59 protein-coding genes and 2 tRNA genes (1 of these 61 only partly in view) are annotated in these 57,671 nt (G+C 31.5%); 23 read left to right on the forward strand and 38 right to left on the reverse strand.

Annotated features, from left to right (window positions below; genetic code table 11):
• Positions 1–41: 41 nt before the first annotated feature.
• Positions 42–389: a YciI family protein gene (locus WH52_RS03025; protein WP_086029464.1), complete on the forward strand. Its 348-nt coding sequence runs from the start codon at positions 42–44 to the stop codon at positions 387–389.
• Positions 389–1,627: an RNA polymerase sigma factor gene (locus WH52_RS03030; RefSeq protein ID WP_086029465.1), complete on the forward strand. Its 1,239-nt coding sequence runs from the start codon at positions 389–391 to the stop codon at positions 1,625–1,627. The genes WH52_RS03025 and WH52_RS03030 overlap by 1 nt, the downstream gene beginning before the upstream one ends.
• Positions 1,628–2,178: 551 nt before the next feature.
• Here the strand turns inward: WH52_RS03030 and WH52_RS03035 are convergent.
• From WH52_RS03035 to thiL, 17 genes are all read right to left on the reverse strand, one after another.
• The gene (locus WH52_RS03035) at positions 2,179–2,922 is read right to left on the reverse strand and encodes a LytR/AlgR family response regulator transcription factor (protein ID WP_086029466.1); all 744 of its coding nucleotides are present in this window, start codon (positions 2,920–2,922) and stop codon (positions 2,179–2,181) included.
• A 121-nt stretch (positions 2,923–3,043) separates the two neighbouring features.
• Positions 3,044–4,540, reverse strand: coding sequence for an ATP-binding protein (locus WH52_RS03040; protein ID WP_086029467.1), 1,497 nt, complete (start codon positions 4,538–4,540; stop codon positions 3,044–3,046).
• A 215-nt stretch (positions 4,541–4,755) separates the two neighbouring features.
• The gene (locus WH52_RS03045) at positions 4,756–5,244 is read right to left on the reverse strand and encodes a hypothetical protein (protein ID WP_086029468.1); all 489 of its coding nucleotides are present in this window, start codon (positions 5,242–5,244) and stop codon (positions 4,756–4,758) included.
• Between the two features lie 152 nt (positions 5,245–5,396).
• Positions 5,397–6,890: a GH3 auxin-responsive promoter family protein gene (locus tag WH52_RS03050; RefSeq protein ID WP_086029469.1), complete on the reverse strand. Its 1,494-nt coding sequence runs from the start codon at positions 6,888–6,890 to the stop codon at positions 5,397–5,399.
• Positions 6,891–6,943: 53 nt separating this feature from the next.
• Positions 6,944–7,810 (reverse strand): M23 family metallopeptidase, encoded by an 867-nt coding sequence (locus WH52_RS03055; RefSeq protein ID WP_086029470.1) that lies wholly within the window; start codon positions 7,808–7,810, stop codon positions 6,944–6,946.
• 95 nt (positions 7,811–7,905) lie between these two features.
• Positions 7,906–8,727: a hypothetical protein gene (locus WH52_RS03060; protein WP_086029471.1), complete on the reverse strand. Its 822-nt coding sequence runs from the start codon at positions 8,725–8,727 to the stop codon at positions 7,906–7,908.
• Positions 8,728–8,844: 117 nt separating this feature from the next.
• Positions 8,845–9,279, reverse strand: coding sequence for a hypothetical protein (locus WH52_RS03065; protein ID WP_086029472.1), 435 nt, complete (start codon positions 9,277–9,279; stop codon positions 8,845–8,847).
• Positions 9,280–9,337: 58 nt separating this feature from the next.
• Positions 9,338–9,709 (reverse strand): hypothetical protein, encoded by a 372-nt coding sequence (locus tag WH52_RS03070; RefSeq protein WP_086029473.1) that lies wholly within the window; start codon positions 9,707–9,709, stop codon positions 9,338–9,340.
• A gap of 2 nt (positions 9,710–9,711) precedes the next feature.
• Positions 9,712–10,290 carry an RNA polymerase sigma factor gene (locus tag WH52_RS03075; RefSeq protein ID WP_233131511.1) on the reverse strand — a complete coding sequence of 193 codons (579 nt, stop codon included), beginning with the start codon at positions 10,288–10,290 and terminating at the stop codon, positions 9,712–9,714.
• Positions 10,291–10,451: 161 nt separating this feature from the next.
• Complete coding sequence (locus WH52_RS03080; protein ID WP_086029474.1) at positions 10,452–11,297, reverse strand: hypothetical protein; 846 nt, start codon at positions 11,295–11,297, stop codon at positions 10,452–10,454.
• A gap of 88 nt (positions 11,298–11,385) precedes the next feature.
• Positions 11,386–11,970, reverse strand: a complete 585-nt coding sequence (gene nadD, locus WH52_RS03085) for a nicotinate (nicotinamide) nucleotide adenylyltransferase (protein ID WP_086029475.1) — start codon at positions 11,968–11,970, stop codon at positions 11,386–11,388.
• Positions 11,971–11,974: 4 nt separating this feature from the next.
• Positions 11,975–12,565: a guanylate kinase gene (gene gmk / locus WH52_RS03090; RefSeq protein ID WP_086029476.1), complete on the reverse strand. Its 591-nt coding sequence runs from the start codon at positions 12,563–12,565 to the stop codon at positions 11,975–11,977.
• A gap of 46 nt (positions 12,566–12,611) precedes the next feature.
• Positions 12,612–13,466, reverse strand: coding sequence for a YicC family protein (locus tag WH52_RS03095; protein WP_086029477.1), 855 nt, complete (start codon positions 13,464–13,466; stop codon positions 12,612–12,614).
• Between the two features lie 42 nt (positions 13,467–13,508).
• On the reverse strand, positions 13,509–14,408 hold the full coding sequence (locus WH52_RS03100) for a DMT family transporter (RefSeq protein WP_086029478.1): 900 nt from the start codon (positions 14,406–14,408) through the stop codon (positions 13,509–13,511).
• 162 nt (positions 14,409–14,570) lie between these two features.
• Entirely contained in the window at positions 14,571–15,041 is a 471-nt protein-coding gene (lysM, locus tag WH52_RS03105) for a peptidoglycan-binding protein LysM (RefSeq protein WP_086029479.1), read from the reverse strand.
• A 132-nt stretch (positions 15,042–15,173) separates the two neighbouring features.
• Complete coding sequence (locus WH52_RS03110; protein WP_086029480.1) at positions 15,174–15,986, reverse strand: hypothetical protein; 813 nt, start codon at positions 15,984–15,986, stop codon at positions 15,174–15,176.
• 102 nt (positions 15,987–16,088) lie between these two features.
• Positions 16,089–17,135 carry a thiamine-phosphate kinase gene (thiL, locus tag WH52_RS03115; RefSeq protein WP_086029481.1) on the reverse strand — a complete coding sequence of 349 codons (1,047 nt, stop codon included), beginning with the start codon at positions 17,133–17,135 and terminating at the stop codon, positions 16,089–16,091.
• Between the two features lie 95 nt (positions 17,136–17,230).
• Between thiL and WH52_RS03120 the strand changes: the two genes are divergently transcribed.
• The 8 genes from WH52_RS03120 to sufD all read left to right on the forward strand — a co-directional run bounded on the left by WH52_RS03120 (position 17,231) and on the right by sufD (position 25,980).
• Entirely contained in the window at positions 17,231–18,721 is a 1,491-nt protein-coding gene (locus WH52_RS03120; protein ID WP_086029482.1) for a choice-of-anchor B family protein, read from the forward strand.
• Positions 18,722–18,724: 3 nt separating this feature from the next.
• Positions 18,725–20,044: a hypothetical protein gene (locus WH52_RS03125; protein ID WP_086029483.1), complete on the forward strand. Its 1,320-nt coding sequence runs from the start codon at positions 18,725–18,727 to the stop codon at positions 20,042–20,044.
• Positions 20,045–20,833 (forward strand): MbnP family protein, encoded by a 789-nt coding sequence (locus tag WH52_RS03130; protein WP_086029484.1) that lies wholly within the window; start codon positions 20,045–20,047, stop codon positions 20,831–20,833.
• A gap of 1 nt (position 20,834) precedes the next feature.
• The gene (locus WH52_RS03135) at positions 20,835–21,899 is read left to right on the forward strand and encodes a cytochrome-c peroxidase (RefSeq protein WP_086029485.1); all 1,065 of its coding nucleotides are present in this window, start codon (positions 20,835–20,837) and stop codon (positions 21,897–21,899) included.
• Between the two features lie 146 nt (positions 21,900–22,045).
• Positions 22,046–22,375 (forward strand): HesB/IscA family protein, encoded by a 330-nt coding sequence (locus tag WH52_RS03140; protein ID WP_086029486.1) that lies wholly within the window; start codon positions 22,046–22,048, stop codon positions 22,373–22,375.
• 35 nt (positions 22,376–22,410) lie between these two features.
• The gene (gene sufB / locus WH52_RS03145) at positions 22,411–23,859 is read left to right on the forward strand and encodes a Fe-S cluster assembly protein SufB (protein ID WP_086029487.1); all 1,449 of its coding nucleotides are present in this window, start codon (positions 22,411–22,413) and stop codon (positions 23,857–23,859) included.
• A 25-nt stretch (positions 23,860–23,884) separates the two neighbouring features.
• Positions 23,885–24,637 carry a Fe-S cluster assembly ATPase SufC gene (gene sufC, locus WH52_RS03150; protein WP_086029488.1) on the forward strand — a complete coding sequence of 251 codons (753 nt, stop codon included), beginning with the start codon at positions 23,885–23,887 and terminating at the stop codon, positions 24,635–24,637.
• Positions 24,638–24,666: 29 nt separating this feature from the next.
• Complete coding sequence (gene sufD, locus WH52_RS03155; protein WP_086029489.1) at positions 24,667–25,980, forward strand: Fe-S cluster assembly protein SufD; 1,314 nt, start codon at positions 24,667–24,669, stop codon at positions 25,978–25,980.
• A 49-nt stretch (positions 25,981–26,029) separates the two neighbouring features.
• Here the strand turns inward: sufD and WH52_RS03160 are convergent, their stop codons facing one another.
• Entirely contained in the window at positions 26,030–28,447 is a 2,418-nt protein-coding gene (locus tag WH52_RS03160; RefSeq protein WP_086029490.1) for a helix-turn-helix domain-containing protein, read from the reverse strand.
• A gap of 183 nt (positions 28,448–28,630) precedes the next feature.
• Between WH52_RS03160 and WH52_RS03165 the strand changes: the two genes are divergently transcribed.
• Complete coding sequence (locus tag WH52_RS03165; RefSeq protein ID WP_086029877.1) at positions 28,631–29,344, forward strand: DUF547 domain-containing protein; 714 nt, start codon at positions 28,631–28,633, stop codon at positions 29,342–29,344.
• Between the two features lie 60 nt (positions 29,345–29,404).
• Here the strand turns inward: WH52_RS03165 and WH52_RS03170 are convergent, their stop codons facing one another.
• The 5 genes from WH52_RS03170 to WH52_RS03190 form a co-directional block, all read right to left on the reverse strand.
• Positions 29,405–29,776: a VOC family protein gene (locus WH52_RS03170; RefSeq protein ID WP_086029491.1), complete on the reverse strand. Its 372-nt coding sequence runs from the start codon at positions 29,774–29,776 to the stop codon at positions 29,405–29,407.
• Between the two features lie 11 nt (positions 29,777–29,787).
• Positions 29,788–30,159 carry a DUF2200 domain-containing protein gene (locus tag WH52_RS03175; protein WP_086029492.1) on the reverse strand — a complete coding sequence of 124 codons (372 nt, stop codon included), beginning with the start codon at positions 30,157–30,159 and terminating at the stop codon, positions 29,788–29,790.
• 90 nt (positions 30,160–30,249) lie between these two features.
• Positions 30,250–30,906, reverse strand: a complete 657-nt coding sequence (locus WH52_RS03180) for a hypothetical protein (RefSeq protein WP_086029493.1) — start codon at positions 30,904–30,906, stop codon at positions 30,250–30,252.
• Between the two features lie 120 nt (positions 30,907–31,026).
• Positions 31,027–32,235, reverse strand: coding sequence for a 2-oxoglutarate dehydrogenase complex dihydrolipoyllysine-residue succinyltransferase (gene odhB / locus WH52_RS03185; protein WP_086029494.1), 1,209 nt, complete (start codon positions 32,233–32,235; stop codon positions 31,027–31,029).
• Positions 32,236–32,274: 39 nt separating this feature from the next.
• Complete coding sequence (locus tag WH52_RS03190; RefSeq protein WP_086029495.1) at positions 32,275–34,998, reverse strand: 2-oxoglutarate dehydrogenase E1 component; 2,724 nt, start codon at positions 34,996–34,998, stop codon at positions 32,275–32,277.
• A 284-nt stretch (positions 34,999–35,282) separates the two neighbouring features.
• On the opposite strand from WH52_RS03190, the gene WH52_RS03195 reads away from it, so the two are divergent.
• The 5 genes from WH52_RS03195 (at position 35,283) to bioA (ending at position 38,671) form a co-directional block, all read left to right on the forward strand.
• Positions 35,283–35,356 (forward strand) — tRNA-Asn (locus tag WH52_RS03195).
• A 67-nt stretch (positions 35,357–35,423) separates the two neighbouring features.
• A tRNA-Asn gene (locus WH52_RS03200) sits at positions 35,424–35,497 on the forward strand.
• Between the two features lie 44 nt (positions 35,498–35,541).
• The gene (locus WH52_RS03205) at positions 35,542–36,678 is read left to right on the forward strand and encodes an aminotransferase class I/II-fold pyridoxal phosphate-dependent enzyme (protein WP_086029496.1); all 1,137 of its coding nucleotides are present in this window, start codon (positions 35,542–35,544) and stop codon (positions 36,676–36,678) included.
• Between the two features lie 73 nt (positions 36,679–36,751).
• Positions 36,752–37,363: a dethiobiotin synthase gene (bioD, locus tag WH52_RS03210; protein ID WP_086029497.1), complete on the forward strand. Its 612-nt coding sequence runs from the start codon at positions 36,752–36,754 to the stop codon at positions 37,361–37,363.
• Positions 37,364–37,405: 42 nt separating this feature from the next.
• Positions 37,406–38,671, forward strand: a complete 1,266-nt coding sequence (gene bioA, locus WH52_RS03215) for an adenosylmethionine--8-amino-7-oxononanoate transaminase (protein WP_086029498.1) — start codon at positions 37,406–37,408, stop codon at positions 38,669–38,671.
• Here the strand turns inward: bioA and WH52_RS03220 are convergent.
• Positions 38,657–39,106: a cytochrome c oxidase assembly factor Coa1 family protein gene (locus WH52_RS03220; RefSeq protein WP_086029499.1), complete on the reverse strand. Its 450-nt coding sequence runs from the start codon at positions 39,104–39,106 to the stop codon at positions 38,657–38,659. The genes bioA and WH52_RS03220 overlap by 15 nt on opposite strands.
• 85 nt (positions 39,107–39,191) lie before the next feature.
• On the opposite strand from WH52_RS03220, the gene WH52_RS03225 reads away from it, so the two are divergent.
• From WH52_RS03225 to WH52_RS03235, 3 genes are all read left to right on the forward strand, one after another.
• Positions 39,192–40,349 (forward strand): beta-ketoacyl synthase N-terminal-like domain-containing protein, encoded by a 1,158-nt coding sequence (locus tag WH52_RS03225; protein WP_086029500.1) that lies wholly within the window; start codon positions 39,192–39,194, stop codon positions 40,347–40,349.
• Positions 40,350–40,409: 60 nt separating this feature from the next.
• Positions 40,410–41,510, forward strand: a complete 1,101-nt coding sequence (bioB, locus tag WH52_RS03230; protein ID WP_086029501.1) for a biotin synthase BioB — start codon at positions 40,410–40,412, stop codon at positions 41,508–41,510.
• 119 nt (positions 41,511–41,629) lie between these two features.
• Positions 41,630–42,499, forward strand: coding sequence for a cupin-like domain-containing protein (locus WH52_RS03235; protein ID WP_086029502.1), 870 nt, complete (start codon positions 41,630–41,632; stop codon positions 42,497–42,499).
• A gap of 25 nt (positions 42,500–42,524) precedes the next feature.
• Here the strand turns inward: WH52_RS03235 and WH52_RS03240 are convergent, their stop codons facing one another.
• From WH52_RS03240 to panB, 8 genes are all read right to left on the reverse strand, one after another.
• Positions 42,525–42,902: a hypothetical protein gene (locus WH52_RS03240; RefSeq protein WP_086029503.1), complete on the reverse strand. Its 378-nt coding sequence runs from the start codon at positions 42,900–42,902 to the stop codon at positions 42,525–42,527.
• Between the two features lie 13 nt (positions 42,903–42,915).
• Positions 42,916–43,221: a TM2 domain-containing protein gene (locus tag WH52_RS03245; RefSeq protein ID WP_086029504.1), complete on the reverse strand. Its 306-nt coding sequence runs from the start codon at positions 43,219–43,221 to the stop codon at positions 42,916–42,918.
• 27 nt (positions 43,222–43,248) lie between these two features.
• Positions 43,249–43,641 (reverse strand): VOC family protein, encoded by a 393-nt coding sequence (locus tag WH52_RS03250; protein WP_086029505.1) that lies wholly within the window; start codon positions 43,639–43,641, stop codon positions 43,249–43,251.
• 1 nt (position 43,642) lies between these two features.
• On the reverse strand, positions 43,643–44,101 hold the full coding sequence (locus tag WH52_RS03255) for a DUF1801 domain-containing protein (protein ID WP_086029506.1): 459 nt from the start codon (positions 44,099–44,101) through the stop codon (positions 43,643–43,645).
• A gap of 6 nt (positions 44,102–44,107) precedes the next feature.
• Positions 44,108–44,569, reverse strand: coding sequence for a DUF4199 domain-containing protein (locus WH52_RS03260; protein ID WP_086029507.1), 462 nt, complete (start codon positions 44,567–44,569; stop codon positions 44,108–44,110).
• A 94-nt stretch (positions 44,570–44,663) separates the two neighbouring features.
• Positions 44,664–45,071: a response regulator transcription factor gene (locus WH52_RS15080; RefSeq protein ID WP_086029508.1), complete on the reverse strand. Its 408-nt coding sequence runs from the start codon at positions 45,069–45,071 to the stop codon at positions 44,664–44,666.
• 98 nt (positions 45,072–45,169) lie between these two features.
• Positions 45,170–46,108 carry a 2-hydroxyacid dehydrogenase gene (locus tag WH52_RS03270; RefSeq protein ID WP_086029509.1) on the reverse strand — a complete coding sequence of 313 codons (939 nt, stop codon included), beginning with the start codon at positions 46,106–46,108 and terminating at the stop codon, positions 45,170–45,172.
• Between the two features lie 297 nt (positions 46,109–46,405).
• Entirely contained in the window at positions 46,406–47,224 is an 819-nt protein-coding gene (panB, locus tag WH52_RS03280; protein WP_086029511.1) for a 3-methyl-2-oxobutanoate hydroxymethyltransferase, read from the reverse strand.
• A 153-nt stretch (positions 47,225–47,377) separates the two neighbouring features.
• Between panB and WH52_RS03285 the strand changes: the two genes are divergently transcribed.
• The 4 genes from WH52_RS03285 (at position 47,378) to WH52_RS03305 (ending at position 50,392) form a co-directional block, all read left to right on the forward strand.
• Complete coding sequence (locus WH52_RS03285) at positions 47,378–47,851, forward strand: nuclear transport factor 2 family protein (protein WP_086029512.1); 474 nt, start codon at positions 47,378–47,380, stop codon at positions 47,849–47,851.
• 4 nt (positions 47,852–47,855) lie between these two features.
• On the forward strand, positions 47,856–48,776 hold the full coding sequence (locus WH52_RS03290) for a TolB family protein (protein ID WP_086029513.1): 921 nt from the start codon (positions 47,856–47,858) through the stop codon (positions 48,774–48,776).
• 16 nt (positions 48,777–48,792) lie between these two features.
• Positions 48,793–49,365, forward strand: a complete 573-nt coding sequence (locus WH52_RS03295; RefSeq protein ID WP_086029514.1) for a sigma-70 family RNA polymerase sigma factor — start codon at positions 48,793–48,795, stop codon at positions 49,363–49,365.
• A 385-nt stretch (positions 49,366–49,750) separates the two neighbouring features.
• Positions 49,751–50,392 (forward strand): O-methyltransferase, encoded by a 642-nt coding sequence (locus WH52_RS03305; protein WP_086029516.1) that lies wholly within the window; start codon positions 49,751–49,753, stop codon positions 50,390–50,392.
• Positions 50,393–50,418: 26 nt separating this feature from the next.
• Here WH52_RS03305 and WH52_RS03310 read toward each other — a convergent pair whose 3' ends face one another.
• From WH52_RS03310 to WH52_RS03335, 6 genes are all read right to left on the reverse strand, one after another.
• Positions 50,419–50,700, reverse strand: coding sequence for a Sec-independent protein translocase subunit TatA/TatB (locus WH52_RS03310; protein ID WP_086029517.1), 282 nt, complete (start codon positions 50,698–50,700; stop codon positions 50,419–50,421).
• Positions 50,701–50,792: 92 nt separating this feature from the next.
• Positions 50,793–51,086 (reverse strand): FoF1 ATP synthase subunit delta/epsilon, encoded by a 294-nt coding sequence (locus tag WH52_RS03315; RefSeq protein ID WP_086029518.1) that lies wholly within the window; start codon positions 51,084–51,086, stop codon positions 50,793–50,795.
• Positions 51,087–51,102: 16 nt separating this feature from the next.
• Positions 51,103–52,614 carry a F0F1 ATP synthase subunit beta gene (gene atpD, locus WH52_RS03320; RefSeq protein WP_086029519.1) on the reverse strand — a complete coding sequence of 504 codons (1,512 nt, stop codon included), beginning with the start codon at positions 52,612–52,614 and terminating at the stop codon, positions 51,103–51,105.
• Positions 52,615–52,781: 167 nt separating this feature from the next.
• On the reverse strand, positions 52,782–54,137 hold the full coding sequence (locus WH52_RS03325; protein ID WP_086029520.1) for an OmpA family protein: 1,356 nt from the start codon (positions 54,135–54,137) through the stop codon (positions 52,782–52,784).
• A 117-nt stretch (positions 54,138–54,254) separates the two neighbouring features.
• Positions 54,255–55,451 carry a glycine C-acetyltransferase gene (kbl, locus tag WH52_RS03330; protein ID WP_086029521.1) on the reverse strand — a complete coding sequence of 399 codons (1,197 nt, stop codon included), beginning with the start codon at positions 55,449–55,451 and terminating at the stop codon, positions 54,255–54,257.
• Positions 55,452–55,527: 76 nt separating this feature from the next.
• A protein-coding gene (locus WH52_RS03335; RefSeq protein ID WP_233131512.1) for a UvrD-helicase domain-containing protein crosses the window boundary here: on the reverse strand, positions 55,528–57,671 show its 3' portion. Its footprint extends 1,027 nt past the window's final position; only the last 2,144 of its 3,171 coding nucleotides appear in the window; the start codon falls outside the window, past its right edge — the gene reads right to left on this strand; it ends in the stop codon at positions 55,528–55,530.

Here is a 57,671-nt window from a genome sequence, read left to right on the forward strand (position 1 = left end):
TTTTCGTCTTACTAGTACATAACTTAAAAATAGTAGAAATTATGAAAGATTTTATGATGATTTTTATCGGTAAAGAATATACCGATTTAGGACTTTCTCAAGAAGAAATGCAAGCAAGAATGGAAAAGTGGTTTGCCTGGGGCAACAAAATGGAACAAGCAGGTATTTTACGTGGCGGAGAAGCTTTAACACCACAAATAAGACGTGTTACGGGTCAAAACAGAACCGTTACCGATTTAACATCGGCAGATGTAAAAGAAATTGTAGGTGGTTTTTATTTAATTAAAGCTAAAGATTTTAATGCTGTTCAAGAAATTGCACAAGATTTTCCTGATTACGACTTAGGAAATACAGTAGAGATTCGTGAAATTATGGTATTTGATCATTAATGGAAACTAAACTTATAGATCATCTTTTTCGCCATCATAGCGGGAAGATGGTTTCTATTTTAACCAGAATTTTTGGTTTAGCTAACCTAGAAATTATAGAAGACGCTGTACAAGATACTTTTTTAAAAGCGAGTATAAAATGGCGTAAACAACTTCCAGACAATCCAGAAGCTTGGTTAACCAAAGCTGCCAAAAATAGAGTTTTAGATATTTTTAGGAAAATACAAACTGAAAGAAAAAATTTACCCGAACTCAAAAACGGAATTGAAACCATTGCTATTAACGAACTCTTTTTAGATACTGAAATAGCAGATGCACAATTACGAATGATTTTTACTGCTTGTCATCCAAAATTAAATGCAAAAGACAGAATTGCATTTGCCTTAAAAACCATTTCAGGATTTAGCTATAAAGAAATTTCATCTGCATTATTAACCAAAGAAACCACTATAAGAAAACGAATATTTAGGGCTCGAAAAAATATTCAACAACATAATATTCAATTTAAAATCCCTCAAGGAAAGGAATTACCAAATCGATTAGATAGTGTTTTAGAAGTACTGTATCTTATCTTTAACGAAGGCTTTCATTCAAACAACAAAACAACTTTAGTTAGAAAAGAATTGTGTGGAGAAGCAATGCGTTTATGCAAAATACTTCTAAAAAATAAACACGCTCAAACTTCAGGAACTTATGCTTTATTTGCCTTAATGTGCTTTCATGCTGCAAGACTAGATACCAAAGTAAATACCAACAATGAAATTCTCGATTTAAAAAATCAAGACCGAAACAAATGGTCTTTTCCTCTTATTCAACTCGGTAATGCTATCATGGATAAAGCTGTAGAAAATGATGAATTTTCATCTTATCATTACGAAGCTGCAATTATTGCAGAGCATATTAAAGCCCCAAATTTTGAACAAACCAATTGGAATAAAATACTACAATGGTATCAGCACTTATACAAAATACAACCTACAGCTTCACATCTACTTTCTATGGCAGTAGTATCTTTACAAAGTAAAAATTACATTAAAGCAAATTATTATTTCGATCAAATTAATCCAGAAGATTTAGAACAACGTGCTTATTTATTCTATGCTGCTAAAAGTGATTATTTCTCATTATTAAATAAAAAAGAGAAAGCTTTAAAATTTATTGATATTGCTTTAAGAAAAGTAACTAATAATTTAGAAAAAGAATATTTTCAAAAGAAACAAGAAAAGCTTCTTAAATAAAAACACTTATACCTTTTTTAACATCACTCATGCTTTTTAATAAAACTCTTAAAACCTTTTTATAAATTCAATCTTAAATAGCTTATATATTTGAAGTAGTTAAAATCTTTTTAAGGGGTAAGGTTTTAACCAAAATTTTAAAATAAAGGTGGTAAGTAGAGTTTATACAAATTTAATAAGGGGTGAGTTTGTGTACTTCTTTTACCACTTTTTATTTTATTCAATTTGATTAACTACCAATAATATAGAAAGAGGTGATTCTATACACAATTCATTAAAGAGGGGGATTGTATATATGGGTTGCTTTTTTTGTTTCTAACAACTCTATATCACTTCACAAAACACTCATACTTAGTTTAATTACACTTATACTCTTTAATCAAACAGTGAGTATATTTTTTTAAAATCAACTATAAATCGGTTATATATTTGGAGTAGTTAAAGTCTTTTTAAGGGGTAAGATTTTAACAGCTATTTTAGAAATAAAGGTGGTAAGTAGAATGTATACAAATACAATAAGGGGTGGATTTGTATATCTCTTTTACCACTTTTTATCTGTAAACAGGATTGTTTTTTATAAACTGATTTTTAAAGCGTTCACTAAACTGTACTTGATGATCATTTTCAAGAATTAGTAAGTTGTCTTCAAAATAAATTTCTTTTATCTTTTTGACATTTACCAAGTAATTTCGGTGAGTTTGAGCAAACTCATCACTACCAATTAAATCTTTAATTTTTACTAAAGATAATTTTATTAAATAGTCTCCAGCATCACAAACTAGCTTACAATACTTCTCTTTTACCTCTACATAAATTATAGAAGCAATATCTACTTTCATTACACTTCTTTTTTTCTTAATAAACAAATAAGAAGGTGTAATTACTGCATTTTTACTACTTAAACTTATACTGTTATCTTGTTTATGAAACTTTTCTACAGCCAATTCTAAAGCATATAACAACTCTAATTTATTATACGGCTTTAATAAATAAGTAAACGGATTGGTAAGTTTTGCTTCATCAAATATAGCTTTGCTTTGCATACTTGTTAAAAACAAGAACGGAATATTTATTTGCTGCCTTTGCAATCGATGTGCCAAAGCAATTCCTTCTGGTTTTCCGTCTATCATAATATCTAAAATTATAATGTCGAAAAACTTATTTTTTAATTCTTGCTCTGCTGCAACAGCGTTTATAACCCTTATTACTTCGTAGCTATTTTTTTCTAAAAGATTGATTAAAGCAGTTGCTTCTTCATCTAAATCTTCTAACAATAGTAGTCTTAAATTATTCATATACCCCAATTGTAGGCTCTAAGATACGTATTTGAGTTGATTTATAATGTTCCTAAAGAATAAAGCACAAAGTAATCTTTTAAGACCACTTTGCGCATATTTAATAATTATTGAATATACGTTAGACCAAAGACACTAAAATAACAGCTTTAGTACCTTTACCCTCTTCACTTTCAAAAAACAATGCTCCTTGGTTTTTCTTTACTAATGTTTGACACAACAACAATCCTAAACCAACACCTTTCGATCGATCTATTTTATCTATAGACAAATCTTTAAGTGAATTTACCTTTGCTAATTGCTCTGCAGTCATTCCTATACCAGAATCTTGAATTTCTATGCGTGCTTGTATTTCGGATTCTTTACTAGATGTAACATCTATACTTCCTGCTCCGTTCATATACTTAATAGCATTGTCTATTAAATTACGAAGTACAATTTTTAGAGATTCCTTATCTACATTTACGAGTAGTCCTTCTTTAAAATCTTGCGAAATACTAATATTTCTACTTTCTGCAATATCTTCATAATCAAACAATACTTGATCTAGTAAAGGAGCCAAAGCATAACTACTTCTTTCAAAAATTAATTGATTACTTTGCTCTAACGACCAATGCAACACATTATTTAATAAATGGCTTGTACTCTCAGTAACTGCAATTGCGGAATTCGTTACTTCTTTTACTGCATTCATATCCTTATTAGCTACATGTTTTGCTAATTGTTCGTGTTGACGTTTAATACTATTGATAGGAGAGCGTAAATCGTGTGAAACCACAGAAAACAAATAGTTTTTAGTAGCGTTAGCAACACTCAATGCTTCTTTCTGCTGATTGATAAGTTTGTTTTTATCTTTAAGTTTTTTATAAAAAAAACCTAAACCCGCTATAAAAACTAATAAACCAGATGTACCCGCTAACAAACCATTACGTACTACTTTTTCTCTTTTTAGCTCTTCTTCTTTAAGTAATACTTCTTGTTGCTTTTGGGCTACTGCTATTTTTTTATCTTTCTCGGTTAGTTCCCAAATTTTATCTCGATTCCATATAGAGTCTTTCCATTTTACATATTCATCAAAATAAGCAACACTTTCCTTATAACGCTTTCTATTACGTTCTACAATTGCCATATTTTTTGATGTATTATGTTTTAATTCTATACTAGAATATCTTTTTGCTAGATCATAAGCTTCCTTAAATAACGGGATTGCATCATCATCTAAATATTGGTTATAATATACATTTGCTAAATCAGTTTTATAACTAATTAATTCTAATGTGTCTTTTTTTTTTATAAAGATAAATTCTTTTTCAAAAAAAGACTCCGACTTTTTATAATCTTTTAAATGTAAATAGCATAAACCTATATTATGAAAAACATTCCGTTTTAATATACTATCTTCGGTATTGTTATAATTCCATTTAGAATAATATTTAATAGCTGTTTTATAGTTTCTAAGTAAGAGATGAATTTGCCCTAATTTCAACTCTTTAAACTCTTTTAAATAAAAATCATCCGTTATAGCTTTTAAAACTTTTTCTCCTTTTAAATACATCCCTTTATTAATTGCTGATGCACCAATTATATAATAAAGAATATTTTTCTCCTCTAATGACACCTTATTATTTAAGGCTTTGGAGGCTAGAACATATGACGAATCATGTTTTTTACTTAAAAAGAAAGAAATTGATTTGCAAAAATCATCATTATCTTGATTACAAAAAGCCGAATAACAATTTTGTAAATAATCTATTTCACTTTTTTGACAAAAAACTATATTAAAAGTAAATAAACAATATATAGTTAAAAAAGAATAATATCTATAACTCAATTTTATGTGTTTCTTACAGTTGTTACTGTTCCTCTATCTGTATCAGGGTCATCATTTCTTTCTTGCACTAAAATAGCTTCTGCATTTCCTGCTTCGCTACCTACAGAGTATACAAACTGAGTTTGATATAAATCGAATTGCGTTGCTCCATCGTTTGCATCAAACTCAAACCAAAAAGTTCTACAGTTTACTTTTCCTTGGTTAATTGGTGTATTTACATCTTGTAGTCCTTTGTATGCTAAATATAAGTAGCCTGCATTATTATCTAAAGAAATTACTTCGTCTGGGTTTGGTGGGTTATCAATATTTAAAGTAGTAGGTACATAACTCACTATATTTACTGTATATGTATCGGCAGTAGGAGATGTTTTATAAATATTAGCTAAAGGAGCTCCTTTAGAAATTTCACTTTCAGGAATAGCAGTTGCGTTAATTTTATTGCAGAAGTTTACAGTAATGGTTACACCATTAATAGTTTTAGTGATACTCATATTTTTATTATAGTTTGGTTAATAGAGTTTAAATTTACAATAAAAGTTGAGTTTTCCTAAGAAGAATATTCCATGAGATTATATTCCTATACAAAAAGTATAAAAAGGGTGTTTTTCCTGTATAGTTAGTACAACAGGTTAGATGTATAAAACTATACTAAGAAGTTTTGTAACACATCAGCAATTTTACGATTGTCTGATAATTGCGGAATCTTATTCTGTCCACCAAACTTGCCTATAGACTTCATATATTCATGAAACCCACCTTTTTTAACCTTTCTAATTATTAACGGACGTAGTACTTTTCCTTCTATTAAATCTTTGTAATAAATGTTTTGAGATTGCATTGAAGCATCAATCTTTATTGCCATTTCTTCAAGGTTTTCTGGCTCGTTTTCAAACTCAATAAACCATTCGTGATATGGCAATCCGTTTTCAGGGTTTACTTGTGGAGCTACTGTAAACTCGCTTACATTAATTGATGTGCCTACAATAATATCATTCAACGCTTTTTCTACTTCTTTACCAATTACGTGTTCCCCAAAAGCAGAAATAAAATGTTTTATACGTCCTGTAACTTTAATCCTATACGGTTTTAGCGAAGTAAACTCAATTGTGTCACCGATATTATATCCCCAAAGACCTGCTGTGGTATTTAAAATAATTACATAATTAACTCCTAATTGTACATCTTTTAACGAAATACGTGTCGGATTTTCATCAAAAAACTCAGTAGCAGGAATAAACTCGTAGAAAATTCCATTATCTAGTTGTAATAACATTCCCTTTTCAGTTTGGGTGTCCTGATATGCTATAAATCCTTCTGAAGCTGGATACAATTCGATATAATCTATCTTCTTACCAATTAAGGCTTCGAACTTATTTTTATAAGGTTCAAAATTTACACCACCGTAAATAAAGAAGTTAAAATTAGGAAACAATTCTGAAACCGATTTTCCTGTTTTCTCAATCAGTTTTTCAAAATACATTTGTACCCAAGACGGAATTCCACTAATTACCGTCATGTTTTCTGGCAAGGTCTCTTCTACTATTTTATCAACCTTGGTATCCCAATCTTCTATACAATTGGTTTCCCAACTTGGCAAACGATTTTTTAATAAATACTGCGGAACATAATGTGCAACTATACCACTTAATCGACCTAATTTTATGCCATTTTTATCGTCTAGAACAGGACTTCCTTGTAAAAAAATCATTTTACCGTTTACAAAACTAGCATCACCTGTTTCAGCAATATAGCTTAACAAAGCATTTCGTGCCGATTTAATATGTGTTGGCATCGATTCTTTAGTAATAGGAATATATTTTGCACCAGAAGTAGTACCTGATGTCTTTGCAAAATAGATAGGCTTTCCTTTCCACAATACATTTTCTTCCCCTTCAACCATTTTATCCACATACGGTCGTAAGCCTTCATAATCGTTTACTGGCACACATTTTTTAAAGTCTTCGTACGAGTTTATCGATACAAAATCGTGATCTTTTCCAAAAGTCGTTTTACAACCCTCTGAAACTAAATATTCAAAAACTTTTTGCTGTGTTTTATGCGGATTGTTCGCCCATTTTTTTTCTTGCCAAACTGCAAATTTCGCGAACGGTTTTGCTAAAAAAGATTTAATACTCATAGTTTTTTAGACTTTAAGAAAAACATAGAACATAAAGCCCTACTACTTTTCCTCTATTGAAAATCTATATAATTTGTTGGATTTACTGGATATCCGTTATTCCATAATTCGAAATGTAAATGTGGTCCTGTAGAAAGCTCTCCAGTAGAACCTACACTTGCAATAGCTTCCCCCGACTTTACAAAATCTCCTTGTTGTTTTAATAAAGTTCCGTTGTGTTTATATACAGAGATAAATCCGTTAGGGTGTTGTACCGTAATTACATAACCTGTTTCTGCTGTCCATTCTGCTAAAATTACCGTTCCATCAGCAATTGCTTTAACTGGCGTTCCTGTAGGGGCAACTATATCTATGGCGTAGTGTTTATCATCTATATTATATTGCTGACTCACATTTCCTGTTAAAGGAGAAAAGAACACTACTTTAGCTCTTCCTTCTGCTCCTTCACTTAACGGAAAACGATCTTTCCCTTCTACTTTTTCTCTAAATAACGAGTCTTGTTTTGTAGCTTGTAAATTTGAATCGTCTACAATACGAGTTTGAGCTACATTTACAATAGAATCTACTTTTTCTGGCTCTATTTGTCCCGTTAAAACAGGTCTTATTGCTTTGGTATAAGCTTCTAAAATTGCTAATTTATTTTTAAGAGAATCGGCTTCGTAAGTAAGTTTTGTAGCTTTCTTTTTTAATGAGGTAGAAGAGTATCCAGGAATGTATTCTCTCAATCCTGTGAAAGCTATTAAAAGTGAAGTTAACCCAATTAACAATACAGAAAAAACACCTCCTAAAACAAATACATTTAAACGCGATAACTTTAAAGAAAAACGCTCTTGAAAAGTGTTTTCATTTAAAATTACCAACCTGTATTTATCGGTTAGTTTTTGTTTTATTTTCTCTCTTTTGGAAACTTTTTTAGCCACAGGTTTTCGTATTCAAAGTTTGGGTAAAAATAATAATATAACTACGAATAACGAATTTTAAGGTGTAATTATAACGAAAGATTATGATTCTTCTTTTAATCGAAAGTAAACATATAAGCCATAGAGAAATTAAAAAAACCGTTTATAGAAAGATTATTTTCTCCTGGTAATTTAGAAGGAATATTAAGTGTGTAACCCAATTCTAAATCTAGTGATTTCACCGAATATTGAATAGGAATATTAAGTTGCGTATTTAACAATCCGAACTCATTATTTTGAATATATCTTGTAACTTGACTCGATCCAATATTAACTACTCGCGCTTGTTCTATAGTTTGTTTCCCTACCAAAAAAGATAACTGTGGACGTAATTTTAATTCTTCTTCTTTGTTCTTAAACAATTGAATTGCTCCATAGGTTGTAGATGCTAATTGATATGAATTATCATCTCCAAATAAATAGGTTGTAGAAAGTAATGTACCGAAGTTTCTTTTTTTATTATTAAAAGCCACTAAAGCCGTTAATCCGTTTTTAAAAGGGTTATCTACTTCTGCAGCATAAAAATACCTTGTATAAGAAGCAGACCACCTAAACTTTTTATCTTTTCCAAAACTTTTACCGTAACCCACCGCTAGAGAAGTATAATCCCATTTTGGTGTAAACTCACTGTAATACAAACCTGAAATACTTGCAAAAAAACCTTTGGAGTGCATGTAAGTTAATTGTGGAATAATATTAAACTGATCTGTACCTATATCTCTACCTGAAAAATACGTATCTGAATTATAATTTACCGACGCATACAACATACTAAAGTTAGTGGTTGATTCGAGTAAATCGTCAATAATTTCATCTTCTCCCAAAAGATCGTCAATAATTTCATCAGTTTCACTTTCAGTTGGTTCTTGAGCGAACATCTGAAAGGAAAAAAGGAACATGCAGAAAACAATGATTCTTTGGTATTGCATAAAAACAAAAATAAGTGATTGAAAATAAATCAATCACTTATTATATAGAAAACTTAATCAACCAAATTAGTTTCTATTTTTCTTAAGCCTTTTTAAACGAATAGAATTTCTTAAATTGTTTCTACTTTGCCCTTTATTTCGTTTAAGTCTTGCTTTGATTCTTTGTCTTTGAGGTTTTGTTAAAGTAGCTCTAAAGTTAACTTTTGCTTGCTTTAAACTCGCTTTATTCTGTGCTAAAATTTGTTTTTGAGAAGCCGTTAACGATGCCTTTAGTGCTTGTTGTCTTTCTTGTTTGGTTAATTTAATATCAGCTAAAATAGCTTTTTGATTATCGGTAAGTGTAGCTTTAAAAGCTTCTCTATTCTTTTTAATTAACTGCTTTTGTTCTTTTAAAAGTTCTTTTTGTTGCTGACTTAAATTTAAATCTTTTAAGTTTTCTTGTGCAAAAACTCCTAAGCTACAAAAGAGTAGTAAAAGTATATATGTAATTTTTTTGTTCATTTGCCTTACAATTTTATTCCTTATTTATTAGACCTAAGTTTTTTTGAAAAGTTTGAATCTATTCTGAAAAAACATCTTCGGTTAATAAACTATCATCTACAAAATCTTCAATAAAAGTATCTACTTCAGCATCTTCGGTTAATAGTGAAGCTATCAATACATCATTATCTACTGTAATTGCTTGAGAACTTTCAAACTGATTTACAACCGCTAAAGTAAATAATAAAGCAATAGCTGCTGCTGCAGACCAAACATACTTTTTTTGCAAAGAAATTACTTTCGTTTTTTTCTTGCCTACAGTTTGTTTTAAAATTGCTTCTGACGACTTAGAGAAATAACCTTCTGGTATACCTATTCCTAAATCGATTTTATGCTTCTTTTCTGAATTAATATCTAATGTGCTTCTATTGTATTCTTTATCAAAATTCATAACTACACCATTTTAATTTTTTCTATGTACCCTACCGAAGTAATCGTATTTTCTATATGCTTTACAGCCCCGTAATAATGTGTTTTTACAGTAGCTTCTTTCATTTCGATTATAGATGCTATTTCTCGAAATTTTAAATTATCATAGTATTTCATTTGAAATACTTGTCGTTGCTTTTCTGATAATTGCAATAATGTTTTTTGCAATTTAAGTTGTGCTTCATCTCCATCAAAGAAAACATCGTCTTTTAAGCTTCCTAAATACTTATCGCTTACCTCATCTATAGACGAAAATGTTTTTTTCTTTTGACTTTCTAAAAAACGTATCGATTCGTTATAGGCAATTTTATACATCCACGTATGTAAAGAGCTTTGTTGTTTAAAATTAGCCAAACTCTTATATACTCTTATGAATGTATTTTGCAAGACATCATCAGCATTTTCGTGTGTAATTACTATTTTACGGATATGCCAATACAAGCGTTCTTGATACAAATGTAACAATTTAGCAAATGCTTTTTCTTGATGCTTCTTACTAGTTAATTGCTGTATAAATTCTGCTTCGTTGATCAAAATTTTCAATAATTTGGTTGATGCTTCTAATTCTTAGACCCTCAAATTGTAAAAAAGTTTTAAACGTTTTAATTTTTTTATAAAATTACAAAAACTCCTAAAAGAATAAAAGCCAGCAACTTGCTGACTTTTACTACACTTAATCACTAATTTGATTAAAACCTAAACTACTATCTTTTTCTTAATGAAATCTCTTTAGTATTTCCTTCTGAGTCTGTTAACGTTGCTTTGTTATCACAAGATCCGTCTCCAAAATCTAAGGTATATGTAGCATCTCCTTTACTTAGCTCTACTACTCCGCTTACAATATATTTACACGCAAACTTTCTAATTAAGTTTGTAGTAATTGTTGCTTTTCTTACCACACCTTCTTTGTTAGTAGACTCCCAATTACCAGAGATTGAATACACATCGTCTCCTCTTTCTCTTGTATCTGCTCCTTCTATTTTTTCTTTTACTCTTGTTCCTTTTCTAGTTAATTCTTCCCCAGTTGTTAATGTGATTGTTAAATCGATAGTTGCAGTAGATTCTGGATTTCCGTTAGCATTTTCTTTAACTCTTTCTGCCGACATACTTCCTTCAATCTTATTTTCATCAATTGAAAAATCTTCAAAAGAAACCGACTTAGAATATCCTTCAGCAGTTCTTGTGTATTCAATAATTACTTTACCTGTCATGGTTCTTCCTCGACGAGTTGTACAACCATCACCAAAATCTAAAGTAACAATTACTCCATTTGCTGTCGTTTCTTTAGACCTGTCTACACAAGGAGCTACACTACTACTTACCGTAGTTCCTTTTCCTGCTAAATCATAATCTAAAGCATCGTCTTCTAATACTTCTCCCACTTCTTCAGACATATCATCAGCTAAAACAATACGTTCTGCTTCTTCGTTAGAGATTTCTGAAAGTGTATCTAAGTTTATTCCATCTTCATTATTACTACAAGATGCTAATACTAATACAGTTGCTAATGCTAAAAGTTGAAATGCTTTTTTAATGTTTTGTAAAATCATAACTGCTAATTTTTAAAAAGTTAATCAGTCTTTAGACCTTACTGGTTTAAAAAAGTTTGAAAAAAGTCAGAAAAAAAATTAAAAAAAGTTATTTTTTGTAGAAATTCATTTCATCTACATACTGCCAAACCTCTTTATTTACAAGAGGTTGAATATTTTTATTTTCTTTTACTCCATTTCTTATCATAGTTGAAGAAATTTGTACAATTGGAGCATCTACTTTAGTTATTTTGGGATGATTGTTGAATTGAGTTTCTACAATTCCTTCTGAAATTCGTGGATACACATATACTTGATAATCTTCTAGAATTACCTCATAATTTTTCCATTTATGAAAACTCTTTAAATTATCTTCTCCCATGATAATACTGAAATTATGTTTAGGATATTTTTCAGAAATATAAGCTAAAGTATTTACAGTATAATTCGGCTGAGGAAGTTTAAACTCAATATCAGAAGGGCTTATTTTATCGTAGTCTTTCGTTGCTAAATACACCATTTCTAATCGATGGTGATTATCTAACAACGTACTTTTTTTCTTAAACGGATTATGCGGCGTTACGACCATCCAGATTTCATCTAAATCTGAATGTTCAACCATATGATTTGCTATAATTAAATGCCCTACATGTATAGGATTGAAGGTTCCGAAGTACAATCCGATGTTTTTCATCTTTTTACTTCTTTTCTAATCCTAAAAAATCGTCTACTAAATCTTCAGCTTCTTGTAATGCAATCTCTAAATCGTAGTTTTTAATAACTTTATCAAACATTGGAGCCGTTGCTAATTCTATTGGAGCTTTTGCTATTCTCGCAGCAATTTTCTCTTCACTTTCTTCTCCTCTATTTTTCAATCTTCTTAATAACTCATTAATATCTGGTGGCTTTACAAAAACAGCTAATGTTTCTTCTGGAAACTTCTCTTTTATTCGTAATCCTCCTCTAACATCAATATCAAAAATTACATGTTTCCCTTGTGCCCAAATACGTTCAACTTCAGTTTTTAGTGTACCATAAAAATTATTCATGTACACTTCTTCCCACTCTAAAAATTCATCTGCTTTTATTTTTTGCTTAAATTCTTTCGCAGAAATAAAGTAATAATCTACACCGTCTTTTTCATTGCTTCTAGGCTCCCTTGAAGTGGCAGAAATTGAAAACTCTAATCCGAAACGTTCTTGTGCTAATAAATGACGTACAATAGTTGTTTTACCGCTACCTGATGGTGCCGAAAACACAAATAACCTACCTTGAAAATCTTTACTCATACTATTCTTAATTTGTATACAACTAGTGTTTACTAGTTAATGTCATTTATAAAACGTTTAAAATTTGCTCTTTAATTTTTTCTAATTCGTCTTTCATTTGAATTACTAATTTTTGCATTGGTGCGAAATTAGCTTTAGAACCAGTAGTGTTAATCTCTCTACCAATTTCTTGAACTATAAATCCTAATTTTTTCCCATTAGAAGCATTAGTTCGTAATTCTTGCAAAAAGTAATCTAAGTGATTTGCTAATCGAACTTTTTCTTCGTTTATATCTAATTTTTCTAAGTAATAAATTAATTCTTGTTCAAAACGATTTTCGTCTATTTCTACTTTTAACTCATCTAAAGCTTTCTGTAAACGTGCTTTTACATGTTCAATTCGATCACCGTCTAAAGCTTTAATTTCCTCTAAAAGCTTTTTAATATTAGAAATTCTTTCTTTAAAATCTTCTTCTAAAGAAGCAGCTTCATCTGTTCTATACTGAACGATTTCTTGTAATGCTTTATCTATATGACTATCTATCTGACTCCACTCGTTTTCATCTAATTCCTCACGTTCTGTCTTTAGTGCATCTGGCATTCTAACTGCCATTTTTAATAACTCAACATCGTCAGAAGAACCAATTGTCATCGTTTCTTTTAGCTGCTGTACATACTGCTTAACAACTCCTTTATTAATTGTTGTTGATGTTTCATCGGCAGTCATTTCAACAAAAATTGAAAAATCTACTTTACCACGAACTAAACTAGATGCTAGTTTTTTACGAACCGACAATTCCTTTTCTTTATAATAAGACGGAATTCTTGCATTTAAGTCTAAATTCTTGCTGTTTAACGATTTTATTTCTATCGTTACTTTCTTGGTTGGTAATTGCAATACGGATTTCCCGTATCCTGTCATAGACTGTATCATTACTTCAATTTTATAAGCTGCAAAGATACATTATTTATTAGTAGCTACAGCAGTTTGCTTTGTTACTAAAAAGACTCCTAAAAAGATTAATAATGTAGCTCCTACTTTTACTAAATTTAAGGAATCACTACCTCTAAATAATGCAAAAAGAGTTGCTAAAACAGGTTGTAAATATATAAAGACACTTACCGTTGTTGGCTTTAGTTTTGTTAGTGCAAATAAGTTACATAAATAAGTAACACAGGTTGAGAAGAAAACTACATATCCTATTTTTAAAAATACTGAAGTTGACATTTCTTGCCAATGCGCTGTTGTTAGTTCTGTAAACCCAAAAGGTAGTACAAAAAGGAATCCGAATAAATACAACCAACGAACAAATATTAATGGATTGTATTTCGTTATTATTTTCTTTACTAACACGAGATATAACCCATAAGAAGCCGCATTTACAAATACTAAAAAGTTACCTAAAATTACGTTAGCTCCTTGTTTGTCTGATGCATTTCCATATACAATTAGTAAAACCGCTCCTACTAAACCTATAAAAACTCCCAATATTCGTCGGAGTGGTATTTTTTCTCCTATTAATATTGATGAAAATATAAGCACCATAATTGGCGCCGTTACCATAATTGCTGATGCACTTATAGGCGTTGTATAACTCAAACCTTTAAAAAAGGTTAGCATGTTTAAACAAACTCCAAAAAATGCTGCTAAAGCGATTCGTTTGTAGTCTTGTCTTTCTATTTTTTCTTGTTTTACAAAAAGACTGATGATCCAAAAAATTAAAGCTGCTCCACCAACTCTTAAAACGATAAAACCATAAGGCAATATATATTGTGGCATTACTTCTTTAGCAATAGTAAAAGTTGCTCCGTAAATAAGTGCTGCAACCGATAAGGCAATTAATGCTAGTGTTCTTGCATTCATGTTTTCTGTAATAAGTTTGCAAATTTCAGCATAAATATTGGTTCTATTTATATTCTTTTTAAGAAAGTTACACCTTAAAAACAGATTATTTTTACCTGTATAAATCCCAACAAAAAAGAGCTACTAAATTAGCAGCTCTTTTCTTGGTTGATTAACTTTTGATTAGTCCACTAAAGGTGGAATTCTTAATACCTGTCCTGGATAAATTTTATCTGGATGCGTTAACATAGGCTTGTTTGCTTCGAAAATAACTGGGTACTTCATAGCATCACCATAATATTCTTTTGCAATTTTACTTAAAGAATCTCCTCTTTCTACAGTATGAAATTGAGCCATTGCAGCTTCTTCAACAACTTCTACCTCAGCAACAGTCATATTATCTTCTACAGAAGCAATTCCTTCTGTGTTACCTACAACTAAAACTACTTTTTCTTTAGTAGCTAAGTCTGCTGCCTCTCCCGACAATGTTACTTTATCATCTGCTACTTCAATTCCTAAATCAGCAACTTCTAATTCTAAAGAAGTAATAGCATCTCTAAGTTTTGCTGATTTTTCTGCAGCTTCTTCTTCAGTTGTTTTTCCGATACCAAAAACTTTTGCTCCGGCATTTTTAATAAATGAAAAAATTCCCATTCTTTTTTAATTTTTTGTTGATTAATACTTGTTTTTCGTTTGACTAATATACAATATTTATACCATTCTTTCTTACTTCACTATACATTCTACAACCTTTTAAAGTCATTTTCTGATAATGAATATTTTACATTAAAAAGAATATTCTAAACCTAGCATCACACCTGCATTTTTCTCACCTCCTAAGTTAAAGTGATCGTATCCTAAAACTAATGCAACTTTTTTATAATGATATTTAATATTGCTTTTAAAAACATCTACACTACTATTATTTATCAGGCTTTGTTTCCACGAAAGATGTAAGCTAATTGGTTTTACAGGATAAATTTCTGTTCCTAAATTATAAGCAAAACCAAGTGTTTTTACTTCATTAGCTATATAAGACGCTCCTATTCCCCACCAAAGTGTAATATGTTTTTCTCTAACTCTATAATAATTTACCATTAGCGAAGTAACATCGAAGAAATCTGTTGGTTTTGCTAATCTATTTTCATAGAAATGGACATGAGATGCTTCTATTCCTAAAATAGGCTTAAACTTGTAAGTTCCACTAAACTCAAAACCTCTTACTGTATTTAAAAAATGACTAACACCCAATTTAAAACTCGACTTTTTGTTTGACTCAAAAATATTTCTCGAATATTCTCCTGAAGTATCATCAAAGTAAGGATAAGGAGTTAGGCTTCTTTCATTTGCTCTACCGAATGTTGCGCCTAAGCTACTCCAAAAAATAAGTTCTCCAAATGCTTCTATTAAAGAGGCGCTTTCAAAACTGCTGTTTGAAGTATTGGAATTTGAGGACGAAGTTCTTACTTGTTTCGTTCCGCTTTCGTTATTTCCCGAACTACTTTGACTTGATAAATTTTCTTTTGCTTTTTCTAGTTTTCCCTGTGCATTTACTGTTGCAAGAGAAAACAACAATAATAACATTGTAATATATTTCATAACTATTTTTGGTTTACGCAAAAAACACAATAGTTATACCAAAAAAGCATTTCTGAAATTCAGAAATGCTTTTTAATATTTGTTTATGATTTATTTAAGAGCTTACTCATTAAACGAATTCCACCCTTGAGCTTTTAAAGCTAATTCTTGATTCGCCCTTGTTACTAGGTTTATTCCTTCGTTTTCTTCTGTAATATGACCAATTACAGTTAAATTCGGATTCCCTTTAATTTTATCAAAATCGTTTATTGAAACCGTAAATAACAATTCATAATCTTCTCCTCCACTTAAAGCAACCATTGTTGAATCTATCTCAAATTCTTCGCAAGTAGAAATTACTTGAGGATCTAACGGAATTTTTTCTTCATAAATCTTACATCCTACTTTACTTTGCGTACAGATGTGCATTATTTCAGAAGACAATCCATCAGAAATATCAATCATAGAAGTTGGTTTTACCTCTAATTCCTTTAATAACTCTGGAATATCTTTTCTAGCTTCTGGTTTTAATTGTCGTTCAATAATATAAGTATATCGATCTAAATCTGGTTGACTTTGAGGATTCACCTTAAACACCTGCTTTTCTCTTTCTAAAACTTGAAGCCCTAAATAAGCGCCACCTAAATCTCCAGAAACCACAATTAAATCGGTAGGTTTTGCTCCATTACGATACACAACTTCTTCTTTATTTGCTTTTCCTAAAGCCGTAACCGAGATTAACATTCCTTTGGTAGATGATGTTGTATCTCCTCCAATTAAGTCTACTTTATACGTATCACATGCTAACTGAATTCCAGCATACAATTCTTCTAAAGCTTCTAGTGGAAAACGATTTGAAACAGCAATAGAAACTGTAATTTGTTTTGCAACTCCATTCATTGCATATACATCTGATAAGTTCACCATTACAGCCTTATAACCTAAATGTTTTAATGGCATATAACTTAAATCGAAATGAACTCCTTCTACCAACAAATCAGTAGTAACTAAAGTTTGTTTTTCTGAAGCTTCTATCACTGCAGCATCATCTCCAACCCCTTTAGCTGTTTGACTAGAATACAGTTTAAAATGTTTTGTTAAATGATTAATTAAACCAAACTCTCCTAGTTCAGCTAACGACGTTCTTTCTTGATTTTTATCTTCTAACATGCGGCAAAGATAAAGCTAATACCTCAAATTTAACAGCTTTCTTATAACACAAACAAAATCAAAATAGTAACTTTGATGTTTATTCCCTTTAAACCATGATAAAAAAGTACATTTTAGCCTTTTTAAGTCTACTTTTTTGTAGTAGCATCTCTTTTTCACAAACCCCTTGTGTAAATGGAATGGCTGGTCAGTTTCCTTGTAACAACATCGATATTCTTGCTAATATTCCTGTGGCTACTATGGCGAACTCTATGCTAAACCCTAATGGAACTGGACCAGAAGGAAGTGACATTTGGGGATGGACAGACCCAACCACTAATAAAGAATATGCTTTGGTTTGCACCACAAACAGTACTGCTTTTGTTGACATAAGCGACCCCATAAATCCTGTTTACTTAGGAAAATTAGACACAAATGCTGGCGCTAATGTTTGGAGAGATGTTAAGGTGTATCAAAATCATGCTTTTATTGTAGCAGATAATGTTGGCGCTCACGGAATGCAGGTGTTTGATCTAACTAAACTTAGAAATGTATCCAATCCTCCTGTAAATTTTTCAGCAGATGCTATTTATAATACCGATAACTTAGGAAATTGCCATAACATTGTAATTAACGAAGATAAAGGAGTGGCATATTTAGTAGGCTGCGAACAACCTAATGGAACAAGAATTTTTAATGGCGGACCTATTTTTGTAGATATTAGCGATCCTAAAAATCCTACCAAAATAAATCATTATGCTGCTGAAGGGTATTCTCACGACGCACAAGTAGTAACTTACGATGGTCCTGATACTGATTACACAGGAAAAGAAATTTATATTGGCAGCAACGAAACTAAAATTTCTATTTTAGATGTTACTGATAAAAATGACATTAAAAAAATAGCTGATATAACTTACGATCAATTAGGATATACGCATCAAGGTTGGTTTACCGAAGATAAAAAATTCTTTCTGTTAGGTGATGAATTAGATGAAAAAGATATAGGTACAAATACACGTACATTAATTTTTGATTTTACTGATTTAGACAACCCAAAGTTATCATCAACTTACTTAGGAGCATCTAATGCTATAGATCATAATGGTTATGTAAAAGGAAATGAGTTTTACTTAGCAAGTTATCGTGCCGGTTTAAGAATATTCGACATTCAAAACATAGCAGCCTCTACAAATTCCATGACCGAAATTGCCTTTCTTGACACGTACCCTGACAACGATGGAGCTGCATTTAATGGTGTTTGGAGTGTTTATCCATACTTTGCTAGTGGTAATATTGTTATTAATGATATTGAAAGAGGACTTTTCATAGTACGAAAAAGCGGTTCTTTAAGTACTGAAAACAATGTTATTGACAAAAATGCTTTTTCAATTTTCCCAAATCCATCAGAAAGTAATCCAACCATAACAGCTTCAAACAACAAACTTATTCAATCTGTAGATGTGTTTAACATTTTAGGAAAAAGAATATACTCCAAGCAAAATATAAACAGTAATCGTTTCGTTGTACCTATTCAAGAGAATGCAAAAGGTTTATACATTCTTAAAATAAACAATCAAATTTCTAAAAAGCTTATTCTTAAATAACCTATGAAGTATGCTTGGTTAATTCTTATTTCGCTTCTTTTTTTTTCTTGTGGTAAAGAAGTATTGATTCTAGGCAACGCCTCTTTTGAAGGAAAAATAGACAAAATTACAACTCTTGGCGGTTCTAAAAATGAATCTGCACAAGCAATTACCAAAACTATCGATGGCGGATTTGCTATTGTAGGCTATACTCAAAGCAATGATTTTGACATTAAAAACAAGTCCAATGAAGGATATGATTTTTGGGTGCTTAAATACAATTCAAATGCTATTTTAGAATGGAGTAAAACTTTTGGTGGAAGTAAAGATGATAGAGGTAGTGACATTGTGCAAACTTCAGACGGAAGCTTTGTCGTTTTAGGGTTTAGTGAAAGTAGTGATAATGACGTTACCAACAACGCAGGAAACAGAGATTATTGGGTCGCAAAAATAACTCCTAACGGAAATTTACTTTGGCAAAAATCATTTGGTTATACTGGTAACGATTACGGAACTCGTTTAACCAAAACAAAAGACAACGGCTTTTTAATTACTGGCGTTTTAGATGTATCAGCTTCTGGTGGCTTAGGAAATTCCCGTTCATCTAGAAGGCATGCTGGTGGAGATTTTTGGGCGATCAAACTCAATTCACAAGGTAATAAAGAATGGAGTAGATATTACGGAGGAACTTTTACCGAAACTCCCAATGGAGTTGTTGAAGATTCAGAAGGAAATTTTATCATCGCAGGATCATCTGACAGTAGCGATGTTGATATTAAAAACAACAAAGGATCGTATGATTTTTGGGTTATTAAAATTGACTCCAAAGGAACTTTACTTTGGGAAAAATCGTTTGGAGGAAGTGAAATTGATGAAGCAAGAGCTATGACGAAAACCTCTGATGGTAATTTTGTAATCGTAGGTGACACTAGAAGTTCAGACAAAGATGTTTCAAAAAATAATGGTGGAGCTGATTTATGGATTATTAAAATTAATTCTGACGGAAATCTTCTTTGGGAAAAATCGTTTGGCGCAGAAAGTTTCGATGTTGCTCGATCAGTAACCGAAACTCAAGATAAAGGATTGTTAATTTCAGGAAGCTCTCGAAGCAATAGTGGTAGCTTCAATAATAAAGGACAAAACGATGCTTGGGTTTTGAAACTAACTTCAAACGGAACTTTTGAGTGGCAAAAATTAATAGGTGGTAGTAAAATAGACTTTTGTTATGACGCCACAGAACTAAATAACGGAAATATCATTGCTATTGGTGAAAGCTACAGTAATGACAATGACATTAATGACAACAAAGGATTTTCAGACGCATTGATCATTAAAATTAAATAAATGAAAAGAAACATACTTTTATTAATTTCAACAGTATTTATACTTTTTTCTTGTAGTTCAAACACAGAAGAAGTTCCTCAGTCAGTAAACATAACATTAAAATTTACACATAATTGGAATGGAACTCCTGTAACTGCATCAGATTTTAACACTATAAAATTCACCAATAAAAATGGTGAAAAAATCAGCATTGAGCGTCTTCGATATGTAGTTTCTAACATAACTATTTTACCTGTTGATCTCTCTAACACAAGCTTAGCAGATGGCGTTTTAGGTTTTGGAGTTACGAGAAATTTTATTAATCTAAAAGAAAAAGAAGGCTTATCTCTTGAAACTTTCGCTTTCACTGGTATAAAAAAAATAGGTTTCCGTTTTGGTTTTTCTGATTTTGAAAATAACGATGGTATTTATCAAGACCTAAACTCTGCAAACTTTAACGTTCCTGCAATGTTAGGTGGCGGATATCACTACATGCAATTCGATGGAAAATATTTAGATACTAACAATCAAGAACAACCTTTTAATTATCATGCGATAAGAGCTATCGACAAAACCGTAACACCAAATATTACAAAAGACACTTCTTTTCGAGTTGACTTAGGTGAGGTAAACATAACTGGTGATGCAGAAATAGAAATAAAAATGAATATTGCCCAGTGGTTCGAAAATCCAAACACATGGGATTTAAATAAACTAAACACCGTTTTGATGCCTAATTACAATGCGCAACTTTTAATTAGTGAAAACGGAAAATCTGTTTTTAGCTTAGGTAAAGTAACCTATAAATAAAATGAAAAAAAGTGTACTTATAATCTTCTTATTAGTTTTAGCTTCTTGTTCTTCAAACGACAATCAACATGAAGAGTACACACCTGTTCCTGCTAAATTAAAAATCCCTAAACTATTTGAAGACAAATTAATAAAACCTGTAATTCCTTCAAACAATCCTTTAACTGAAGAAGGAATTGCTTTAGGCAAAAAATTATTTTTCGACACAATATTATCTAAAGACAATTCACAATCTTGCGCAAGCTGCCATAATCCTAAAAAAGCATTTTCTGATGAAACTCCATTTAGTAAAGGTGTTAATGGTAAATTTGGTTCTCGAAATGCAATGCCCTTATTCAATTTAGCATGGAATTTTGATGAACGATTTGCTTGGGATGGCAAAGAATTCGGATTAGAAAAACAAGCCATAGAACCTGTTCAAAATCCAATTGAAATGCATAGCAATTGGAATACTGTTATCGAAAAACTTCAGCAAGATAATACATACCTAGATTTATTTCAAAAAGCTTTCAACACCAACAAAATTTCTCAAGATTTAGTTACCAAAGCATTGGCTCAATTCGAACGCACCTTAATCTCTGGAAATTCAAAATTCGATAAATTTCTTCGTAACGAAGTACAACTTACTCCTGAAGAACAAAACGGGTTTAATGTTTTTATGGATGAAGCTAGAGGCGATTGTTTTCATTGCCATGGTAGTAATAACAATCCGCTATGGACAGATAATAAATTCCACAATAACGGACTCGATGCAACTTTTTCTGATTTAGGGTTAGGAAAAATTACTGGAGATCCTGCCGATAATGGAAAATTTAAAACTCCACCTATTCGAAACTTATCTTTTACAACTCCTTATATGCACGATGGAAGATTTGCTACTTTAGAAGAAGTTATCAATCATTACTCCGAAGGAATAAGAGTTTCTTCAACTATAGACCCTCTTATAAAAAAAGCCAATCAAGGAGGCGTAAAACTTACCGCAAAAGACAAGGCAGATTTAAAAGCTTTTCTACTTACTCTTAACGATTATGATTTTATAAATAATTCCGATTTTCAACAACCCTAATTAAGGATTTATAAAAAGTAACGTCTAAAACTTCGGTTTAATAAACATTCTTTATGAACTGATAAATGATATCCATCAGAAAAAATGATAAAAATCATATTTTGTCACTATCTTTGCAGTCCATTTAGATTTAATCTATATTAATAATGATAAAAGTTTCAGACACAGCTAAAAAGAAAGTCGTTGAATTAATGACAGATGATGGTTTTAATGCTACTACCGATTATGTTCGCGTTGGTGTTAAAAGTGGAGGTTGTTCAGGTTTATCATACGATTTAAATTTTGACAAAGAACAACAAGAAAATGATAAGATATTTGAAGACAATGGTGTAAAAATTGTTGTTGACAAAAAAAGCTTTTTATACCTTGTTGGTACTACACTAGAATATTCTGGAGGTTTAAACGGAAAAGGTTTCGTTTTTAACAACCCAAATGCAAACAGAACTTGCGGTTGCGGAGAAAGTTTCTCTCTATAACACTATTTTTACAGATAATTGATTACTGAAAACTAATGAGTAAGTATACCGAAGACGATTTAAGAGAAGAATTAAAAACCAAAGAATACGAATACGGTTTTTATACAGATATTGAAGCAGATAAATTCCCAGCGGGATTAAATGAAGATATCGTTCGTGCAATTTCTAAAAAGAAAAATGAGCCAGAATGGATGACCGAATGGCGATTAGAAGCTTTTAGAATTTGGCAACAAATGGAAGAGCCAGAGTGGGCTAATGTAAATTATGAAAAACCAGATTTTCAAGCAATTTCATATTACTCAGCTCCAAAACAAAAGCCTAAATTAAATTCTTTAGACGAAGTAGATCCAGAAATGTTAGCTACTTTCGAAAAATTAGGAATTTCTTTAGAAGAGCAAAAACGTTTAGCTAATGTAGCAGTTGATATCGTAATGGATTCTGTTTCTGTTGCAACAACATTTAAAGAAACCTTAGCTGAAAAAGGAATTATTTTTATGCCAATTTCTGAGGCTATTCAAGAGCATCCAGAATTGGTGAAGAAATATATTGGTTCGGTTGTACCACCAACAGACAATTTTTATGCAGCATTAAATTCAGCAGTATTTTCTGATGGATCTTTCTGTTATATTCCAAAAGGAGTTCGTTGTCCTATGGAATTATCTACCTACTTCCGTATTAACGAAGGAGGAACTGGGCAATTTGAAAGAACACTAGTAGTTGCAGACGAAAGCAGTTATGTTTCTTATTTAGAAGGATGTACTGCACCTCAACGTGATGAAAATCAATTACACGCTGCTGTAGTAGAATTAATCGCTATGGAGGATGCTGAAATTAAATATTCAACAGTACAAAACTGGTTTCCAGGAGATGCTTCAGGAAAAGGTGGAGTTTTCAACTTTGTAACCAAAAGAGGTTTATGTGAAACAAACGCTAAAATTTCTTGGACACAAGTTGAAACAGGTTCAGCAGTAACTTGGAAATACCCAAGTTGTGTGTTAAAAGGAAACAACTCTGTAGGAGAATTTTATTCTATTGCTGTAACTAACAACTATCAGCAAGCAGATACTGGTACAAAAATGATTCACTTAGGAAAGAACACTAAGTCGACCATTATTTCAAAAGGTATTTCTGCTGGAAAATCACAAAATAGTTACCGTGGATTAGTACAAATTGGTCCAAGAGCAGAAAACGCTCGTAACTTTTCACAGTGTGATAGTCTATTAATGGGTAACGAATGTGGTGCACATACCTTTCCATATATAGAAGCAAAGAATAAATCAGCACAAATAGAGCACGAAGCTACAACAAGTAAAATTGGAGAAGATCAACTATTCTATTGTAACCAAAGAGGTATTGATACCGAAAAAGCAATTGCGTTAATTGTTAACGGATTCAGCAAAGAAGTATTAAACAAGTTACCAATGGAGTTCGCAGTAGAAGCTCAAAAATTATTAGAAATTAGTTTAGAAGGAAGCGTAGGATAAACGCATCAATTATAAAGAGAAGACAATGCTTAAGATAGAAAACTTACACGCACAGGTAGAAGATAAAGACATTCTAAAAGGAATTAACTTAGAAGTTAAACCAGGTGAAGTTCATGCAATTATGGGACCTAACGGTGCTGGTAAAAGTACTTTATCATCTGTAATCGCAGGAAATGAGAATTATGAAGTTACTGAAGGTTCTATTGAATTAGATGGTGAAGATATTAGCGAATTAGCTCCAGAAGAAAGAGCACATGCTGGTGTGTTTTTATCATTTCAATACCCTGTTGAAATTCCTGGTGTAACAGTTACCAACTTTATAAAAACAGCTATTAACGAATCTCGCAAAGCGCAAGGCTTAGAAGAAATGCCTGCAAAAGACATGTTAAAAAAGATTCGTGAAAAATCTGAATTATTAGAAATTGATCGTAAGTTTTTATCTCGTTCATTAAACGAAGGGTTTTCTGGAGGAGAGAAAAAACGTAACGAGATTTTCCAAATGGCAATGTTAGAGCCTAAGTTAGCTATCTTAGATGAAACAGATTCTGGTTTAGATATCGATGCCTTACGTATTGTTGCTAATGGTGTAAACAAATTAAAATCTGAAGACAATGCTGTAGTAGTAATTACACACTACCAACGTTTATTAGATTATATCGTACCAGATTATGTACATGTTTTACACGATGGTAAAATTGTAAAAACAGGCGATGCTTCTTTAGCTTTAGAATTAGAGAAGAAAGGTTACGACTGGATTAAAGAAGAAGTAAATTCATAATTAGTTGAATACAACTAAACATTGAAAGAATGGAGTTAAAAGAGAAAATATTATCATCATATGTTGCTTTTGAGAATGATTTGAATACAAATTCTGATATTCATGAAATTCGCTCAAAAGCACTTCAAAATTTTGAAGACTTAGGTTTTCCTTCTAAGAAACTAGAAGCTTGGAAGTACACGTCTTTAAATTCAGTTTTAAAACACGACTATAGTTTATTTCCAGATAATGATACCGCAGTAGAATTAGCTGATGTAAAGAAATATTTCATTCACGATATAGATAGTTATAAAATTATTTTTATCGACGGAAAATACAGTTCTTTTTTATCAGAAACTACACACGATGGAATGGATGTTTGTTTGATGTCTGCCGCATTAACAAAAGCTAAATACAAGCCAATTATCGAAAACTACTTTAACAAAGTAGCTAAACAAGATAATATGACTTCTTTAAATACCGCTTTTGCTACAGAAGGAGCTTTTATTCATATCCCTAAAAATGTTGAGGTAGAGAAACCAATTCAAATCATCAACTTTACAACTGGTAAAGAAAATGCAACGATGTTACAACCTCGTAACTTAGTGGTTGTAGAGCGTAATGCACATGTTCAAATTATTGAGCGTCATCAAAGCTTAACAGACAATGCTGCATTAACCAATGTTGTTACTGAAATTTATACAGATACACACGCTACAGTAGATTATTATAAAATCCAAAATGATAACATTAATGCTTCTTTAGTTGACAATACATATATTGAACAACAGAAAGAAAGTACTTGTTCAGTTCATACATTTTCATTTGGAGGAAATATTACGCGTAACAACTTAAACTTCTACCAAAAAGGAGAACATATTAATTCTATTTTAAAAGGAATTACAATTATTGAAGGAAAGCAATTGGTAGATCACTACACATTAGTTCATCATATAGAACCTAATTGTGAAAGTCATCAAGATTATAAAGGTATTTTCAATGATCGTTCTACAGGTGTTTTCAACGGAAAAGTAGTTGTTGAAAAAGAAGCTCAAAAGACAAACGCTTACCAACAAAACAACAATGTTTTAATTAGTGACAAAGCTACCATTAACGCGAAACCACAATTAGAGATTTTTGCTGATGACGTAAAATGTTCTCATGGTTGTACTATTGGTCAGTTAGATGAGCAAGCATTATTCTACATGCAACAGCGTGGTATTCCTAAAAAAGAAGCTCGTGCGTTATTAATGTATGCTTTTGCCAATACGGTTTTAGAAAGTGTAAAAATACCAGAAGTAAAAAAGCGTATTAATAAATTAATTGCCAATAAACTTGGTGTCAATATCGGATTCGATTTATAAGCTAATCCGTTTTATATAAAACAAAAACCACTCAAATTGAGTGGTTTTTTTATTGAGTCTTCATCCAATTTACAATCATTCGTAATTCACCCCACGAATATTCATTCTCTACAATTTCTTTAACTTTCGGTAGTTGATCGAAACCTGTAGCAGCAATAATTTTTCTTGCTTTTTCTAATTTCTTTTTTGTAAAGAATTCGAGAATATTTATATCTCCTCTCTCTACAAAATGTGATAAATGTCCTTCGATAGTACCGATTACCAAGCCTCTTTTTTCTGCAATTTCTTCCTTAGTCAACCCTTCTTTGAACAAATCGAAGGTAATATCTTTCGTATTTCGTTTATCTTTGACGACCTCAACAATTTCTATTTGAGATTTTAAATTGTTCTTTCTTGCATATTCATTAATAATTTCTAAAATTTCATCCCCATATTTATTAACACGTGTTTTCCCCATTCCGTTAATCTTTATTAACTGCGATTTATCTTCTGGCAATAATTCACATAATTCAAATAAAGTTTTTTGAGTAAAAATTTGAAACGGCGGAATATTTTCAGAATTCGAAACACTTGTTCTAAACATTTTTAAATTCTCAAATAATTCTTCATGTTGTGTTGAAGTAACTTCTGTTCTCTTCTTTGTTTTTGTAGGTTTCTGTAAAACTGCTTCAGCTCTAACTTTTAAATATTTTTCAGTAGAAAAAGTATCTTGCAAATGCTTTAAGACATATAACTTTTCTGCTAATTTTTCTTCTAAGATATCTAATTGTTTCTTAAAATCTTTTTTTACTTGTTTATTATCTGTTGTATAATTTAAATTATCAAGAGGTATTTTGATTTGCTCATTGGTTTGCTGTAAAAAGTAAGTTACCGCCTTATTAAATCGTTCTTGAATTGCAATTTCTTCTTCTGGATTATCAATTGATTCTGCTAAATTTTGCATTTGAATTTTAAATGAATTCGCAACTTTTAACAACGGAATAATTGCTTTGTCTTTGATTATCTCTAAAGGCTCAATAATATTTCCTTGTAATGAAGTTCTGTTTGTATAAAAAACATCAATTAATCTTTTTACAGGTTGTAGAAAAGGGTGATAATTAAAAACCTCAGCTATTAAATTCAATTGAAATTGCTTTTTTGATGATTCTAAATCATTTTCTGTCGGTTCATTTTCCTCAACATGCTTATTAAAATTATTTACTGTTATATCGTTTACAATACTACTTTCTTTAATTGGAGTTTTAAGTACAATTCCATCTAAAGTTTTACAACGACTTAAAGCAACGTAAGTTTGCCCATGAGCAAAAGAGGATTCAGCATCAATAATTGCCTTATCAAACGTTAATCCTTGGCTCTTATGAATGGTAATTGCCCAAGCCAAACGCAAAGGAACTTGTGTGTACGAACCTTCTAAAATTTCGTCAATTTCTTGGGTTTCTTTATCTATTGAGTACTTTATATTTTCCCATGTTTCAACACTAACTTCAATAACATCATCATCGGCACATCTTACAATTACACTATCTTCTTCTAAAGCAGTTACGACTCCTATTTTTCCGTTATAATATCTTTTTTCAACATCACTATCATTTTTAATAAACATTACCTGTGCTCCTACTTTCAATAATAAATTTTCATCGTTTGGAAAGTTTCGCTCATCAAAATTTTTATAAACTTCTGCTGTATAAATCTGTGATTTTGTTTTTAACTTATCTAACTCTTTTTTATTTATCGCATCAGCTTTTCTATTGTGAGTTGTTAATGTGATGTATCCTTCTTCAGATTGTGGTTCAAAATCGGGTTGGTATTGTTTATTTAAAATATTTACTGAAGTTTCTGACAAGGTATTTGTACGAACTTCATTTAAAATTGTGATAAATTCTTCGTTTTCTTGCCTGTATATATGTTTCAGTTCAACAGGAACTACATACGCTTGTTGAAAAGCTTTACTACTAAAAAAATAGACCGTTTGATAATGATTCCTTAAAATACTCCACTCATCTGGTCGAATTACAGGCGAAAGTTGTTGTACGTCTCCAATCATTAAAACTTGAGCTCCACCAAATACTTTTGTTCTATCTTTATAGCGACGAAGTACTTCATCAATTCCATCTAACACATCAGCACGAACCATACTAATTTCATCAATAATTACTAAATCAAGTGATTTAATAATATCGATTTTAGTTTTGCTAAACTTTCGTTCAATTCTATCTGAATATGGAGTCTGATTATTGGGTAAAATTGGTCCAAAAGGCAACTGAAAAAATGAATGGATAGTAACTCCTTTAGCATTAATTGCCGCAACACCAGTTGGAGCTACAACTATTAACCTTTTTAAACTTTCTTCTTTTAATCTTCTTAAAAATGTAGTCTTTCCTGTACCAGCTTTTCCTGTTAAAAAAAGATTTCTATCGGTTTTTTCTACAAAGCTGTATGCTAAATCTAATTCTTTATTTTCTATCATTTTTCAAACTAAAAACTACACTTTTCCTAGGAAGCTGTAAGGATTTCAATCAAAAATAGTGATTTACAAATCCAATTATTAATATCTCAAAAAATATTTTTTTAACACTTTTATGTAATGTCGTCTTAATTTCATCGTCAAAGTGTGTATAAAAATCTAACATCACCTATTAAATTAAAAATTATGCGAAAAATTATTATTCTCTTATTTTTCTTTTTAGCTACTACTCAATTTCAGGCTCAAAACAAAGTTTTTGACGCTTTATTAAAAACATATGTTGATAGCAAAGGAAATATTGACTATAAAGGTTTAAGAAAAAACAGAGCGCTTTTAGACATTTATTTAGATGAACTAAAAAAAACTGTTCCTAGAAAAAACTGGTCTTCTAATAAAGCCAAAGCCTTTTGGATGAACGCTTATAATGCCTACACTATTAAATTAGTACTAGATAGCTATCCGTTAAAAAAGATTACTGACATACAACGTAAAGGAAGAAATGCTTGGAAAATTCCTTTTGCTGAAATCGGAAAGAAAAAATATTCTTTAGATTTCATTGAACATAAAATTTTAAGAAGATGGCATGATGACCCAAGAATACATGTAGGAATTAATGCAGCTTCTAAATCTGGACCTAAATTTCCTAATTATGCTTTTACTGAAAAGAATGTAAACTCTAAATTAGAAATGTTAATGAAAGATTTTATTAACGATTCATCTAAAAATAAAATTACAGTAAATAAAGTTGAAGTTTCTAAAGTTTTTGAATGGTATCAAGAAGACTTTACTTCTAGTAATACATTGGTAGACTACATTAATAAATACTCTAATGTAAAAGCTAACGACAATGCAGAAGTTGTATATTTAGAATATGATTGGCACCTAAACGATAAAAAATAACAACCCTTAAGATTCCTCCCTACAGAAGCGAAAAGCATGTATAATGTTTTTCGCTTTATTTTATATGTGCTGATCTATTAAAATCGTATTTCCATCTGGGTCAAAAAACACAATGCTTGCTGGACCAGAATCTTCTTCATCAGTTTCTCTTTCTAATTTAATATGATTCGATTTTAAATGTTTTTGAATATCTCTAACATCATCAAATTCTTCTAACTTACTAGCATTTTCATCCCAACCTGGATTAAAGGTTAAAATATTATTTTTAAACATTCCTTGAAATAATCCTATGAGTGAATTTTCGTTTTTCATAATTAGATAATTCATTTCTTCACTTCCTGCAAAAACAGAAAAACCTAAAGTTTCGTAAAACTCTTTTGATTTCTCTAAACTTTTTACTGATAAACTGATAGAAAACGCTCCTAGTTTCATCCTTTTTAATTTTATGCTGTTCGTAAAATCTTTTCCATTTTTCTTCCTTTAGCCAATTCATCTATTAACTTTTCCATTTGCCTACATTGTTTGTAAATTTCAAATTCATCAGCAATGTTTTCAATTCTATATCCACAAACAACTCCTTTTATCATGTGTGCATTTTCGTGCATCGTTGCTCCCTCAAAAAAAGCTCTAAAAGTTGTTTTATTATCTATGAATTCTTGTAGTTCTTCAGCATTATATCCTGTTAACCATTCAATAACTTGATTTAATTCTTCTTTAGTTCTATCGTTTTTTTCTATTCTATTTAAATAATAAGGATAAATAGATCCAAAGATCATATTAGCAACTTGTTCATTTTTTTTGGCTGTAACTTCCATTTTGCATGAGTATTAATACAGCAATTTACAAAATTTAGGAAACTAAATTTTCGAAGATTAAAATAATCCTTGTTTATAAGAGTTATAAATCTAGTCTTTGATAAACTCTAACTCTTGAGATTTCACTATTAAAAAGAAACTAATATAATATAAAGCTGTACCAACTATTATATTAATATAGTCTGCATTTTCAATTTTCTTTGCACCAAAAACCATATCACAAACAACAAAAAGAGCAATAGCTACAAAGAATAAAATATCTTTAGAAGAACTTCGTGTTATTATATTGGTAAAAGCTAAAGAAATTAAACCTACCAAAACTAAAGTCGTAGATATTGACAGGTAATAGAACAACGTATTCTTAAAAATAAGCACAAACAATAACGATATTATTGAGGATGCAATTACAAACACTGTTAAAAACAACTTCCAATCCACTTTTCTATTAAAAGCAAACTTTATTAATGTTAACCTATAAACAAGCAATAGAATCATTCCTATAACACTTTGACTTTGCAACGAAAAAAGTATAGTAGATAAAAAGAATAACAACAAACTCAAGGTTAATAAATAGTTCGACTTTTTTAATGTTACTAAAAAATAAAGCATAAAAAAGATAGACACAACTATTTTTGAAACAACAATTTCAGTTGTTGCACTTTCTTTTATGAAATAAAAAACAGCTAAAGACGCTATTATTATTAGAATTAAGAAAGCCTTTCGCCATTTTGTAATTATTGGGGGCATATTTTACAAAGGTGTTTTATTACAAAAGTTAAGTTAGAAAAAATCCCGCACATATTGTGCAGGATTTTTATTTTTAAAAGTCTATTATGATGACCTTACTATTTTTATCTAGACAAAACTTTACATTTCTAAAGCTTTCTTAGGGTTGTTATCCATTAATAATTCTACTGGGTTTTCTAATGCTTCTTTAACTGCTACTAAGAAACCAACAGATTCTTTACCATCAATAATTCTGTGGTCGTAAGATAAAGCTACGTACATTATTGGTTGAATAACTACCTCTCCGTTTACCGCCATTGGACGATTTACAATATTATGCATTCCTAAAATTGCACTTTGTGGAGGGTTAATAATTGGTGTTGATAACATAGAACCAAATACACCACCATTAGTAATTGTAAAAGTACCACCAGTCATTTCATCTACTGTAATTTGACCTTCACGAGCTCTAATTGCTAAACGTTTTACTTCGCTTTCAACACCTCTAAACGTTAAGTTTTCAGCATTTCTAATTACAGGAACCATTAATCCTTTTGGCCCAGAAACTGCAATAGATATATCTTGAAACTCAAAAGACACCATTTCTTTACCATCAATCATTGAGTTTACAGCTGGATACATTTGTAAAGCTCTAACGACAGCTTTTGTAAAAAAAGACATGAATCCTAAACCTACTCCGTGTTTAGCTTTAAAGTCTTCTTTGTACTCTTTACGTAAATCAAAAATTGGTTGCATATTAACTTCGTTAAATGTAGTTAACATAGCTGTATCGTTCTTCACAGAAACTAAACGTTCTGCTACCTTACGACGTAACATTGATAACTTTTTACGCGAAGTTCCACGAGATCCCATTCCTGGAGTTCCCATTGAAGGAACAGCTTTTACAGCATCTTCTTTAGTTACACGACCATCTTTACCAGTTCCTTTAACATCAGAAGCTGAGATTCCTTTTTCAGCTAAAATTTTCTTAGCTGCTGGAGATGCCGCTCCTGTAGCATACGTTTCTTTTGCTGGTTCTGCTTTTGGAGCTTCTTTTTTCTCCTCCGCTTTTGGAGCTTCTTTTGGCGTAGCTCCACCTTCTGGTTTTGCAGCACTCATATCAATATGACATACTACAGCACCTACTGCTACTGCATCACCTTCTTCAGCTTTTAAAGTGATAATTCCGCTTTCTTCCGCAGGTAATTCTAACGTAGCTTTGTCAGAATCAACTTCAGCGATAGGTTGATCTTTCTCAACATAATCACCATCTTCAACTAACCAAGTTGCAATTTCTACTTCTGTAATTGATTCCCCCGGAGAAGGAACTTTCATTTCTAAAACACTCATGTTTTTTATTTTTATTCTGAAATACTTTCTTTCTTAATTTTAATCGAATACTTTATCTAATACTCTTTGATGACGACGCTTATAACGAGCACTTGAACCTGCTGCTGGTGCCGATTTGTAATCTCTCGAAGCACATTCTAATCTTGCTAATTCAAAACGTTCTAACATATATCCCCAAGAACCCATATTTTTTGGTTCCTCTTGAGCCCAAACATAACGCTCTACATTCGGATACCTATCCATTACTTCTTTAATCTTGTCATTATGTAATGGGAATAATTGTTCTATTCTAATTAATGCTACATCTTCTCTTCCTAAACGCTCACGCTCTTCTAACATATCGTAGTAGAACTTACCTGTACAGAACACCATTTTCTTTACTTTTGAAGTATCAATAGTATCATCGATTACTTCTTGGAAAGTTCCGTTGGCTAAATCTTCAATAGGATTTACAGCTTTTGGTAAACGTAATAAACTCTTAGGAGTGAAAACCACTAATGGTTTTCTGAAATCACGTTTCATTTGACGACGCAAAATATGATACATATTTGCTGGTGTAGAACAGTTTGCTATTGTCCAGTTATCAATTGCTGATGATTGTAAGAAACGTTCTATTCTTGCTGAAGAGTGCTCTGGCCCTTGACCTTCATAACCATGAGGTAATAACATTACCAATCCGTTTTGCAACTTCCATTTATCTTCTGCAGAAGAAATATATTGATCGAACATGATTTGTGCTCCGTTGGCAAAATCACCAAATTGAGCTTCCCAAATAGTTAATGTATTTGGAGCTGCCATTGCGTAACCATAATCGAAACCTAAAACTCCATACTCCGATAAATGAGAATTGTAAATAGTCATTTCCCCTTTATTCTTCGGATTAGTGTTTAATAGGTTTACACGTTCTAATGTTTCTTCATCACGCATAATTGCATGACGGTGAGAGAAAGTTCCTCTTTCTACATCTTCACCAGAAATACGTACGTTATATCCTTCCTCTAATAAAGTTCCGTAAGCTAAATTTTCTGCTGTACCCCAGTCTAAAGAATTCTCTTCAAAGACCATTTTTTCACGACCTTTTAAAATACGCTCTGCTTTACGAACAAACTTATGCCCTGTTGGAGTTGTAGAAATTACTCTAGCAATATCTTTTAATGCGTCAACCGAATAGGTAGTATCTACAGGTTGTAGCATATCTTCTAGCTGCTTACGAATGAATCCATCCCAAACTTCTGGCATAAATTCTTGAATCTTAGAAGTAGTTTTCTTTTTAGATTCTGCAAATTCAGTTTCTAAATGAGCTTTAAATTCATCAGTAATTTGCTTTACGTAATCGGCAGAAATACTTCCTTCTTCTACTAATTTAGCAGCATAAATTTCTTTAGCATTCTTATGCTTAGAAATAGCTTTATATAATTTAGGCTGTGTAAAACGTGGTTCATCACCTTCGTTGTGCCCGTATTTACGATATCCTAATAAATCGATATAAATATCTTTCTTAAACTTAGTTCTGTACTCAACAGCCATTTCCATTGCATGACAAACAGCTTCTGCATCATCTGCATTTACATGTAATACAGGTGATAAAGTCACCTTAGCAACATCAGTACAGTAGGTACTCGAACGAGCATCTAAATAATTGGTTGTAAAACCAACTTGGTTATTTACCACTATATGAATTGTTCCTCCTGTTTTATAACCGTTTAAAGTCATCATTTGAGCAACTTCATATGCAATTCCTTGCCCCGCAATTGCAGCATCTCCATGTACGACGATTGGTAAAATCTTACCGTTATCGTTATTGTAGTCTAAATCTACTTTTGCACGAACAATTCCTTCAGCAACTGCAGCAACAGTTTCTAAGTGAGATGGATTTGGCACCAAATTCATCTTCATCTTTTGTCCGCCTTTGTATTCTTTGCTTAAGGTTAATCCTAAGTGATATTTTACATCACCATCGATAGTTTCATCTTCAAAATCCTTTCCCTCGAATTCGCTAAATAAATCACGAACTGGTTTTTTGAAGATATTTACTAAAGTGTTTAAACGACCACGGTGCGCCATTCCTAACACACATTCTTCAACTCCGTATTTTTCAGCAGCATCACGTAATGCAACACTAACACCTGGGATTAAAGTCTCTCCTCCTTCAACAGAGAATCGTTTTTGACCTACATATTTTGTTTGTAAAAAACTCTCGAAAGTTGAAGCTTGGTTTAACTTAGTAAGAATGTACTTCTTTGCTTCAATATCGTACTTCGGGTGGTTATCATTATCGTTCAAACGATTTTGCCACCATTTAATCTCTTCTGGATTACGAAGATACATGTACTCTACACCTATAGAGTCACAATAAATTGCTTTTAAGTGTGAAATAATTTCAGATAGAGTTCTCGCTCCTATTCCTAAAATATCTCCTGCGTTAAAAACGGTTCCTAAGTCATTTGTAGACAACCCAAAATTCTCAATATCAAGCGTAGGCGTATACTTTCTTCGCTCTCTAACTGGGTTTGTTTTAGTAAATAAATGACCACGAGTTCTGTAACCATTTATTAAGTCTATTACTAAAAATTCTTTACGAACTTCTTCTGGAATTTCTATTTCATCTTCTTCGGTAAGCGAATAATTTTCATTGGCTAAATCATACCCTTGAAAAAAGCTTCTCCAACTTGGTTCTACTGCATCGGGGTTTCTTTGATATTGCTCATACAAATCACCTATAAACTCCGTGTGTACTGCATTTAAGAACGAAAACTTGTCCATATATATTTTGAATACTTTGTATCTGTGCTAAATAATACCGACAAAAATACAACTTTTAAGAAAAACAAAGTGACTAAATAACTATAAAAAAGAGCATGTTTTTTTATTCTTCTCAACTAATTATAAACAAAAAAACTCCCTTAAACTCAAAAAAGATGAAATTTTAACTCTTTGAAAATAAATTAAATGACAAAACTCTTTGTTTTTTCTTGAAAAATAATTTGCAGATATTAAAAAACTGCTTAAATTTGCACTCGCATTTTAAAACAACTACTGTTTTAAATTCCTCCTTAGCTCAGTTGGTTAGAGCATCTGACTGTTAATCAGAGGGTCCTTGGTTCGAGCCCAAGAGGGGGAGCAAAATTAAAGGCAACGTAGAAGCCGATAATTTCTACAACATACATATATTTGTTCTAAATGAACATTCCTCCTTAGCTCAGTTGGTTAGAGCATCTGACTGTTAATCAGAGGGTCCTTGGTTCGAGCCCAAGAGGGGGAGCAAAAAAGACTTACATTTCGTAAGTCTTTTTTATTTTTGTACTAATGAAATTTCCAAATAAACTTCAACAAAAGCTCACAAAACGTATTGAGCAAGATGCTTTAAGATCTTTAGACAACAAAAAAGGTTTAATTGATTTTTCTTCTAATGACTATTTAGGCTTTTCTGGAAGTGAAACTATTTTCGAGCGTACACATTTATTTTTAACCAAAAACAACTTAAAGCAAAATGGCGCTACTGGATCTCGTCTGTTATCTGGAAATCATTCATTATACGAAGAAACCGAACAACTTTTAAATACGATTCATAAATCTGAAGCTTCGTTAATTTTTAATTCAGGTTACGACGCTAATGTTGGTTTTTTTTCATCAGTACCTCAACGTGGAGATATTATTTTGTATGATGAGTTAATTCATGCCTCTATTAGAGATGGTATTCAACTTTCGAATGCTAAATCTTTTAAATTCAAACATAATAGTCTAGAACATCTTGACGAGATGTTAAAACGAGTTCAACATGAAAATACTAATATTTATGTTGTAACCGAATCTGTCTTTTCTATGGATGGTGACTCTCCAGACTTGGCTACAATTTCTCAAATCACTAAAAAACACACCAATGCATATCTAATAATTGATGAGGCTCATGCTTTAGGCATTTTTAATTATGGACTAGTACAAAAACTTAATTTAGAAGAAGAGGTTTTTGCACGTATTATAACTTTCGGAAAAGGTTTGGGTTGTCATGGAGCAGCTATTTTAGGAAGTAAACAACTAACAAACTACCTTACTAACTTTGCTCGTAGTTTTATTTATACTACAGGGCTTTCACCGCACTCAATAGCTACTATAAAAACTTCATATAATTTCTTAGAAAGTTCTGAAGGAAAAAACAAAATAAGTACTCTACAACAAAACATATCTCACTTTCTTTCAGAAGTTAAACGCTTAGAACTTGATTTTATATCTAGCAATTCTGCTATACATTGTTGTATTATTCCAGGAAATAAAAAAGTAAAAAACATTGCTAAAGAACTACAAAAAAAAGGATTTAACGTAAAACCTATTTTATCTCCAACTGTTTCTCAAAATCAAGAGCGTTTACGTTTTTGCTTACACTCCTACAATTCTAAAGAAGAAATTACTGCTGTTTTAGAACATCTTGCTACATTTGTGAATTAAACTCATCATTGCGAACGAAGTAAAGCAATCTCTGTAAAAAGATTATTTCGTCGCAATGCTCCTCGTAATGACAATGAAAAAAAAATATTTTATCACAGGAATCTCAACAGAAGTTGGTAAAACTGTAGCTTCCGCTATTATAACTGAAGCTTTAGAAGCCGATTACTGGAAACCAATTCAGTCTGGAGATTTAGCATATTCAGACACACATAAAGTAGAAAAATTGATTTCGAATAAAAAATCAGTTTTTCACCCGAACTCATACGCATTAAATACACCTATGAGTCCACACGCTTCGGCAGAAATTGATGGAATTACCATAGACATCAATCAAATCAAAGAACCCTCAACCGTAAACAATTTGGTTATTGAAGGTGCTGGTGGATTACTTGTTCCTTTAAACAACGAAAACACTTTACTAGACATTCTAAAACCTGAATATAAAATTATCGTAGTTTCTCGCCATTATTTAGGAAGCATTAATCATACGCTATTAACAGTAAATTATTTAAAAGAAAGAGGTTTTGATGTTTCTATACTTTTTTCTGGAAATGAACATCCTACAACAGAAGCTATTATTAAAAAAATGACTAACGTTCCAGTTATTGGACGAATAGATGAAGAACCATATTTTGATCAGAATGTGATTAAAGAATATGCTGAAAAGTTTAGAAGTAAATTATAACGTCACCCTGAACTTGATTAGGAATGACGAGAAAACAAAATTATGACATTACAAGAACGAGATAAAAAGCACTTGTGGCATCCGCTTAAACAACATCAAACACATCCAAATAGTTTAGGGATTGTTAAAGCAAAAGGTTGTGTTTTAACCGATGAACATGGTAACGAATATATCGATGCTATTTCCTCTTGGTACACCTGTATATTTGGGCATTGTAACGATTATATTACTAGTCGTGTTTACGACCAAATGCAAAGGTTAGACCAAATAATGTTTAGTGATTTTACTCACGAACCTGCTGTAAAACTATCAGAAGAACTTATTAAAATTCTTCCTGAAAATCAAAATAGAATTTTCTTTAACGACAATGGTTCTACTGCTGTTGAAGCTGGAATTAAAATGGCGCTTCAATATCATTTTAACAAAGGCGAAAAAAGGAACTTATTTATTGCTTTAGAAAACGGATTTCATGGAGATACTTTTGGTGCTATGTCGGTTTCTGGATTGTCAGTTTACAACGGCCCTTTTGAAGATTTCTTAATGCATGTAGAGAGAATTCCAGTTCCGAATGGAGAAAATAATGAAGACATCTTAGAACAATTAAAAGAAATTGTCTCGAAACAAAAAATAGCTGGGTTTATCTATGAACCTTTAGTGCAAGGAGCAGCAGGAATGAAAATTCACAAAGCAGAAGACTTAAATGTTATTTTACAGTTTTGTAAAGAGAATGATATACTAACTATTGCCGATGAAGTTATGACTGGTTTTGGTAAAACAGGAAACAATTTTGCATCTAACGAAATTGAAACAAAACCAGATATCATTTGTTTAAGCAAAGCTTTAACTGCAGGTTTAGTTCCTATGGCAATTACTTCTTGTACAGAAGAAATATACGAAGCTTTTTTAGGCGATTCAATTGCAGAGGGATTCATGCATTGTCATACGTATTCTGCAAACCCAATAGCTTGTAGAGCTGCTTTAGCTGGAATTGAATTATTACAATCAGAAGAAATTCAGCAAAACATTCACCAAATTTCCAAAGCACATATAGCATTTTCTAACGAAATAAAACATCACAACAAAATAACTAACGTAAACTCTAAAGGAGTAATTTTAGCAATCGATTTAAAAACAAACTCAAGTAGATATGGTAGTTTACGTGATCAATTGTTAAAATCTTTTATGGATGAAGGTGTGTTTCTCCGTCCATTAGGAAATACTATTTACTTACAACCTCCGTATGTAATCACTGAGGAGCAACTTAAAAAAGTATACACTACTATAGAAAAGGTTCTAGATACTCTCTAGAACTTTTTCATTTTCAAGTAAATTAATTTCTTCTTGAGTTTCTTTAACACGAACATATAAATCTTCGTATGCCCATTCTCCATTAGATTTTAATCCTCTAACAACAAGTGTTCCTTCTCCTTTATCTCCTCGTATTGGAATAGAAAAATCAACTTCACCGTTATCGTTACTTAATGAAATATTTCCTGAAGGTATTCCGTAAGTTTCTAAATTTTCTCCTAATAGTTCAATTACTTTAGAATTTTCTTTTGCCTTAGACAAAGCATATTCTACTGGCTCTGAGTTTTCCATTAAACTCGTTACACCAAAAAATGCTGCTCCAATACCAAAAACAAATAATAATATAATTACTAAACATCCGCAACCACACCCACCAACAGGTACAGCCCACATCCAATTTCTTTTAAACCAACTTTCATGTTGTTCTTCGCTCATAAATTTTATTTTTAAGCAATATAAAATAATTCAACCTTTTTAGTTGATGTTATAAAGTTTATTTTTGCTGAAATTTTTTCAACTTTTGAATACTAAAATTTCCATAACAGCCATATCATCAGTTTCTTCTTTAGGAAGTTCTTTACATGATGTTTGGAAAAAATATAAAGACAACAACCATTATCTAAGTGAAAAAGATTTTGGTAATTTTAAAGCTTGGGTTGCTCAATTATCTGAAGATGATTTAGAAAAAATCAATCAGATTAAATTTTCAGACAACAAGTATAAAAATTTAGATAACACTGTTTTATATACACTTTTTGTCGCAAGAAAAGCAATACAAACTGCCAATTGGAAAACGGGTGATAACTTCGGAATTAATATCGGTTCTTCAAGAGGAGCAACAAGTTTATTCGAAAAATATTATCAAGAGTTTTTAGACAGTAATCAAGTTTCTACATTGAGCTCTCCAACTACTACTTTAGGTAATATTTCTTCATGGATTGCACACGACTTACAAAGTAAAGGTCCAGATGTTTCTCATTCTATCACATGCTCTACAGGTTTGCATTCAGTATTAAATGGAGTGGCTTGGTTACAATCTGGCATGACTGATAAATTTATGGTAGGCGCTAGCGAAGCTGCTCTAACACCATTTACTATTACCCAAATGCAGGCTTTGAAAGTGTATGCAAAAAACAATGATGACTACCCTTGCAAGGCATTCGATTTGGAGAAAGATAAAAACACCATGGTATTGGGTGAAGCAGCTGCAGTTTTATGTTTAGAAAAAGGAGCACAACAAAATGCTTTGGCTTTTATAGAAGGAATTGGTTATGCTACCGAAGTTTTAAAACACAACACTTCAATATCTAACAATGCAGAATGTTTTCAAACATCAATGAAAATGGCTCTTCAAAATGTAAATACTCATGAAATTGATGCTATCGTCATGCATGCTCCAGGAACTATAAAAGGAGATTCTTCTGAAATTAATGCTATTAAAGAAGTATTTGGAAATCATCAACCTTTTTTAACCACCAACAAATGGAAGGTTGGTCATACTTTTGCTACTTCAGGAATATTAAGTATGGAGTTAGCTATTTTAATGTTGCAGCATCAAGAAGCTATCGAAGTTCCTTTTGCTAAAAAACAAGAAAAACCAAAACAGCTTAATAAAATACTGGTAAATGCTGTAGGTTTTGGCGGAAATGCCGTTTCAGTTTTATTAAGTAAAAACTAGCATATATATTTATAATTAGTACATTTGATTTATCAAACAACTATCTAATCAACTTATTGTATGAGTGAAGTAAGACATAATTGGACGAAAGAAGAAATATTAGAAATATACAACAAGCCCTTAATGGAGTTGCTTTATGAAGCAGCTACAATTCATAGAAAAAGTCACGACCCTAATGTAGTACAAGTATCTACATTATTATCGATAAAAACAGGAGGATGTTCTGAAGATTGTGGATATTGCCCACAAGCAGCACGTTATCATACCGATATTGAAGGAAACGATTTAATGTCAGTTCAACAAGTAAAAGCTCAAGCTTTAAGAGCTAAAGCCGGTGGTAGTTCTCGTGTTTGTATGGGAGCTTCTTGGAGAAATGTAAAAGATGGACCAGAATTTGATCAAGTTTTAGAAATGGTACGTACCATTAATAAACTTGATATGGAAGTTTGTTGTACCTTAGGAATGGTAACTGAAAATCAAGCAAAACGTTTAGCTGAAGCTGGATTATACGCCTATAACCACAACTTAGATTCTTCAGAAGAATATTATAAAGAAGTAATTTCTACTCGTGGATTTCAAGATCGTTTAGATACGATTGATAACGTTCGTAAAACAAACGTTACTGTATGTTCTGGAGGAATTATTGGCATGGGAGAATCTGTTGAAGACAGAGCAGGAATGTTAGTAGCTTTATCTACCTTAGATCCTCAACCAGAATCTACCCCAATTAACGCATTAGTAGCTGTAGAAGGAACTCCGTTAGAAGACGAAAAGCCTGTTGAAATTTGGGAAATGATTCGTATGGTAGCAACCACTCGTATTGTTTTACCAGAAACACAAGTGCGTTTATCTGCTGGAAGAACTCAAATGAGTAGAGAAGGTCAAGCAATGTGTTTCTTTGCTGGAGCAAATTCTATTTTTGCTGGAGACAAGCTTTTAACAACTCCGAATCCTGATGTAAATGAAGACATGAAAATGTTTGAAATGCTAGGATTAAATCCACAAAAACCATTTACTAAGAAAGTACAACCTCAATCTGTAGAGGCAAAAGATTCTCAATTTGAAGCTTTAGGTGAAAAGCCAAAATGGACAAGACCAGAGCATAAAATTGAGCGTAACGAACAAAAGAAACAGGAAGCTTTAGAACTTCGTAAACAATAACAAAATATCACTTTTTATAATTATCCATCAACTAAAAATTGGTGGATATTTTTTAGCAAGAATGTTTCTAAATAATTTCGAAACGTTTTCTTAACTTTGCTTCCTGAAAAATTGAACGAATGGGATTACAATTACAACAGATTGATAGAGTTGAAACCATTACAAAAGAAGACTTTATCAAAAACTATTTCAAACCACAAAAACCTGTGGTTATTGAACGTTTTATTGAAGATTGGCCTGCATACAATAAATGGTCTTTAGAATATATGAAAGAGGTTGCTGGAGACAAAACAGTACCTTTATACGATGATAGACCTGTTGATTATAAAGATGGTTTTAACGAACCGCATGCTACCATGAAAATGAGCGAGTATGTTGATTTGTTAAAAAGAGAGCCTACTAAATTCAGAATTTTCTTATGGAATATTTTAAAAGAGGTTCCGCAATTACAAAAAGATTTTTCTTTTCCTGATTTTGGTTTACGCCTAATGAAAGGATTACCAATGTTATTCTTTGGTGGGACAGATTCGTATACCTTTATGCACTACGATATTGATTTGGCTAATATTTTCCACTTCCATTTTGAAGGAAAAAAGAAGTGTATTTTATTCGATCAGAAACAAAATAAGTATTTATATAAAATACCTCATTCGTTAATTACTAGGGAAGATATTGATTTCAATAATCCTGATTTTGACAAGTGGCCTGCACTTAAAAAAGCAAAAGGTTATGTTGCAGAATTAGAACATGGTAATGTTTTATATATGCCAGAAGGTTATTGGCATTATATGAGATATATAACTCCTGGTTTTTCTATGAGTTTACGTGCTATTGCTCGTAACCCTAAAAACTTAGGAAAAGCAGTTTACAATGTGTTTATTATGCGTACTATTGATAATATTATGCGTAGAATAAGGGGACAGAAATGGATTGATTGGAAAAACGAACAAGCCATTATAAAGACAAATAAAGCAAACAATATTGCATAAAAAAAGCACCTCTAAAGGTGCTTTTTTATTTTCCAAATAATCGCTGAAAAAAGTTCTTCCCTTTTTTAACAGCTTCTTCAACTTCTTCTTGAGCATCCTCTGCAAAATCAGCAATATGTTCACTAGCTTCACCAGCTATTTCTGCAGCTTTCTCTGTAACATCGTCTAATACTTCTTTAGCTTCATTAGCTAACTCAGTAGCTTTTTCTTTTGCTTGTTGAATAGATTCATCAGATAACGTTTCACTCACTTTATCTTTAACCTCTTCAACCATATCTACTGCTTTTTCTCCCATTTCTCCTGCAGCTTCAAAAGTTTTTTCAGTTACCTTGTCTAAAACCTCTTTTGCTTTGTCTAAACCTTCATTTAAGCTTTCGTTGATGTTTTTCTTATCTTCTTCCATAATTGATGCTTTATTAGAACCAAGACTTATGATTAACTTGATATGTTTCTATAAATTCTTCGTCTGACTTTGTTAAGTAGATAATCCCTTCTATTAAACCAATTAACCAAGGCACATATATTAAAAATGCTCCGATAACTAAGCACATTAGTGCCATAGAAATAAAAGTAGCCCCTAATAAAATTAAACCTTCTTTAGTGTAACCTAAAACAAATTTATGCACACCAAAACCTCCTAAGATAATGCCTAAGATTCCTGCTAAGATTCGTTTACTTTCTTGTTTGGGTACTGGTTTACCGTTTTCGTCAATGATCTCCATATAATTTTAGTTTTTAAGTCTTTAAATTTATAAAAAAGCTTCGTCTTTTGGCTCCCATAGCTCAACTTTATTTCCATCTAAATCTATTATCCAACCAAACTTACCATAATCGTATTCCTCAACCTTATCAATTACAGTAACTCCTTTTTCTTTTAACTCTTCTAATAGTTCAACTAAATTTTCAACTCTATAATTAAACATAAAGTCTTTTTTTGATGGAGAAAAATACTCAGTGTCTTTTGTAAACGGGCTCCATTGAGTAGATGCTTTTTTCCCTTCATTATCTTTCCACCAAAATGTACTCCCCCAATCATTAGTATTAAAGCCTAATTTTTCTTTATACCAATCTCTTGTTGCTTTCGGATCTTCAGTTTTAAAAAACACACCTCCTATTCCTGTAACTTTACCTTTCTTTGTCATTTTACTTCTTTTTTACATTTGTTTCGTAAATATCGATCCACTCTTCCATTGTCATTTTCGTAACTAATTCTGCAATTAAATCGAACGGAATTTCTTCAATCTTCTTAAATCGAATACAGCTTTTCCCCATATCTAATTTTCTTTTACAGTGTTTTGGATATTCAGCTACAAACCAATCTAACAATTCTTTTTTAGCATAAATTCCGCTATGATATAAGTTGATTGAATTTTTCTGTGAAGCAATATTCATAAAGGGTAACGGATCTTTTGGATTACAGTGATAACCATCTGGATATTTAGAATGTGGCACATAATAGCCTATCATTTTATAATTAATTCCTTCTTCGAAACCTTTAGGTAAATTTTTTTTTATGGTTTTGCGTAACTTTTCCATAACAGCTTTTCGCTCTTCTGGAATTTGTGCAATATATTCTTCGGGTGTGCTTGCTTCGTACTGCATAATATTTTATCTACGTTGTAAAAATAGTGCTGACAATAAAGATATAATAAATCCTATAATTGTTACTAAAACTATCATAAACAATGCTGCCATTGAGCTTGTCATTTTTATAATTTCGTTTTCTCTTCCTTCATCAATAAGTTTTTGTTCGTAATTAGAGAAAAAATCTGGATTGATAAACTTCGTATATACAAAATCTGCAATTCCAATTCCCACAGCTACAAATAATGAAATTAATACTCCAATAGCAACTGCTTTCCAAAAAGAAATCATTCCGTTATTTATTGCATCTCTATAATGCTTTATAGCAAAATAAATAAAAGACAAGGATAAGAATATAGAAAGGTAACCAAGTATTTCATTTGTCTTATAATCTAGATTATCTATTCCTACAATAAGATGGAGCATAAAAATAATGAAGCCAGTAGCTAAGCCATAACCACCATACTTTAATACTGTTTTGTTCATGATTGAAAAGTTTAATTTATATGCTTTCAAAAATAGTTTATCAATCTATTTTTGAGTTCATACTAAAGTACCAAAAGTCTCATACTTTAGTATTTTACACTATAATAAGTATTTCTTTAGCTACTTGAACTGCCTGAGTTCTTCTTTTAGCATTTAGCTTTACGAGTAAATTAGACACGTGAGTTTTAATTGTACTTTCTGACAAAAATAGTTCTGCTGCAATTTCTTTATTAGAAAGTCCTTTTGCTATTAATTGTAGCACTTCGTATTCTCTAGAAGTAATTTCTAACTCTTTTATTTTTTTATGATTGATTTCTTTAGACGGCACTTTCTTCTTAGTCTTTTTATTAAAAAAAACACCTATCACAAAAGAAAAAATCGCAACAAGAGCTATTATAAGTTCAACTTTAAAATCTCCAGAAATGATAGCATATTTACTAACTTGAAAAAACAGCAATAATGCTAAAATTAACAAACCAAAAACTAGAACTGTTTTTTTCATAAAAGCAATTTAATAAAATTTCACTCGATAATCGAGTTTAGAAAGATTAGACGAAAGTAAACAAATCCATAAAGTTTCCTTCTTTTAAAAGAAAGGGCTTACATAAATTTTGCTCTGATTTTATCTACAATCGTTTGCGCTAATTTTTCTTTACTTTCAATCGTCCAACCAGCTACATGAGGTGTTAATAATACTTTATTTGAGTTTATTAAATACTGAAAAGCTTCTGGCATTTCATTTTCGGTAAATAAATTTTCAAAAGACTTTTTTTCATACTCCAAAACATCCAATCCAGCGCCTAATATTTTTCCAGTTTCTATAGCTTCAACCAAATCTTTTGTTACCACCGATTTTCCTCTCGCCGTATTAATCAACCAAAAAGGTTTAGAAAACTTATTGATAAAATCTGCATTTATCATGTTAATGGTAAGTTCTGTTTGAGGAGTATGCAAACTCAACACATCAGCTTTTTCTTGTAATTCTTGTAAAGAAACTTGTTTGCAATTTTCATCGCCAACATTGGGTTTTATATCATAACAAAGAACATCTACATCGAATCCTCGTAACTTTTTAGCGAATGCTTTTCCCATATTCCCATAACCGATTAAACCAACAGTTTTACCATCGAGTTCTATTCCTCGGTTATCCTCTCGCAGCCACTGTCCGCTCCTAACTTCTTTATCGGCTTTGTTTAGTTTATTGAATAAGGAAAGTAATATTCCTAAAGCGTGTTCACCAACAGCATTTCTATTTCCTTCTGGAGCAGAAATTAACTTTATTCCTTTTTGTATAGCATAATCACAATCAATATTTTCTAGTCCTGCTCCTACTCTTCCAATAAACTTAAGATTTAATGCTTTATCTAAAAACTGTTTATCTATCGTAAATCTACTTCGAATTATAATTCCATCGTACTCATGAATTTTATCTTCAATTGCTGATTTTGAAGAAGTATAATCTTCATCATTTTGAAACCCTAAATCAGAAAGTTGGTTTATTAATAAAGAGTGGTTTGAGTCTATGTGAAGTACTTTCATTCAATAGCTTATTGGATTGTTAGTATATTAGATTTTTAGAATGATAAACAATATTGTTTTAATTATTAAACCACATAGAAATAATACAAATTATTATCATAATTGGCCAAACGTATTTGATAATAAACTTTACTGCTTTTTCATAACCATAAAAAAAAGCCATTCTTTTTGGATTTCTCCTTTTAAACGAATTTTCCATTTTTTTAAGCATGAAACTAAACGCTACTCTAAAAAATGGAATTGTCAATAAAAAAATAATCGATTGTATTAGTTTTTGGGAAAAACTCATATAATCTTTTAATATTGTTCGTTCTCGTTAGGAAAATCTTGAGACTTTACATCATCAATATATTGTTTAAATGCATTGGTCATACCTGTATACATATCTAAATAACGACGTAAAAAACGTGGGTTAAATTCATGCGTCATTCCTAACATATCGTGCGTAACTAAAACTTGTCCGTCTACTCCAGCTCCAGCTCCAATACCAATTACAGGAATTGTTAAGCTCTCAGCTACTTCTTGTGCTAATTTTGCTGGCACTTTTTCTAACACTAAAGCAAAACAACCTAATTGTTCTAATAACTTAGCATCTTCTTTTAATTTTTGAGCTTCCTCTTCTTCTTTAGCTCTTACCGTATATGTTCCGAATTTATATATAGATTGAGGTGTTAACCCTAAATGTCCCATAACAGGAATTCCAGCAGTTAAAATACGAGAAATAGACTCTCCTATCTCACTTCCTCCTTCTAATTTCACCGCATGCCCACCAGTTTCTTTCATTATTTTAATAGCAGATTCTAATGCATTTTTAGAATTTCCTTGATAAGTACCAAAAGGTAAATCTACTACAACTAAACAACGATCTATAGCTCTAACCACAGAACTTGCATGATAAATCATTTGATCTAACGTAATTGGCAATGTTGTTTCGTGTCCTGCCATTACATTCGACGCTGAATCACCAACAAGAATTACATCAATTCCTGCTCCATCTACAATTTTAGCCATGGTATAATCATACGCTGTAAGCATCGAAATTTTCTCTCCATTAGCTTTCATCTCCACCAACGATTTAGTGGTAATTCTTTTATATTGTTTTTTTGCTACTGACATTGTCGATTTTTGTTATTTGCCCGTAAAAATACACAATTAATCAAACAAAAGATAGTATTTACTGGTAGTTAATCTTCTGTTAATCTTTTAATTCTAAGTTTTATAAACTGTTAGTTTTAAATAGATTTATCATCAAATCAAACTTTTAAAACTATGAATAAGTTCATTACTTTTCTCATTCTTATTGTTTTAACTACAGTTGTTAAAGCTCAAAGTACTACTGAAGAAGACAGAATTAAAAAAACTATTGAAACTTTTTTTGACGGCTTACATAAAGGAGATAGTACAACAGTTTCTTCAACTTTGCATCCAACCATAAAAATTCAAACTACTTTTTCTAATAAAGAAGGTAAAAAGGTATTAGTAACTGAAACTAAAGATAAGTTACTTACAAATATTGCTAATAAAAATCCGCAACATACTTATCTAGAAAAACTACTTTCATATACGATTAAAATTGATGGGAATTTAGCTTCTGTATGGACTCCTTATGAGTTTTATTTAAATGATAAATTCAGTCATTGTGGTGCTAATTCTTTTCAATTATTCAATGACAACGGAACTTGGAAAATAATTTATTTGGTTGATATGAGACGAAGAAGTTCTTGTAAAGCTATTCAAAAGTAATCTTATGAAATATTTCTTATTATTCTTTTTTGCGATACAATTCGCCACTGCTCAAGATCCTGAAATATTCTCGCCAGAAATATTTAAAGACTTACCTAACGTAAGAGATTTTGCTTTAAATAAAAATGGTGACGAACTTTATTTTACTATTGAAAGTTATAGAAAAGAATACTCTTTTATAGCTGTAACTCATAAAATAAACGGAAAATGGTCTAACCCAAAAGTAGCATCCTTTTCTGGTCAATTTAAAGATCTTGAACCTTTTTTATCTCCAGATGGACTTACGTTATTTTTTGCTTCAAACAGAAAAACAAACAATTCTAATGAAGCTAAAAACGATGTTGATATTTGGTATGTAAAAAGAAGCTCTTTAAAAAGCCCATGGTCAGAACCTATTAATATTGGCTCAATCATCAATACTTCTGCAAATGAATTTTACCCATCAGTAACCCAAAAAGGTGATTTATTTTTCACTGCTGAATATCCAAACTCAAAAGGAAAAGAAGATATTTATGTAAGTAGATTTGTTGATGGAAAGTATACTACCCCTGTTTCATTAAGTTCAAATATAAATTCTAACAAATATGAATTTAATGCATTTGTAGCTCCTGATGAGAGTTTTATAATTTTCACTTCTAACGGTCATAAAAATCATTTAGGAAGAGGAGACTTGTACATCAGCAAAAAAGACAAAAACAATAATTGGTTACCTGCTGAACATTTAGGAAAAAAAATAAATTCTAGAGGGTTAGATTATTGTCCATTTGTTGATATCAATTCAAATACTTTATATTTTACAGCAACAAAAAGCAACATAAAAAAATCATTTTCAGAAAAGAAAGGCTTAGATGAAATTCTTAATTTTATAGACAATAACCCCAATGGTTTAAGCAGAATTTATAAAACTTCTTTAACCGAAAAATAATGTATCTTTGCTCACAATGAATCAAAAAGATAGCAAACACACTTTAGACCCCAATAAGTGGATTGATACTTATGCTGACTACTTATTTAATTATGCAGTAGTTAGAGTAAACAATAACGATATTGCCAAAGATTTAGTTCAAGAAACGTTTTTTGCAGGCTTAAAATCTGCTAAGAATTTCGAAGGAAAATCTACTGAACGAACTTGGTTAGTATCTATCTTAAAAAGAAAAATTATTGATTATTATCGTAAAATAAATTCTAAAAAAGGACAAGCCGAGGTTAGAATGAATTTTTATGATAATGGTGATAACGAAGGTAACTGGATAGAAGAAAGAGTTCCTCAATCTTGGAACAATGAAGCAGAAAAAACTATTGAAAACAACGAATTAAAGAGTCAAATAGACGATTGTATTGAAGCTTTGCCCGAAAAATATGCTATGGTTTTTCGCATGAAAACAATACAAGAATTTGAAACTGAAGAAATTTGTAAGGAATTAGACATTACACCGTCGAATTTATGGGTTATAATACATAGAGCTAGAACCCAATTGAGAAACTGTATGGAAAAGAACTGGTTTAATAAATAAGAAATGTTTAAAAAATTTAATATAACCTGTGATGAAGCTACCACTATATGTGACAAAAGTCAATATGGAGAAGCTTCTTTTTACGAGAAACTACAACTAAATTGGCATCTTTTAATCTGCAAAGTTTGTGCTTTATACTCTAAGCAAAACAGAACAATGACAAAGGTATTTAAGATGAAAGCTTCAGATTGTAGTAAAGAAGAAACGAAATGCTTGTCTAATTCAGATAAAGAAGCCTTAAAAGAACAATTTAAGCAACTGCAGCAACAATAAACTTTTTTCGGTTTTTTAAGTTAAAACCGTTTTTTGATTTTTTGTTAGATTGAAACGGAATTTACCCTTTTGTAAATTCCGTTTTTTTATACTTTTGTGTAAAATTATTTTTATGCATTTCTTACCAGAAAAGTTAGACAATTACGTAGTAAACCATTCTCAACGAGAACCAGAATTACTTAGAGAATTAAGTAGAGAAACTTGGCAAAAAGTATTAAATCCAAGAATGTTAAGCGGTGCTTTTCAAGGTAGAGTATTATCAATGATTTCTAAATTAGTTAACCCAAAAAACATATTAGAAATTGGTACGTACACTGGGTATTCTGCACTTTGTTTAGCTGAAGGAATGCAAGTAGATGGAAAATTGCATACTATTGATAAAAATGAAGAATTAGAAGAATTACAACACAAGTATTTTCAAAAATCTTCCTATAAAAACCAAATTATTCAACATGTTGGAAATGCTATAGAAATAATTCCAAACATTGATACTCAGTTTGATTTGGTTTTTATTGATGCAGATAAATCAAACTACGTAAACTACTTTCACCTTATCATTGAAAAAATGAACAAAGGAGGAATTATTTTATCAGACAATGTACTTTGGAGTGGCAAAGTAGTTGAAGAATTAAATCCTAAAGATATAGACACTAAAGTACTTCTAAAGTATAATCATTTATTAAATACTGATAGTCGTTTAGAAACAGTTCTTTTACCTATTAGAGATGGATTAACTATTAGTAGAGTAAAATAAAAAATCTCCTCAAAAAAAGGAGATTTTTACATATTTCTTTTAATAGGTCCAGTAAGATCATCAATATTATCTTTAACCTGATTTACCTCTTTATTAATATCCTCAATAAATTCGGTATCTAAACCTTGCTTTTGGGCGCTTTCGTTTATTTCTTTCTTAATATCATTAGTAGCATCTTTAATTTGACGCATTCCTTTTCCTAAACCTCTTGCTATTTCAGGAATTTTATCTGCACCAAACAACATAACTACAATCAACAGAATTACAAATATTTCTGGTCCGCCAATAAATAAAAACGTAGTATTCATATACTGCAAAGATAGTTAGTATTGATTAATTTATTGAAAAAATAAAAGCCAAATGATAAACATTTGGCTTTTATTGTGATTTATTTCTAATCTTAGTCTGCTAAAATAATAGCTTTATTATCTTTCATTTCAACAGTACCAGATTTAATTGCTAATGTTAAGATTTTATCGTCATCAGCATGAGGAACCAAATGTCCGCTCAAGTCATCAAACTCTAAATGCTCTTGCGTATGCGTGTGAATTTTAATTGTTCCTTCATTTAAAATCGAAACAACTGGTGCGTGATTATTCAACATTTGAAAATCACCATTAATCCCAGGCACAACAACAGAATCTACTTCTGATGAAAATAAAACTGCTTCTGGTGTTACTATTTCTAAAAACATAAGTTTATAGTTTTTTTTAAGCTTCAGCTAACATCTTCTCTCCAGCATCAATTGCATCTTGAATTGATCCTCTTAAGTTAAATGCTGCTTCAGGATATTTATCTAACTCACCATCCATAATCATGTTGAATCCTTTGATAGTATCTTTAATATCTACTAACACTCCTGGGATTCCTGTAAATTGCTCAGCAACGTGGAATGGTTGAGATAAGAAACGTTGTACACGACGTGCTCTGTGAACTACTAATTTATCTTCTTCAGATAATTCTTCCATACCTAAAATTGCGATAATATCTTGTAATTCTTTATAACGTTGTAATAACTCTTTTACTCTTTGAGCAGTATTATAGTGCTCGTCTCCTAAAATTTCTGGAGTTAAAATTCTTGAGGTAGAATCTAATGGATCTACCGCTGGATAAATACCTAACTCGGCAATCTTACGAGATAATACTGTAGTTGCATCTAAGTGAGCAAACGTTGTTGCTGGTGCTGGATCCGTTAAATCATCTGCAGGTACATAAACCGCTTGTACAGATGTAATAGAACCTTTCTTAGTAGAAGTAATACGCTCCTGCATTGCCCCCATCTCAGTTGCTAATGTAGGTTGGTATCCTACCGCTGATGGCATACGACCTAATAATGCCGATACCTCAGAACCTGCTTGTGTAAAACGGAAGATGTTATCAACAAAGAATAATACGTCTTTTCCTTGTGCTTCACCAGCTCCATCACGGAAATATTCTGCGATAGTTAAACCAGATAATGCTACACGGGCACGTGCTCCAGGTGGCTCATTCATCTGACCGAATACGAAAGTAGCTTTAGAATCTCTCATTCCAGTTTTATCAACCTTAGATAAATCCCATCCACCTTCTTCCATAGAATGCATAAAATCATCACCATACTTGATAATTCCTGATTCTAACATCTCACGTAATAAATCGTTTCCTTCACGAGTTCTTTCTCCTACTCCTGCAAAAACAGATAAACCTCCGTGTCCTTTAGCGATATTGTTAATTAACTCCTGAATTAATACAGTCTTACCTACTCCAGCTCCTCCGAATAATCCAATCTTCCCTCCTTTTGCATAAGGCTCAATTAAGTCGATTACTTTAATTCCTGTGAATAATACTTCTGTAGAAGTTGATAATTCTTCGAATTTTGGTGCTTGACGGTGAATTGGTAAACCAGCATCACCAGATTTAGGTAAATTTCCTAATCCATCAATTGCTTCACCAGTTACATTAAATAAACGACCATAAATATCATTTCCTATTGGCATTTGAATTGGGTTACCAGTAGCAATTACTTCTTGCCCTCTTTGTAAACCATCCGTAGCATCCATAGAGATTGTACGAACTGTATCTTCACCAATATGCTGTTGTACCTCTAACACTAAAGTAGTACCATCAGCTTTTTTAATTTCTAATGAATCGTAAATTTTTGGTAATTCAGCATTTTCTGTATTAAACTCAACATCGATAACTGGACCAATAATTTGAGAAACTTTACCTGTTATTGTAGACATTACTGTATGTAATTAAAGTTATTTATTTTGTTGTGTGAGCTTTAGCTCCTTTTTTCAAGGTGCAAAGGTAATTTTTTTGATTGAAACTAAAAAAAGTTTGCAGGTATTTTTACAAAAAAAGCCTCAACAAAAGTTGAGGCTTAATTTTATTATGCTTGTAAAGTAAATTACTTTTTTACTTTAATTTCAACACGTCTGTTTTGAGCTCTTCCTGCTCTAGTTTTATTAGAAGCGATTGGGTAATCCTCTCCGAAACCAGCAGAAGTTAATCTTGAAGCTGCAATTCCTTTAGATACTAAGTAATCTAATACAGCTTTAGCTCTCTTATCAGATAATCTCATGTTAGTAGAAGCTCTACCTGAACTATCAGTGTGACCTTCTATACTAAAGTTAGCTTTTGGATACTCAGTCATAATTCCAGCAATTAAATCTAATTTACCAGAAACTCCTGGTCTGAAAGAAGATCTTCCTGAGTTAAAATAGATAGCTCTAGCGAAATCGTTTAATTTCTTAACAGCCTCCTCTATGATAACAACCTCTGGACATCCGTTGTTAGAAGCAACACCAGGAACTTGTGGACACTTATCGTCTTTGTCTAATACTCCATCTTTATCAGTATCTGGCCAAGGGCAACCTCCGTTAGCAGCAGGACCAGCAACTTGTGGACACTTATCTTTGTTATCAGCAACACCGTCACCATCAGCATCTGGACATCCGTTCATAGCTTTAGTTCCTTTAGCGTTTGGACAAGCATCATCTTTATCAGCGATTCCGTCACCGTCAGTATCAGGACATCCATTTAAAGCAGCTAAACCAGCAACATCTGGACAAGCATCATCAGAATCTTTTACACCGTCTCCATCAGCATCTGGACAACCGTTAAATTCTTTTAAACCTGCAACTTCTGGACAAGCATCTTCTTTATCGTAGATTCCGTCACCATCAGTATCTTTTCCTCCGAACTTAAACACTAAACCAATAGAGTGTTGGAAGTGATCTTGTACTTTATCAGCAAATTCTTTTTTACCACCAGTTTGGAAGTTTAAACCTAAATTATCGTTAAACCAAGTATTGAAACCAACACCTGCATTTAAAGTCCCTTCACCGTTGTCACCTAAGTTAGCGTAACCACCCCCTAAGTATACATAAGGATCGAACCATGCAGTATCACCAAATAAATTATTTAAGTCATACTTTACATTTGCATCGATAGCCCAATAAAGCTCATCCATATCATCTTCAGTCCTGAAAGTCTCTATTTTATTTAAAGACCCTGCCAATTGTAACGTAAAACCATCGTTTAAATATTTATCAACAGTAACTCTAGAAATTGATGGTAAGACATTCCAGTCACTAGTACCGATATAATCTTTGGCATAATCTCCAAATTTAGTTGGAATTCTAAAGTCAACTGCGTTAACTCCAAAACCAACTACCCAAGGATTGTCTGAATCCTGTGCGCTTACAGTCCCCACAGTAGCGAACGTAAGTAAAGCCATCACAGCTAATTTTAATTGTTTCATTATTAAAAATTTAAATTAAAAGTTCGTTTATATAATACGCAAATGTAAGTTGTTCAAACTTATTTACAAAAACAAATCTACAAAAACTTCTAAAAAAAGCAAGTTTTTATCAAAAAGTTATTTAACAATTTTTAACTCTTTTCCTACTTTAATAAAAGCACTTATAGCTTTATCTAAATGTTCTTTCTCATGAGCTGCTGACAACTGCACACGAATTCTTGCTTGCTCTTTTGGCACTACTGGATAAAAGAATCCGATAACATAAATACCTTCTTCTAACAATTTATCTGCCATTATTTGAGACAACTTTGCATCGTATAACATTACTGGAACAATTGCTGCATCTGCACCAACTAAACCAAAACCTGCTTTTTCCATTTCTGATCGGAAATAATTTGTATTCCACTCTAGTTTATCTCTTAATGATGTATCATTAGAAAGAATATCAAACACTTTTAATGAGGCTCCTACGATTGCTGGTGCTAATGAATTTGAAAATAAATACGGACGAGAACGCTGACGTAATATTTCAATAATCTCTTTTTTACCTGTAGTATATCCTCCCATGGCACCTCCTAAGGCTTTACCTAGAGTACCAGTTATAATATCTACACGCCCCATTACACGTTTCAATTCTAATGTTCCTCTACCAGTTTCACCAATGAACCCAGCAGCATGACATTCATCAATCATAACCATTGCATCGTACTTTTCTGCTAAATCACAGATTTTATCTAATTCTGCAACGATACCATCCATAGAGAACACTCCATCTGTAACAATAATTTTGAAACGGTGATTGTTTTTATTTGCTTCAATTAACTGTTCTTCTAAAGCTTCCATATCATTATTAGCATAACGATAACGAGCTGCTTTACATAAACGAACTCCGTCTATAATAGAAGCATGGTTTAAGCTATCTGAAATAATAGCATCTTCTTTTGTTAATAATGGCTCAAAAACTCCGCCGTTAGCATCAAACGCAGCTGCATATAATATGGTATCTTCAGTTTGATAGAATTCAGCAATTTTAGCTTCCAATTGCTTATGGATATCTTGAGTTCCACAAATAAAACGTACTGACGACATTCCAAACCCATGAGTATCCATCGTATCTTTTGCTGCTTGAATTACTTCTGGATTATTCGATAGTCCTAAATAATTATTGGCACAAAAATTAATTACTTCTTCTCCTGTTGAAATTTTAATTACTGCATCTTGTGACGATGTTATAATTCTTTCAGTTTTATATAATCCAGCATCTTTAATGTCTTGGATTTCCTTTTGTAAGTGTTCTTTAATTGATCCGTACATAATCTTGTTGTAAGTTTAAGGTTCCAAAGTTAAAAAGTTTTAAAGATTTCTTCGAGATTTATTTCTTTTCTAAATTCTACACTTCTTCTACTAAAATTTCTTCATCAACATAAACAAGTAGTTTTTTAGCAACAGCAAACCCTATGTCTTGTAATATCTTTTCGTACCCTAATAATTGTTGATGATATTTCTTTGAAGGTTTCCCTGTCTTATAATCAATAATTGTTAGTTCATTACTAGAGATCACCAATCTATCTGGAATTATAATTTGACCATCTACCGAAACTATTTCTCTTTCATTATATATTAGTACTTCGGAAGAAAAATATTGTTTCAACTTTGGGTGATTTACTATTTTTTGAATTATCAATGCTATCTCCTCTTTTTCTTTTGTTGAAATCTCTCCTTTATTTTGATATTCTTGAACAATAATCTCTATATCATCTTCAATAATAATTTTTGACATCATTTCGTGAATCAAGTTACCAAAAACTATAGCCTCACCTTGTTCTGTATCCCATAACTTAGAAGCACTTGCCAACATATTTATATTATGAGAATTCCACGATGTAGAAATAAATTTATCTTGTTCTATTGATGTTGATTCTTTCTCTTCTTTTACACTCACTCTTTTTTCGTCTCCAAAGACATATAGTAATTCAGCATCATTCCATACTCCTATTTCTTTTAGATAATTGATAAAAATACCTGAATAGAAATTCGTATTCTCTCCTGTCTTGGTCAATTTATATTCTGTAATGATATGTAATTGTTCTACTGGACGAGTTAAAGCCACATACAATAAATTGAAATTATCTAACTCTAATTCTTCTCGTTGTTTTTCATAAAGTGTTGATCCAGTTTTATTAATTAAAGCTATGTCTTTATTAAAAGGAAGCAGCATTTCATTAAAACCACTGTACGTTTCTGGTAAGTCTCCTAACCAAACTTTCGGATTTATTTGTCGGTAAATATCTAAATCGCATGGAAAAATAACCACAGGAAATTCTAATCCTTTCGATTTATGAATCGTCATTATTTGTACTGCATTCGAACTATCTGGAGCAACAATACTTAAGGTTTCTTTTTTATCGTTCCAATACTCTAAAAACTCTTGAATTCCTAGCCCTCTTCTCTGCTGATCTAACACTAAGTCTAAAAAAAACTGAATATAAGCATCGGAAGAATTTACCAAATTGAAACCTCTAATGATTTCTTCAACCTTTTCATATAATGGTAATTGATTAAAATGCAGAACATCAAAAGACACATTATATACATGAAGTTCTTTAAAAACTTGTAGTGGAAGTTTATTTATATGATTTGAAATAAAACTATGCCTGTCTTCTTCAATATTTAAATGTGAATGCAAAAAGTATAACACCTCTAACAAAGTTTCTCTGTCTTCTACTTGCTGTATCACTCGCATTACATTTACAATAAATGTAACCTTGATATTGTTTTGTAATAGTAAAGTTTCTGAAGAAACGATGTTTATTCCGTTTTCTGCTAAATAATTAGCTACTGCAACTCCATCTTTCTTTTTACGGACTAGTACACAAATTTCATTCAGTAAAAATTGTTCTTGAAGCTTCAGAACAGTTTCTAAAACTTTCTTCGGATATTTTTTTTGCTCTTCTTCTTTATCTTCTTCCTTTTTTAAAAAAGAGATTGAAACACATCCTCCTTTTTTATCATTTGTTTGTTGCTTATTTCCTTCAATAAAAAGATTCTTATAACTTTCATTCTGAAAAAACCTTGAAGTATTTTGAAAAAAAGCATTATTAAAATCGATAATTTCTGAATAACTTCTAAAATTTCGTTCTAGCTCTTTTACTTCTTTTATTACTTGAAACGGATTTTGAGATACATCTCCTTCTGAACCTAAATTGATGAATTGCTCTGCTTTTCCTCCTCGCCAACGATAAATAGCTTGTTTCCCATCTCCAACTAACAACAAATTACTGTTTTCTTGCGCTAAAGCATTGTCTATTAACGGAATTAAATTTTGCCACTGCAATACTGAAGTGTCTTGCATTTCGTCAATAAAATAATGCATAAAACGCTGCCCAATTCTTTCGTAAATAAATGGTGCAGGTTGATCTTTAATATTATCAGAAATCAGCTGATTAAATTCTGCATTCAATCGAAGATTATTATCTTCTTTTATATGAGTTAGCTCATTATTTATATTATTTAAAACCGCTAACGGAATAATAC

This window comes from Tenacibaculum holothuriorum, assembly GCF_002120225.1.
Lineage (GTDB): Bacteria > Bacteroidota > Bacteroidia > Flavobacteriales > Flavobacteriaceae > Polaribacter > Polaribacter holothuriorum.

What these genes read in the sequence shown, in the direction of transcription:
- WH52_RS03025 (WP_086029464.1), top strand. Translation starts at nt 42, where the DNA reads ATGAAAGATTTTATGATGATTTTTATCGGTAAAGAATATACCGATTTA.
- WH52_RS03030 (WP_086029465.1), top strand. Translation starts at nt 389, where the DNA reads ATGGAAACTAAACTTATAGATCATCTTTTTCGCCATCATAGCGGGAAG.
- WH52_RS03035 (WP_086029466.1), bottom strand. Translation starts at nt 2,922, where the DNA reads ATGAATAATTTAAGACTACTATTGTTAGAAGATTTAGATGAAGAAGCA.
- WH52_RS03045 (WP_086029468.1), bottom strand. Translation starts at nt 5,244, where the DNA reads ATGAGTATCACTAAAACTATTAATGGTGTAACCATTACTGTAAACTTC.
- WH52_RS03050 (WP_086029469.1), bottom strand. Translation starts at nt 6,890, where the DNA reads ATGAGTATTAAATCTTTTTTAGCAAAACCGTTCGCGAAATTTGCAGTT.
- WH52_RS03060 (WP_086029471.1), bottom strand. Translation starts at nt 8,727, where the DNA reads ATGTTCGCTCAAGAACCAACTGAAAGTGAAACTGATGAAATTATTGAC.
- WH52_RS03065 (WP_086029472.1), bottom strand. Translation starts at nt 9,279, where the DNA reads ATGAACAAAAAAATTACATATATACTTTTACTACTCTTTTGTAGCTTA.
- WH52_RS03070 (WP_086029473.1), bottom strand. Translation starts at nt 9,709, where the DNA reads ATGAATTTTGATAAAGAATACAATAGAAGCACATTAGATATTAATTCA.
- WH52_RS03080 (WP_086029474.1), bottom strand. Translation starts at nt 11,297, where the DNA reads ATGATTTTACAAAACATTAAAAAAGCATTTCAACTTTTAGCATTAGCA.
- nadD (WP_086029475.1), bottom strand. Translation starts at nt 11,970, where the DNA reads ATGAAAAACATCGGATTGTACTTCGGAACCTTCAATCCTATACATGTA.
- gmk (WP_086029476.1), bottom strand. Translation starts at nt 12,565, where the DNA reads ATGAGTAAAGATTTTCAAGGTAGGTTATTTGTGTTTTCGGCACCATCA.
- WH52_RS03095 (WP_086029477.1), bottom strand. Translation starts at nt 13,466, where the DNA reads ATGACAGGATACGGGAAATCCGTATTGCAATTACCAACCAAGAAAGTA.
- WH52_RS03100 (WP_086029478.1), bottom strand. Translation starts at nt 14,408, where the DNA reads ATGAATGCAAGAACACTAGCATTAATTGCCTTATCGGTTGCAGCACTT.
- lysM (WP_086029479.1), bottom strand. Translation starts at nt 15,041, where the DNA reads ATGGGAATTTTTTCATTTATTAAAAATGCCGGAGCAAAAGTTTTTGGT.
- WH52_RS03110 (WP_086029480.1), bottom strand. Translation starts at nt 15,986, where the DNA reads ATGAAATATATTACAATGTTATTATTGTTGTTTTCTCTTGCAACAGTA.
- thiL (WP_086029481.1), bottom strand. Translation starts at nt 17,135, where the DNA reads ATGTTAGAAGATAAAAATCAAGAAAGAACGTCGTTAGCTGAACTAGGA.
- WH52_RS03120 (WP_086029482.1), top strand. Translation starts at nt 17,231, where the DNA reads ATGATAAAAAAGTACATTTTAGCCTTTTTAAGTCTACTTTTTTGTAGT.
- WH52_RS03125 (WP_086029483.1), top strand. Translation starts at nt 18,725, where the DNA reads ATGAAGTATGCTTGGTTAATTCTTATTTCGCTTCTTTTTTTTTCTTGT.
- WH52_RS03130 (WP_086029484.1), top strand. Translation starts at nt 20,045, where the DNA reads ATGAAAAGAAACATACTTTTATTAATTTCAACAGTATTTATACTTTTT.
- WH52_RS03135 (WP_086029485.1), top strand. Translation starts at nt 20,835, where the DNA reads ATGAAAAAAAGTGTACTTATAATCTTCTTATTAGTTTTAGCTTCTTGT.
- WH52_RS03140 (WP_086029486.1), top strand. Translation starts at nt 22,046, where the DNA reads ATGATAAAAGTTTCAGACACAGCTAAAAAGAAAGTCGTTGAATTAATG.
- sufB (WP_086029487.1), top strand. Translation starts at nt 22,411, where the DNA reads ATGAGTAAGTATACCGAAGACGATTTAAGAGAAGAATTAAAAACCAAA.
- sufC (WP_086029488.1), top strand. Translation starts at nt 23,885, where the DNA reads ATGCTTAAGATAGAAAACTTACACGCACAGGTAGAAGATAAAGACATT.
- sufD (WP_086029489.1), top strand. Translation starts at nt 24,667, where the DNA reads ATGGAGTTAAAAGAGAAAATATTATCATCATATGTTGCTTTTGAGAAT.
- WH52_RS03160 (WP_086029490.1), bottom strand. Translation starts at nt 28,447, where the DNA reads ATGATAGAAAATAAAGAATTAGATTTAGCATACAGCTTTGTAGAAAAA.
- WH52_RS03165 (WP_086029877.1), top strand. Translation starts at nt 28,631, where the DNA reads ATGCGAAAAATTATTATTCTCTTATTTTTCTTTTTAGCTACTACTCAA.
- WH52_RS03170 (WP_086029491.1), bottom strand. Translation starts at nt 29,776, where the DNA reads ATGAAACTAGGAGCGTTTTCTATCAGTTTATCAGTAAAAAGTTTAGAG.
- WH52_RS03175 (WP_086029492.1), bottom strand. Translation starts at nt 30,159, where the DNA reads ATGGAAGTTACAGCCAAAAAAAATGAACAAGTTGCTAATATGATCTTT.
- WH52_RS03180 (WP_086029493.1), bottom strand. Translation starts at nt 30,906, where the DNA reads ATGCCCCCAATAATTACAAAATGGCGAAAGGCTTTCTTAATTCTAATA.
- odhB (WP_086029494.1), bottom strand. Translation starts at nt 32,235, where the DNA reads ATGAGTGTTTTAGAAATGAAAGTTCCTTCTCCGGGGGAATCAATTACA.
- WH52_RS03190 (WP_086029495.1), bottom strand. Translation starts at nt 34,998, where the DNA reads ATGGACAAGTTTTCGTTCTTAAATGCAGTACACACGGAGTTTATAGGT.
- WH52_RS03205 (WP_086029496.1), top strand. Translation starts at nt 35,542, where the DNA reads ATGAAATTTCCAAATAAACTTCAACAAAAGCTCACAAAACGTATTGAG.
- bioD (WP_086029497.1), top strand. Translation starts at nt 36,752, where the DNA reads ATGAAAAAAAAATATTTTATCACAGGAATCTCAACAGAAGTTGGTAAA.
- bioA (WP_086029498.1), top strand. Translation starts at nt 37,406, where the DNA reads ATGACATTACAAGAACGAGATAAAAAGCACTTGTGGCATCCGCTTAAA.
- WH52_RS03220 (WP_086029499.1), bottom strand. Translation starts at nt 39,106, where the DNA reads ATGAGCGAAGAACAACATGAAAGTTGGTTTAAAAGAAATTGGATGTGG.
- bioB (WP_086029501.1), top strand. Translation starts at nt 40,410, where the DNA reads ATGAGTGAAGTAAGACATAATTGGACGAAAGAAGAAATATTAGAAATA.
- WH52_RS03235 (WP_086029502.1), top strand. Translation starts at nt 41,630, where the DNA reads ATGGGATTACAATTACAACAGATTGATAGAGTTGAAACCATTACAAAA.
- WH52_RS03240 (WP_086029503.1), bottom strand. Translation starts at nt 42,902, where the DNA reads ATGGAAGAAGATAAGAAAAACATCAACGAAAGCTTAAATGAAGGTTTA.
- WH52_RS03245 (WP_086029504.1), bottom strand. Translation starts at nt 43,221, where the DNA reads ATGGAGATCATTGACGAAAACGGTAAACCAGTACCCAAACAAGAAAGT.
- WH52_RS03250 (WP_086029505.1), bottom strand. Translation starts at nt 43,641, where the DNA reads ATGACAAAGAAAGGTAAAGTTACAGGAATAGGAGGTGTGTTTTTTAAA.
- WH52_RS03255 (WP_086029506.1), bottom strand. Translation starts at nt 44,101, where the DNA reads ATGCAGTACGAAGCAAGCACACCCGAAGAATATATTGCACAAATTCCA.
- WH52_RS03260 (WP_086029507.1), bottom strand. Translation starts at nt 44,569, where the DNA reads ATGAACAAAACAGTATTAAAGTATGGTGGTTATGGCTTAGCTACTGGC.
- WH52_RS15080 (WP_086029508.1), bottom strand. Translation starts at nt 45,071, where the DNA reads ATGAAAAAAACAGTTCTAGTTTTTGGTTTGTTAATTTTAGCATTATTG.
- WH52_RS03270 (WP_086029509.1), bottom strand. Translation starts at nt 46,108, where the DNA reads ATGAAAGTACTTCACATAGACTCAAACCACTCTTTATTAATAAACCAA.
- panB (WP_086029511.1), bottom strand. Translation starts at nt 47,224, where the DNA reads ATGTCAGTAGCAAAAAAACAATATAAAAGAATTACCACTAAATCGTTG.
- WH52_RS03285 (WP_086029512.1), top strand. Translation starts at nt 47,378, where the DNA reads ATGAATAAGTTCATTACTTTTCTCATTCTTATTGTTTTAACTACAGTT.
- WH52_RS03290 (WP_086029513.1), top strand. Translation starts at nt 47,856, where the DNA reads ATGAAATATTTCTTATTATTCTTTTTTGCGATACAATTCGCCACTGCT.
- WH52_RS03295 (WP_086029514.1), top strand. Translation starts at nt 48,793, where the DNA reads ATGAATCAAAAAGATAGCAAACACACTTTAGACCCCAATAAGTGGATT.
- WH52_RS03305 (WP_086029516.1), top strand. Translation starts at nt 49,751, where the DNA reads ATGCATTTCTTACCAGAAAAGTTAGACAATTACGTAGTAAACCATTCT.
- WH52_RS03310 (WP_086029517.1), bottom strand. Translation starts at nt 50,700, where the DNA reads ATGAATACTACGTTTTTATTTATTGGCGGACCAGAAATATTTGTAATT.
- WH52_RS03315 (WP_086029518.1), bottom strand. Translation starts at nt 51,086, where the DNA reads ATGTTTTTAGAAATAGTAACACCAGAAGCAGTTTTATTTTCATCAGAA.
- atpD (WP_086029519.1), bottom strand. Translation starts at nt 52,614, where the DNA reads ATGTCTACAATAACAGGTAAAGTTTCTCAAATTATTGGTCCAGTTATC.
- WH52_RS03325 (WP_086029520.1), bottom strand. Translation starts at nt 54,137, where the DNA reads ATGAAACAATTAAAATTAGCTGTGATGGCTTTACTTACGTTCGCTACT.
- kbl (WP_086029521.1), bottom strand. Translation starts at nt 55,451, where the DNA reads ATGTACGGATCAATTAAAGAACACTTACAAAAGGAAATCCAAGACATT.